The following is a 56,759-nucleotide window of genomic DNA, read 5'->3' on the forward strand; positions in this document are numbered from 1 at the left end:
AACCAAAATGTTCTGCAATTTCTGTCAGTGCGGGTTCCCCAAGGGCAACCACTTCCCTGGCAACATCATCGGCATCTACCCAGCCAATGCCAAGCTCTTCAAACGTGCGAGCAACGGTGGACTTACCTGAGCCGATACCGCCTGTTAGCCCAATGATCATGGATACTCCCTAAAAGGTCGAATCACTACTGGCGTTTCGACTAATAAAGTAATGATGTATAGAGTGCCATTAACTCGTTGCCAACAAGTAAGCAAATCCAACCTGCCAGCGCAAGAAATGGGCCGAAGGGGAGAGGCTGCCCACGCAGGCGAGGAGACAGGGCTTGAGCCGCTACCCCGACAATGGCGCCAATCCCAGCAGATAAGAGAAGTAGCAGGGGTAAAAGGCTCCAGCCTACCCAAGCGCCAAGCGCTGCGAGTAATTTAAAATCCCCAAACCCCATGCCTTCTTTGCCGGTTATTAGCTTAAACATCCAGTAAAAGCTCCATAGCACAAGATAGCCCGCCATCGCGCCGATAACAGAGCTAGAAAGTAACAGTGGCTGGAAGAGCAGTTGATAAACGAAGCCAGCCCAAAGTAGTGGCAGTGTCAGTACATCCGGTAGCAAATAGGTGCGGAGATCGATGACTGCCAGGGCAAGCAAGGTTAAACAGGCGACATAAATAAACAGAGCACTTAATGTAGCGCCATGCAATACGACGACGACGACAGCAAGCAGCCCACCCATTAGCTCAACGATTGGGTACTGAGCGCTGATAGGCGTTTTGCAATGGGCGCATTTCCCCTTTCTTTTCAGCCAGCCCACCAGGGGCAAGTTGTCGTGCCAGGCAATGGAGTGTTCGCAGCGTGGGCACATGGATCCTGGTGTGGTTAGATTAAAGCGAGGTGACGGCTCTTCGGTTAATTCAAGAGAGGCGCGTGCTTCATTGCGCCAGCCGCGCATTAGCATGACAGGTAGTCGGGTGATAACCACGTTGAGAAAGCTACCTAAGCAGAGCCCTATTAATAGTGCGAAGAGATAAACAGAAATCAGCGGCAAACCCATGGTGCTCCTAGCGTTTATGTAAGTGTTTGAGAACGATCTATTTAAAGTGCAGTGCCAATCTCAAAGATAGGCAGATACATTGAGACCACAACGCCACCCACCAATGCGCCGAGTACAACAATAATAATGGGTTCCATCAGTGACGTCAGGGCGTCTACTTTATTATCAACTTCCTCTTCATAGTAGTCGGCAACTCGGTTCAGCATGGCATCCAGTGAGCCCGCTTCTTCGCCAATATTAATCATTTGCACGGCAAGTGCGGGAAACTGGTTGGTCATACGCATTGCGAAATGTAGCCGCTGTCCTGTTGTCACATCCTGGCGCACGTCGTTGATGGCTTGGCTATAAACACGGTTGTCTGCTGCTCCGGCTGCGGTTTCAAGGCCCTCAATCAATGGCACGCCAGAGGAGAAAGTGGTCGCTAAGGTGCGTGTAAACCGTGAAACCGCTGATTTATGCATAATGTCGCCTAGAATAGGTAGGTGAAGCATTAGGCTATCAAGTCGGTAAGCTACGCGCGAAGAGCGTCGTGCCGCGGATTTTAGAAGTATGAAACTGACGATTAGCGTGCTGAATGTTTGTAGCCAATATTTCTGGGCTATACCTGATAAGTTGACCGTGAGCTGGGTGAGAGCGGGCAGTTCAGCACCAAAGCCTTCGAACATGCTTTCAAACTCTGGCACAACTTTCACAAGCAGCAGCATGGTGACCGCAATGCCGATGGTCAACACGGAGGTGGGATACCATAGCGCTTTTTTAACGCGACTTTTCAGTGATTCAACTTTTTCTTTATAACTTGCGACGCGATCCAGCATTTGATCGAGCGCGCCAGCTTGTTCACCCGCGTTCACCAAATTAACAAATAGACGATCAAACTGCTTGGGATGCTTTGCTATCGCATGGGAAAGGCTGGCTCCAGAGGAAACGTCTTCCATGATTTGCCTGGTCAGCGCTACCATTGCAGGTTTCTTTATGCTATCCGAAATAGCCTGCAGTGCCTGAAGGATAGGGATGCCAGCTCGTACCATTGTCGCCATTTGCCGAGCAAACACCATTATGTCGACGTGGGTAACTTTACCTCCGCCATTAAGGCTGCTGCGTTTTTGAACTTTTGTTGCGATGATACGTTGCTTGGCTAGTTGTTCAACGATCTCGGGTTTGTTGCGTCCAATGAGCTCCCCCCGCATGGCTCGGCTCTGTAATCCCTTACCTTCCCATTTCCAGCGGTATAACGGGGCGGGTTTGTTACGGCGTGGTTTAGCGTTAGCCATCTCGCGAGCTACTCCTTGCTGACGCGGTTAACTTCTTCCAGACTAGTGCTTCCATCCAGTACGCGACTCAAACAACGCCGATAAAGGCTTACGTGCCCCTCCTTGCGTGCCTGCTGCTCAATAGTAAGAGTATCAGCGTCGCGCATGATTAACTGGCGCATAGCATCGGTAATGGGCACCACCTCATAGATTCCAATTCGCCCTTTATAGCCCTGGGTGCACTGTTGGCAGCCAACCGCGGTATAAATAGTGGCACTAGCAATTTCTTGCGGGCTAAAACCAGCTTTGCGCAATGCTTCGGCTGGGATATTGGCGGGTTTTTTGCATGAGGCGCATAGTTTACGTGCCAGCCGCTGAGCGATGATTAAGCTGACGGAGCTTGCGATGTTATAGGAGGCAACGCCCATGTTTGCCAGACGAGTAAGCGTTTCTGCAGCTGAGTTGGTGTGTACAGTCGATAGCACTAAATGGCCAGTTTGAGCTGCTTTTACGGCAATTTCGGCGGTTTCTAAATCACGAATTTCACCCACCATAACGACATCTGGATCCTGGCGCAAAAAAGCGCGAAGGGCACTGGCGAAATTTAGGCCGATTTTAGGCAATACATTAACTTGGTTAATGCCCGATACTTTTATTTCAACGGGATCTTCTGCAGTGCAAATGTTGCGTTCGATTTGATTGAGAAGATGAATGCCTGTGTAGAGAGTGACCGTTTTACCGCTACCGGTAGGCCCCGTGACCAGAATCATACCTTGGGGTTTTTTAAGTGCCTGTTCATAGATAGTTTGCTGTTCAGGGCTGAAGCCGAGTAGTGAGATATCTAACTGAGCCGAGGCAGGATCTAAGAGGCGTAGTACGACCTTTTCGCCGAACACGGTGGGTAATGAGTTCACACGGAAATCAATAGACCGGGTAGGGGAAAGAGGCAGCTTAATCGCACCATCCTGAGGTAAGCGCCGTTCAGAAATATCCAGCTGAGACATGATTTTTAAGCGGGCCGCAATGCGGTGGCGGAGTGTAAAAGGTGGGCGAGCAATCTCAAGCAATATACCATCAATACGAAAGCGCACTCGGTATTGGGTTTCGTAAGGCTCAAAGTGAATATCTGATGCGCCACGGCTAATGGCGTCGAGCAGGATTTTATTAACGAATTTCACAACAGGGGCATCTTCACTATCAGTAACTGCCTTATCAAATGTCGTGTCTTCTTCATCAAGCTGGGCAATACTCAATGCGCTGACGGCATCATCAATGTTTTCTAGCTCATCCAGCATGCTGCGTTCGTTTTTCGCTAAGTAAAGCGTTAACACCCTCTTTAACTGATCCGCTGGTGCCAGCACTCCATCGATGCTAAAGCCGGTGACAACTTTCAGCTCGTTGAGCTGAATCAGGCTGGTCGGGTAAGGGACTGCCACGGTAAGTTGATGCCCGTGGCGCGCTAAGGGAAGAGCATTTAGTCGCTCTAAGAGTTTAGCCGGGTAGTCGTTGGCTGGGGGAAGGGCATCGATACAAATGGCTCCCAGGTCAATCACCGGCAAGCCGAGTTCCCAGGCAGCGACAAGCGCTGCTGCGCCTGGCTCTACTAACCCGCTATCAACGACGTGCTGAAACAGAGGTATATCAAGCGCTGAGGCGTCGTTTTCTGCATCGGTTGCTTGTGCGTCAGTAAGTAAGCCGTGTTTTACCATCCGTTTCGCCATACCACGCTGGCTACGATAAGGGGCTGAAGGGTTCAGCGTAGACGCAGGGGTAGGGTCGTGCATAACAACACCTTGATATAATGATTAAGCCTTATTTAGCATAACTAAAATGTTAACTAGTTATTAACACTCAACGCTAATATGACGGTTTAGTTTATGCTGGATTTTTATAGTGTCATTAATGGAGATGAAAAAGAGAATTGAAGTGATGGCTTTTTGATGCTATGTAATGAGCTGGTTGCCTTTAAAAAATAATATGGATTGTAATAAACAAAGGACGTTGAGCATGAATATTAAAAAAATAAATTATCTTCGCCAGCCTCGGCAGTGTGGTTTCACACTCATTGAGCTGCTTATCGTTGTGGCGATTATTGGCGTGCTGGCCGCGGTAGGTGTGCCGCAGTACGGTAACTATCTGGATCGTTCTGCCACGGGGGCTTGCCAAGCGGAGCTTTCCTCTTTTCGTAATGTTGTGATGGCAGAGTCAGCGATGAGTAACGACGATGCTGAGTCTGTGGTGGAGAGTGTATCCTTCGGTTTCCAAGCCTGTGACATCGCTGAGCAAATTGCCATTGCGGAGGCTTTTATCAGTAATGGAGACATTGCCAGCATACCAACTAAACGTAGCAGTGCTACCACTATCAGGATTTCCTCTGGGCAGATTGAAGTAAATGATGAAAGTGATTAAATTTATGCGTCGCTTAGCATAGTTTTATGCCGCTCAATTGAGCGACTTTTGTATCGACGTTTACTAGCAGACACTAAGGCGCCTGACTTGGTGGGGATCGCTGGCGTTTAGTGTCGTGCTGCAGGGCTTAACTTACCTGCCTGAGTAGAATGATTCAGCATCTCTTGAATGTTCACACTGTCTGCGCAATTCCCCTCTACACTCAAGGCTCCTATTGAAAAGGAGTCAATGATGAAAGCGACCTTACTTAGCACATGTGTACTCGTCTGCACTCTATTTTGGCATGCAACTGCTGTCGCTCAACCTGCTCACGCACCGGCTCATGGAGCAAGAGACAACGGTGCTCATGGTGAGCGTCAGCGCGGTGGGAATGAGATAGGTCGGCACGAGCGTCGCCAGCGTGATGAACGTAGCGTTGATCTGCCGCGAATTAATGAGCGTGAGGTACTGCGCCTGTTGCGCGAACATGATGCAGTTCGTGCCGAACCCTTACCACCAGGTATTCAGCGTAATCTTGAGCGTGGTAAGCCGTTGCCGCCCGGTATTGCAAAACGCTTTGAGGGCCCGCTGGCTTCTCAGCTACCGTCTTACCCAGGCTACGAGTGGGAACGTGTCGGTGCTGATGTAGTGCTGATCGAAGCGGCCACCCGTATCGTGGTGGATGTGCTAGTGGATGCACTTCGCTAAGGGAGGGGCGCCTGTTGTCATGGTAATGCCATGTGCCACCCCTTATGCTGAGTTTATATTAAACGAACTAGCAAGGAGCATTAATGGCAGCCTACACCCTTGAAGCGCGGTTGGCGCTGGCAGTACGGATTGCAGAGGAAGCGGGTGATATGATTCGTCGTGCCCGTGAGCAGCAAGACTTCAGCCAGCACTTGAAAGCAGGCGTTGAGTTGGTTACTGATGTTGATGTGGCGGTGGATACGTTGATTAGCCAGCGCTTGGAAGAGCATTTTCCTGATGAAGAAAAGTTAAGCGAAGAGTTAAGCCCTGAACGTGTGCTACATAGTCCCGTCGAGCAGCTATGGGTAGTAGACCCAATCGATGGCACGGTCAATTTTGCTCAGGGGTTGCGTCATGTCGCAGTGTCAATTGGTTGGATGGAAGAGGGTGTCGGTAAAGTAGGCGTTGTGCATGCACCGTTTTTAGGTGATACGTTCAGCGCAGCGCAAGGGTTGGGCGCTTTTTGTAATCAAAAGGCAATTAAGCCAAGTGATGCTCAGACGCTTGAAGATACGCTGGTGGCCACGGGCTTTCCGTATGATAAAAGCGCTCGCAAACAGCTAATGCCTCGTTTAGAAGCGGTGTTAGCCCATTGTCAGGATGTTCGTCGTAATGGAGCCGCGGCACTTGATCTGTGCGACGTCGCCTGCGGTCGTTTAGATGCGTATTATGAAACCGTTTCTCCCTGGGATTTCGTCGCGGGTTGGGTCATTGCTCGGGAAGCGGGTGCGAGAGTGGGGCACTTAACAGCGGTGCCTGAGGGTGTGCCAGCTGACCTCTACCCAGAACAACTGCTTGTAACCACGCCGAAGGTATACGATGCAATGGCGTCTTTGCTTAAACGCATCGATTAAGTGCAAGCAGCAAGCAATTGAAAAGAAAGCGCAAAAAGAGCTTTTCATTTGGTTAATAAAACGCTAGTATACGCACCGTCTTGAGGCAAACGGCGTTAGTAAATAGCTGCTGTACAACAAGGCATCGGAGTGTGGCGCAGCTTGGTAGCGCGTTGCAATGGGGTTGCAAAGGTCGCAGGTTCGAATCCTGTCACTCCGACCAAACAGATGAAACGGTCACTTAGCTTATATAGCGGTGGCCGTTTTTTTGTGCTAGGTCATAACCTTGATAATATATTACATACTGTTTAGCTGCAGCGCAGCAAGCTGGTGTAAGCTGTTAGCAAACTTATCAAGGGAGCTTATGGATGGAAACCCCTCAATCACCAGCCAAATCATCGCGCGACTGGCACAGTGCCTCGGCGGATAAAGCGTTGGAGTGGCAATCCTCTTCTGCCGATGGGTTGTCGAGTGATGAGGCGCAAACGCGCCTACATCATTACGGACCCAATCGGCTGCAACAGGCTCAGGGGCGTCCTTGGTATCGGCGTCTACTGGATCAGCTCAACAATATTTTAATTCTTATACTGTTAGTCGCTGCGGTAGCCAGTTTTCTTTTGGGTCATGCGATTGATGCAGCGGCCATTGTAGGTGTGGTGGCGGTGATCGCGCTGATTGGCTTTATTCAGGAAGGAAAGGCTGAGCAGGCACTTGATAGTATTCGTAATATGCTATCTCCCCAGGCGAACGTTTTACGTGATGGCAAGCGCACTACGATTCCCGCTGACGAGTTAGTGCCAGGGGATGTTGTGCTGGTTGAAAGTGGAGACCGTGTGCCTGCGGACGTTCGGTTAATTGAGGCGCGTCGTTTCCGTACTGAAGAGGCGGCCTTAACCGGAGAGTCTGTGCCGGTAGAGAAGCATATCGATCCTGTCGCTGTTGACTCGGATCTTGCCGACCGCACTAGTATGGCGTTTGCCAGCACGATTGTTGTGCAGGGAAATGCGCGTGGCTTGGTAGTGGAGACGGGACGTTTCACTGAAATTGGCAAGATTTCAGAGCTGCTGCGCGGCGTGGAGAAAATCAAAACGCCGCTGCTCCAGCAGCTTGACCGAGCGGGCAGAGTACTGGCTATTTTTATATTAGGCGCGGCAGCCATTACCGCCTTGCTAGGAACGTTGATTCACGACCAGCCCGCTGCGGATATGTTCATGGCAGCAGTCGGATTGGCGGTGGCGGCTATTCCGGAAGGGTTGCCTGCTATCGTAACGATTGGTCTTGCGCTGGGCGTGCAAAACATGGCTAGGCGCAATGCTATTATCCGCCGACTTCCTGCAGTGGAAACGCTCGGGTCTATTTCTACTATTTTTTCTGATAAAACGGGCACATTAACGCGCAATGAGATGACCGCTCAGGCCATTTGGTTGGGCGACGATCAGTTTCAAATTGACGGTATCGGCTTTGAACCAAAAGGGCATTTTTATCGTGTCCAGCCTAATGGAGAGAAAGAGACTGCGCAGGTCGACCTTGCGGATTCACCTGCATTAAGTGATTTTCTGCGTGCGGGAATATTGTGCAACGACACAGAGCTCCATCAAGAATCGGGGCATTTTCAGATTTACGGCGACCCGACTGAGGGCGCGTTGGTAGTGGCTGGAGAGAAAGCCGGGTTGGCGACGTCTGACGTGCGCCGTCAGTTTTCACGTTTAGACGCGATTCCTTTTGAGTCTGATTACAAATACATGGCCACACTGCACTCAGTAGATGGCAGTCAGCGTGTGATAGTAAAAGGTGCCCCTGATCGATTAATCGAGATGTGCGATAGCGTCGCTACCACTGATGGCACGATTGAGATTGATCAAACTGAATGGGAAAACCGTATTCACGAGCTTTCTTCGCGTGGTTTGCGTGTGCTGGCCATTGCGGACAAGCCTGCGGAGGCGATTGATGGGCTTGATCATCATCATGTCGAAACAGGGCTGCGTTTGTTGGGGATTATTGGCTTGCTTGATCCACCAAGAGAAGAAGCGATTGAAGCCGTCAAGCTATGTCAGCAGGCGGGTATCCGCCCGGTCATGATTACGGGTGACCATGCTTCAACAGCACTGGCTATCGCTAAACAGTTAGGCTTTTCGCAAACGGAAAAGGCACTCACTGGGCGAGAAATTGAAGCAATGAGTGACCAGGCGCTAGAAGAGATTATCTTAGAAGTGGATGTGTTTGCTAGGGCATCGCCAGAGCACAAATTGCGCTTGGTTAAGGCTATGCAAGCAAAGGGGGGCGTCTGCTCTATGACCGGCGATGGTGTTAACGATGGTCCCGCTTTAAAGCGGGCTGACGTTGGTGTTGCAATGGGAGTGCAGGGGACTGAAGCGGCAAAAGATGCCTCGGAAATGGTACTGGCAGATGATAACTTCGCAACGATTGTTCGCGCGATAGAAGAAGGGCGCAAAGTTTACGATAACATCCGCAAAACCATTACCTTTATTCTGCCCACCAACGGCGCTCAGGGTTTGGCCATTATGTTGGCTGTACTGGCAGGCTCAGTGCTGCCAGTAACGCCGCTGCAGGCATTATGGGTGAACATGGTGGTGGCAATTACGCTGGGGCTGGCATTGGCGTTTGAAACAGGCGAAAAAGACTTAATGGCGCGCCAGCCCAGAGACCCTAAAGCACCGCTGCTTGACTTGTTTTTATTATGGCGGGTGGTGTTTGTTTCAGTGCTGCTGCTGATTGGCGTGTTTGGTATGTTTTCTTGGATACTCAGTCAAGGAGGAAGCGAAGCGCTGGCGCGTGCAGGTGCCGTCAATATGCTCGTCACCGGCAGTGCTGCCTATTTAATCAATAGCCGCTTTTTAATTAACAGTACGTTATCGTTTGCCGGTATTTTTGGGAGCAGGCCGGTATGGATCGCTATCATGATGGTGATGCTGCTGCAGATGGCGTTTACCTACCTACCTTTTATGCAGCTGATTTTCGGTAGTGAGGGGTTAAGCCTCGAGCATTGGCTCGCTATCGTCATGGGTAGCTTAGTGATTTACCTGCTAATTGAAGCGGAAAAAATGGTGTGGCGTTTGCTGAAATCTAAGCAAGCGTAGACTAGGCATACGTAGAGCCGACTAAGCTCAAAAAGTAAGCGCCACCTACGGTGACTAGTTAGGCCGTAGGTGGCGCTTTTCATTTATGGGTTCTTGGCGCTAGTGACTTAGCCCTGGGCTTTGTGATCCGCAAGTGCGGTTGCAACGGCTTCTTCCCATTGACCCGCGGTAATTTTCCATTGAGCCATTTCGTCTTGATCTGGAGCGCCTTCTGAGGCGGCGTTGAGCTCTTCTGGGGAGTAGCGTTCAAAGCAGTGCTTGGCAAATGCTTTGGTTTTTCCGTCTTGAAGCTGATTAATCATTTCCATCGTGTTTATCCTTTCCTTGGTGAGTGGCCTCCGCCTTGCCGATCACACTTTGGCAAGGGCTTACTGCTGCTCTATCAGTGTAGCGGTTTGTCGCCATGCCTGCCCAACGGTGAAGCGTTAGTGCATTAACGTACAGCATCCACAATGATTTTTACGGCAATACCCGCCAGCAGCAGCATGATGAGGTTATCGAACCAGCGATGTGGCAAGCGTTGACCAAGCTGGGCGCCGATGGGCATGGCCGCAAGAATAATCAGCAGGGCTATCACGCTATATAACGTCCGTTCTAGCGTTAGTATTTCTGCACTTAGCAGCGCGGGTATTTGAACGCAGGTAATCGCGACAAAAAACACAGAGATAGAGCCGATAAATACTCGGCGCTCTAGCTGCATTGCGTTGAGAAAAGTGACGGATGCGGGCGCTGACATGCCAGCAGCACCTTGTAGCACGCCTGCTAGTAACCCCACAGGTAGTACGATACGTTCAGCGGTAGAGAAGGGCAGGGCCACCTTGCGTTTAGCCAGCTTAACTGCCAAATAGAGCACAATCGCCGCGGCCACGCCAAGCGATAGTAGTGTTGGCGAGAGCACCACTAGCCCCCATGTGCCTAGTATGATTCCCAGCCCGCCAGAAATAGAGAAGGCAGCTAGAAAACGTAGCGGCAATAGGTGGTGCCGGTATTGCCAAACTTGTAGAGCGTTGCTTAGTAAGTTGGGTGCAATCAACACCGCAATTGCCAGCTTAACGTCATAGAGCATGGTGAGTACGGGCACCACAATAACCGGCACGCCAGAGCCAATGGCACCTTTGACGATGCCGGCTGCGAGTAGTGTTAACAGAGCAATAATCACGTTTGTGTTCCTGGCGTGCTGGATGTAGCCCAAAGGCTACATCCAACAAGTGTGATGCTTATTAGCGTATTTTAATATTACCTCAAAACATAACAGGGGGTGTAAGCTTGCCCATCTAGTTTCATGCGCCCTTGGGCGACAAATGAGGTTAACAGCTCATCTAAGCGCTGCATGAGTTCAGGTTCGGCGGTTAACTCAAAAGGCCCATGGGCTTCAATGGCGCGAATGCCAGGTTCTTTGACGTTACCTGCCACAATGCCGGAAAAAGCTCGACGTAAGTTGGCTGCCAGTTCATGGGTGGGCTGCTGGCGATGTAGCGCAAGATTGCGCATAGCCTCATGAGTGGGTTCGAAGGGCGCCTGGAAGTCGCGGGCAATGGTTAAACGCCAGTTGTAATAGAAGGCGTCCTGATGGGCGCGGCGAAAGTCAGCGATCTCGTCAATTTCTTCACGCATTTTGCGTGCGACAGCCGTTGGGTCACCGGTAATGATGGTGTAGTAGCGGCGGATATCCTCGCCAAGTGTATAGACCAGGAATTCGTCAATTTTCTGGAAGTACTCTGCAGAGTTGGCGGGGCCTGTAAATACCAGCGGGAAGGGAATGTCGTGATTGCTTGGGTGAAGCAGAATACCCAGTAGGTAAAGAATTTCTTCCGCAGTTCCTACGCCACCAGGAAAAACGATAATGCCATGTCCAAGACGAACGAACGCCTCTAACCGCTTTTCTATATCTGGCATGACAACCAGCTCGTTAACGATAGGGTTAGGCGCTTCGGCTGCGATAATGCCGGGCTCAGAGATACCTAAGTAGCGGCCATCTCTGCGGCGTTGTTTGGCGTGAGCCACGTTAGCGCCTTTCATGGGGCCTTTCATGGCGCCAGGGCCGCAGCCCGTGCAGATGTCTAAATCCCGAAGACCAAGGTGGTAGCCGACGTCTTTGGTGTACTCGTACTCCTCTCTGGAGATTGAGTGCCCTCCCCAGCAGACTACCAAGCTGGGGTCGCGTCCAGGCTTTAAGGTGCCCGCTTTGCGCAGGATATGAAACACCGCGTTAGTGGTGCCTTCACCCGTGGTCAGATCAAACCGTTTATGGTGCTGAATTTCATTATAAACATAAACAATATCACGAAGGACTGACGATAAATGTTCGCGGATACCCCGAATCATACGTCCATCTACAAAGGCTTCAGCGGGCGCATTGGTGAGTTTGAGGCGGATGCCGCGATCTTGTTGGAGGACTTCAATATCGAAGTCCTTGTAGGCTTCCATAATGGCCACGCTGTCATCGGTAGGACTGCCGCAGTTAAGTACTGCAAGAGCACAGCGGCGTAGCAGATCGTGCAACCCACTCTTAGACGTGCTTTTTAAGCGGTTAACCTCATGCTGTGAAAGTACTTCGAGGCTCCCTTCGGGAGAGATAATGCTGGAGATGGTAGCTCGTGGCGTTGAGGGTTGCATCATTAGTGTGGCTATCCCTAATCATAGTATTAACGAGCTTGCATACTATCATGGCCGTTAGTCTCGTCCAGCACCGTTGTGGTGCGTCCGCTGCAGAGTTGAATTGTGCTAACCTGTCCCTTTGTTAAGTGCACACGGTGGCTGCTAAAGATGGCGCTTTATTATGTTTAATGCCCAGTATTTTCGGACGTTTATAACGCTGGTGGAGACGGGGAGCTTCACGCGCACCGCGCGTCGTCTAGAGATGACACAGCCTGGTGTAAGTCAACATATTCGCAAGTTGGAAAGTTATTTAGATAAGGCGCTGATTGAGAGAAAAGGCAGAAGCTTTACGCTAACGGAGTCAGGTCGACGTGCTTACGACTACGCATTAAAACTATTTGCCGAACATGAGCAATTTCGTCACGGATTGGACGATGACTCACTGGATAGCGGTGAATGCCGGATTGCATCCCCGGGAAGCGTTGGGCTGATGTTTTATCCCTATATTCTCGGCCAGCAGCAGATGCACCCTAACCTCACTGTTAACTATAGCTTCGCCTTTAACCACGAAATTGTTAATGACCTGCTCGAAGGGCGCTACGACATTGGCATTGTGACCGAGCAGGTCAATCACGCTGACCTTACCTGCACGGTGTGGCATAAAGAACCTCTATGTTTGGTGGTGCCTGCGGATTTTGCGGGTAGTACGTTAACAGACCTAATGGCCATTGGTTTTCTGAATTATTACGATGGCATCAACCATGCCAATGCACTGTTGCGGGCTAATTACCCAGGCGAGTTTCGTTCAATGACGCATTTTCGCCACCAGGGGTTTACGAATGAAGTGAGCATGGTACTGGACGCTGTCGCCCGAGGTCTTGGCTTTACGGTGGTGTCCCGCCTGGTGCTTGAAACCTCTCCTTGGCAGCGGCAAGTGAAAGCATTGGCATTGCCCCAGGCGATTAACGAAGAGCTATATTTGCTCCGCCGGCGGGACTCTGTTTTGCCGAAGCGCTATGAAAAAATTCTCAATGGTTTTCATCAGCAACGTTTGCAAGAAAAAACACCCTTGGTGCCCGAGTAACGAGCGCCAAGGGCGTTTAAGGGTGTGCTAAGAACCTAGCCTTGAGCGTTAGTGACGGTACTCGTCAATGCTTGGGCAAGAGCAGATTAACTGACGATCACCGAAGACGTTGTCAACCCGGTTAACGGCGGGCCAGTACTTTGATGCCGCAACGGCGTCTGTGGGGAAGGCGCCAATCTTACGATCGTAGGGGCGTTGCCATTCGCTATCCATAAGGTCAGCCTGGGTGTGAGGGGCATTCACTAATGGATTATTTTCCAGTGGCCATTCGCCGTTTTCGACGCGAGTAATCTCTTCACGAATCGCGATCATGGCATCACAGAAGCGGTCAATTTCGTAGAGCGATTCAGACTCTGTTGGCTCGATCATCAGTGTGCCTGGCACAGGGAACGACATGGTCGGCGCATGGAAGCCGTAATCCATCAGGCGTTTGGCGATATCTTCCTCACTAATACCGGAGGCGCTCTTGAGCGGGCGAATGTCGATAATGCACTCGTGCGCCACATTGCCATTCTGGCCACGATAAAGAATGGGATAGGCGCTCTCTAATCGCTTGGCAATGTAGTTGGCGTTCAGAATAGCCAGCTCAGTCGCTTCACGCAGGCCGCGTGCGCCCATCATCTTAATGTAGGCCCATGAGATGGGTAGAATCGACGCGCTGCCAAATGCCGCCGCGGATACTGCTCCGCTTTCAGGGTTCACGCCATTGATAGGTGTGACCACATGGTTGGAAACATAGGGAGCTAGGTGTGCTTTGACACCAATCGGCCCCATGCCTGGGCCACCACCACCGTGGGGAATACAGAATGTTTTGTGCAGGTTAAGGTGGGAAACATCGCCGCCGAAATCCCCGGGACGCGTTAAGCCTACCTGGGCGTTCATATTGGCGCCGTCGACGTACACCTGACCGCCATGTTGATGCACTACCTCACAGACCTTACGGACATGAGACTCGAAAACACCATGGGTCGACGGATAAGTGATCATGACTGCAGAGAGCCGTTCGCTGTGTTGTTCGGCCTTGCGGGTAAGATCATCCAGGTCGATATTGCCATTGGCATCGCACTCAACCACGACCACTTCCATGCTGAGCATCGCAGCAGAGGCAGGATTAGTGCCGTGGGCTGAGCTTGGGATCAAACACACATTGCGATGGGCTTCCCCTTGGGCCGCCTGATAGCGACGAATGGCTAACAAGCCCGCATATTCGCCTTGAGCCCCCGAGTTGGGCTGCATGGAGATATGATCGTACCCCGTCACTTCCACTAAGAAGGCAGCCAGTTCATCAATCATTTGATGATAACCAGCGACTTGATCGCGGGGAGCGAACGGGTGGAGGTGCGCAAACGCAGGCCAGGAGACAGGAATCATTTCGCTGGTAGCGTTCAGCTTCATGGTGCACGAGCCCAGTGGGATCATCGCATGAGCCAATGAAAGGTCTTTGTTTTCAAGACGTTTCAAGTAACGAAGCATCTCAGTTTCACTGCGGTAGCGCTTAAAAGTGGGGTGTTCCAAGAAGCTACTTTCGCGCTGGTAAAAGGCGGGAATGCCCGTCACTTTTTCGGAAGTCACTCTTTCATCTAGCACTGCCACCGATAAACCGTGCTCATCGCTTAACAGGACATCGAACAGTGCCGCAACGTCGTGAGCGGTGGTGGTTTCATCCAGGCTAATGCCGACATCGCCATTGGCGAAGTAGTGCAGATTGATGTCGTGGGTCATGGCGCGACCATGAATCTTGCCGGCATCAACTTGTGTAAGGCGCAGCGTGTCAAACCAGCTGTCGTTGGCTAATGTGACGCCCGCTTGCTTAAGGCCTTCCGCTAACAGAGTGGTGAGGCGGTGTACGCGGCCAGCAATTTTACGCAGACCTTCTGCGCCGTGGTAGGTGGCGTAGAAGCCCGCAATATTTGCCAGCAAAGCCTGGGCGGTACAGATGTTAGAGGTCGCTTTCTCGCGGCGAATATGCTGCTCGCGGGTTTGCATCGCCATGCGTAGCGCGGTGTTTCCGCGGCTATCTTTAGAAACGCCGATAATACGACCGGGAATCGAGCGCTTAAGTTTGTCAGATGTGGCGAAGAAAGCAGCATGTGGGCCACCAAAGCCCATGGGGACACCAAAACGCTGGGAGCTACCGACGACGATGTCAGCGCCCATTGCCCCTGGCTCTTTCAGCAGCACCAAACTCAACAGGTCCGTGGCGACACAAGTCATGATGCCGCGCTCTTTGGCCGCGCTGATGAGGGGCGAAATATCGGTGATGCTGCCACTGGCGGAAGGGTATTGCACCAGGGCACCAAATACATTGTGCTCTGCCACTGTTTCAGCGGGACCACTGATGAGTTCAAACCCGAAGAACTCAGCACGGGTTTTGATGACGTCTAGCGTCTGCGGGAATATATCATCAGCAACAAAGAAGGCGTTTGATTTACTCTTCTTGTTACTGCGTTTGCACAGTGCCATCGCCTCGGCAGCAGCGGTTGCTTCGTCCAGCAACGAAGCATTGGCAAGCTCCATGCCGGTTAAATCCATAATGACTTGCTGAAAGTTAAGCAGGCCCTCTAAGCGGCCTTGGGATATTTCTGGTTGGTATGGGGTATAGGCGGTGTACCAGCCAGGGTTTTCCAGCACATTGCGCTGTATCACCGCAGGCATGTGGGTGCCGTAGTAGCCTTGCCCGATGTAGCTTTTAGCCACGCGATTTTGACGCGCCAGCTGGCTCAAATAGTCTAACGCTTCTGCTTCACTGCGTGGTTCATCCAGGGCTAACTCACGGCCAAGGCGAATGTCGCTTGGCACGGTTTGCTCAATAAGGTCTTCCATGTGTTGCATATTGAGCGCTTTTAACATGGTGTCGACATCGGTGGGGCTAGGCCCATTATGGCGTTTGATAAAAGCATCGTGGTCGGCCAGTTCGGCCAAACGGCGTGTTTCAAATGACATGGGAAGGTTCCGAGCGTGATGAGAAAACCGTGCAGCGGCAAAACTAGAAAGCCTGCAGGGCGCAGGCTTTCCGGCTAATTAATCGTCTGAACTGAGGGTGGCCTGGTAGGCGTCTGCGTCTAGCAATCCTTCAAGGGCGGTGTCCGTCAGGCGGACCTTCATGATCCAACCGCCTTCATAGGGGGCTTCGTTAACGGTTTCGGGTGAATCTTCGAGCGCTTCATTCACTTCAATGACTTCACCATTAACCGGCGAGTAAAGGTCAGAGGCAGCTTTAACGGATTCGATGACGCCGAATTCTTGCCCCTTGTTGAGTGCTTGGCCCACCTCAGGCAGTTCAACGAAAACAACGTCGCCCAACGCTTCTTGGGCATGGTCAGTAATACCGATCGTGACGGTGCCGTCTTGGTGATCAAGTACCCATTCGTGACTTTCGGCATAACGAAGATTGGCAGGAAGATTGCTCATGATGATTCCCTATATGAAACAGATGTCTGGACAGGAGCATACTAACGCCTGTCGTTCGTCTTGGCGACAGTTGGCCAGCTCAGCGTCAGGCAATAACATGCCTATGGTACCGTGTTTCTGATCGGAAACAAATTTCCTGAACGCATCAAAGCGATGAAATAAAGCCGACAGGTTTCGTGGCGCTTTACAGTGAGTGGGCCCATTTGATAAATCCTATGGATAAAACAGTGGGGGAATTTCAAAAAAAGTCGGTTTATCTGTCAAAGGTCGATATTACAATGGAAGCGTACTGGGAAAATGGTGTAAAACATGCAAATCATGCGTTTATTCGTAGCGTAAGACGCGTTATTGTCTGAAGCGCTTGGTGATAGGCGGAGTCGTTGCGTCACCAAGGCAGCCTGACTGCCCAGCACCCATAATAAATGAGCTAATTAACAGGGTAAGGAGAATCGAGTGGAAACTTTAACAAGCCTTCTAGGGGCAATTAACGGTGTCGTCTGGGGACCGTTGATGCTGATCTTATTGTTAGGTGTGGGGCTTTATTTGCAGATTGGTTTGAAGTTGATGCCGATTAGAAAGCTCGGTGTGGGTTTCAAACTATTGTGGCAAGGGCGTGACCCCAAGCCTAGCAAGACTGACGTTGATAAAGCGCCTGCTAAAGCTAGCGCAGATGGAGAGATATCTCCTTTTAATGCGCTAATGACAGCACTTTCAGCCACAATTGGTACAGGCAATATTGCCGGTGTCGCCACGGCTATCGCGCTTGGCGGGCCTGGTGCGGTGTTTTGGATGTGGATTACCGCCTTGGTTGGCATGGCGACTAAGTTTGCTGAAGCGGTATTGGCTGTACGTTACCGTGAAACAGATAGCACCGGTCACCACATCGGTGGTCCGATGTTTTATATCAAAAATGGTCTGGGTAAAAAATGGCTGTGGCTCGGCGGTATGTTCTCGTTTTTCGGGGCCGTAGCAGCATTTGGTATTGGTAATACCGTACAGTCAAACTCGGTAGCCGACGCCATGGATGCGACCTTTGGGGTGCCTCACTGGTTAACCGGCATTATTATTATGGTGCTCGCTGGCGCGGTTATTTTGGGCGGCATCAAACGGATCGCTAAAGTCGCCGGTAAGCTGGTGCCAGTCATGGGGATCGCGTATGTGATTGCTGGGGTGGCAGTACTGGTCGTTAATGCCAATCAAATTGGTGACGCATTCGGGCTGATTTTCTACTATGCCTTTAACCCGATTGCGGCGGCGGGTGGTTTTGCGGGTGCTGCTGTTATGGCAGCTATCCGCTTTGGTGTTGCGCGGGGTATCTTCTCAAACGAAGCTGGGTTGGGCAGCGCGCCGATTGCACACGCAGCTGCAAAGACTAAAAACCCAGTACGCCAAGGCCTGATCGCCATGCTGGGTACGTTTATCGACACCATTATCGTTTGTACGATTACGGCGTTGGTAATTCTTACCTCAACGGTGTGGATTGATGGGGAGGCGGGGGCGTCACTCACAGCTCTCTCTTTTGACGCCGCACTGCCTGGATATGGTAACCAGATTGTTGCGATTGCTCTGGCGGTGTTCGCATTTACCACTATTCTGGGCTGGTCTTTCTATGGCGAGAAGTGCTGCCAGTTCCTGTTTGGTACGCGTTCGATTATGCTTTATCGCATTCTGTTCGTATTAGCTATTCCACTTGGTGCAATTGCTCAACTCGGTTTTATTTGGCTGATGGCTGATACCTTTAATGCCATGATGGCGATACCGAACCTGATTGCACTGGCACTGCTGTCGCCAGTGGTGTTTAAGCTCACGCGAGATTACTTCGCAGGCAAGGAAGTTCTGCCAGGTGAAGCACTTGATCATGATAAGTAAGCCCTGTTCAGAGTAATATGGGCCTACAAGACGTTATAGAGCCGGGAAGCCAGTCATGGCTTCCCGTTTCTCTTTCTCGACTGAGGAAATCCCATGACAAATCTTAAACAGACGCCGCTTCATGCACTGCACCTTTCACTGGGCGCAAAAATGGTGCCTTTTGCGGGTTATGACATGCCCGTTCAGTACCCATTGGGTGTCAAAAAAGAGCATGAGCATACGCGTCAGCAATGTGGTTTGTTTGATGTGTCTCATATGGGCCAGATCGTGGTTTCTGGTGACAATGTCTCTGAGGCGCTTGAGTCACTAATCCCAGCAGATTTAGTAGGCTTAGGCAAAGGTGAGCAACGCTATGGCCTGTTGACCAGTACCGACGGCTGTATTATTGACGACTTGATGGTGGTGAACGCAGGTGACCACTTCTACCTGGTCATTAATGCGGCCTGTAAACAGCAAGATATTGCTCATTTACGTACCAACCTGGGCGCTACTCATCAAATCGACGTACTAGACCGTGGGCTACTGGCCTTGCAGGGGCCACAAGCACGCGATGTTATGCAACGCCTGTGTCCACAAGCGTGTGAGCTCACGTTTATGCAGCATGGCCGTTTCACGATAGGTGAACAGGAAGTGTGGATCAGTCGTAGCGGCTACACCGGTGAGGATGGCTTTGAAATATCGGTTGCTGCTGATGCCTGTCAGGCACTCGCGGAGCAATTGCTGGCAGAACCTGAAGTTGAAGCCATTGGCCTAGGGGCTCGTGACTCACTTCGCCTAGAGGCTGGGCTATGTCTTTATGGGCATGACATGGATCTTACCACTACGCCTGTTGAAGCAGGGCTTATCTGGGCAATTGCTAAACCGCGTCGTCGTGGCGGTGAGCGCCCTGCAGGATTCCCCGGGGCGGATATTATTCTGCATCAGGTGCAGGCGAAAGATCATACCCGCAAACGGGTAGGCTTGGTGGCCGATGGGCGTGCGCCGGTGAGAGAGGGAGCAGCTTTAGTCGACTCAGAGGGTAATCAAATTGGCGAGGTAACATCGGGCGGCTTTGGACCTAGTGTGGGTAAGCCGATTGCCATGGGCTATGTTGGCCGTGAATGGGAAGCCCTAGGGACAACCGTTTATGCGTTAGTGCGTGGTAAGCAATTGCCAATGGTGGTGACAGCCACACCGTTTGTTAAGCCTGGTTACTATCGCGGTTAGTAACCATCGTGTAATTGTGGAAAAAAGCCCCTGATATCAGGGGCTTTTTTGCTATCGCAATACCTGCCGCGGGTCGATGGGTTTGCCGCCTTGGCGCAAGTCAAAAAGAAGATCATAACGCTGAGTGGCGCTGCTTTGGCCGACATCACAGAGGGCATCGCCGCTACTGACCTGTTGGCCAACGCTAACCAGGATGCGCTCACAAAATGCATAAACTGTCTGTAAGTTGTCTGCGTGATGAACGATCACCACCTGGCCAAGCTGGCGCATGCCATCTGCAAAACGCACTTCGCCTGGGGCGACTGCCTTAGCTTTGGCACCTGCCTGGGTAGCTAACAGCATAGGCTGTAATGTGCCACGGCTATCGGCACCAAAACGGCGCACGATACGATAATCTTCCAGTGGCCAAGGCCAACGGCGTGCCGATGCCGGTAAGCTGGCGCTGGGAGTGGAGGAGGGAGCGGATGCGCTGGAGCTACTGCTGCCAGAGGGGCGGCTAGGTGCGCCACTGCCACTTAGAGGAACGCTGACGATTTGACCTACCCTTAGGGCGGTAGGAGATGTGCCTGGGTTGGCGCTTTGGATCCGCCCAGTGGTGGTGCCAAAGTGGCGGGCAATACTCGAATAGGTATCGCCTGGCCGAATCTGGTAACGATAAGGGCCTCCAGAGGGAGCCCGTTCTTGTTGCGTGGGTATAAGTAAACGCTGCCCGGCATTCAAGCGCTGGGCATTAACACTGGGATTGAATCGTTCAAGACGTTCCAGGGGCACATTGGCGCGGTTAGCGAGCTGGCCTAATGTATCGCCGCGCTGCACTTCTATCCATTCGCCGTTTATCTGCTCAACACTACTGCTGTCAGAAGGTTCTTGCTGGCTGCTAGAAGAGGGTGAACCAGCACAACCAGCTAACAGGCTGGAAAACAAGCAAATCACCAGCCAGTGGACTAGTCGTGATCGGTTCGCTTGGCCAGCAAGGCGTCTTTTTCGTGCCAGAGTGAATTGATCCATGCGTGGAAACGTTCCTTGTGCTGCTGTTCTTCGTGATAGTTGGCTTCGTTCATCCACTGTGGAATGGCGAGCTGCCTTGCTTCAAGAGTAATGGGGGCCTCTTTCCCACACAGGAAGCCCCAAAAAGTCGGTGATGGATTTTGGTAACTGATCGTCACGTCTAGAATACCATCTAATTTATCGCCTAGCAGGCTCAATACCTGTGACACGCCGCCGGCTTTGGGCTTAAGCAGATGCTGAAAAGGACTATGTTGCATTTCCCTTTTGGCGACGGTAAATCGGGTCCCTTCGACAAAGTTAAAAATAGCGATGGGGGCATTACGAGCTTGGCGACAAATCCGCTCCGTTGCTGCGCGGTCAACGCTAGCAAGCTTTGGATTTTGGGCAATCTGTTCGCGGCTGAAACGACGCATAAAAGGGAATTCTAATGCCCAGAATGCCAATCCGACGATAGGAATCCAAATTAATTGTTGTTTCAGAAAAAAACGCGGCATAGGTATGCGGCGATGCAAAGCCATAAATAGAATGAAAATATCTGTCCAACTACGGTGGTTTGAAATAACTAACCACCACTGTTGTGGGCTGAGCGACGCGGGTGTAGTGATAGAGACTTCTGGTTTTAGCCAGCGTCGCATCCACCATAAGTTGGCCCCAACCCAGTTGAGCGCAACACTACATAGGCCCTTTAATATCCACTGCTTTGGACGGTGCCCTGGGGTGATAACTTTTAATAATGTTAACAAGATAAGCGGCACGCCCCAGAAAAGCGTTGTAAGCGTCAGCAACAGGAGACTGACAATTCCTTTGGCAGTAGACATACCCGACTTCCTTATACAAATCGTCAGGCAACATTGTATCGTTTCAGTGCCGCAACGCTAGCGAAATGCATCAAATTCGCGCTGTTACTGCCTTGTATATCACGCTTTTTCAGCTATTTGTAGGTCAGCTCACGCGTTTAAAAAAGGCGTTTTGATCTGCTCAATTAGTACTGAGCGCAGCGCCTGAGCGGCGACGGACAGCTCTTGCTGCGTCAGAATTCCAACCCGACATGTAATGCTAGGTGCGGTTAAAGGAATGCAGCGAGCGCCGAGCTGGTGCATTTGCTGAATGCACATGGAGGGAACTGCGCTGACACCTAACCCGTCCGCTACCATTCGACCAACCGTCGACAGCTGGTGGCTCTCAAATGCTACGGGCAACTCAATATGTTGCTTAGCAAGCTCCTGCTCCAGCAGTCTTCGCACCATGGATGGACGTTGCAAGGTAATGAAGTCATGTTGTAGTAACGTTTCCCATGTAAGCGTGTTGGCCTGGGTCAGCGACGACTGAGGCGGAACAACGGCAATAAACTGATCTTCAAAAAGGGGGGTGAATATTAAGCTACCTGCTCCCTCTGGTGAAAACGCAATGCCGATTTCTACTTGTCGCGAACGCACCATGTCGATGACATCTTCGTTGATGACATCGTGAACAGTGATATTGATTTTCGGGTGCTGGCGGCGGAATGTAACTAAGACTCCAGGCAGTAAATTACATGCAAAAGAGGGCATGGCTGCTACGCTTAAACGGCCAAGCTGCAACGTAAATCGCTGGCGCAGGCGCTCTTCGGTATTGTCCCACTGAGCAAGCAAGTGTTTTGCCAGTGGTAAAAGTGATTCACCCTCAGGCGTGAGCTGAACGCTCCGAGTGCTGCGTATCAACAGTTTTCCGCCTAACGAGTCCTCAAGCCCCTTGATAGCCAAACTGAGCGCTGGTTGTGAAAGGTGCAAGCGCTCACAGGCCTGGGTAAAACTAAGGGTTTGAGCGACGGCAAGAAAAGCACGGAGTTGTTTCACAGTCATGGCGACTCTTTAATAATTTTTTTATATAAATTGATAAGAAAAACAAACTTAACAAATATATCATCTAGTACAACACTGGCAATACCCGATCTGATCGCACGCATGACAACGCGTTCAACGTACCACCGATAATAATGCGAGGCATAACAATGGCAGGATTCGACAAGCGTGTAGCTTCCTACGAGGAAGCAATGGAAGGTATCGAAAGCGGTATGACCGTTATTGCTGGCGGCTTTGGCCTCTGTGGTATTCCGGAAAATTTGATTGCTGAAATTAAACGCCGAGCAGTGACAGATTTAACGGTCGTTTCCAATAACTGTGGCGTTGATGGTTTTGGTCTGGGGGTACTGCTCGAAGATCGTCAGATTCGTAAAATTCTTGCTTCTTATGTGGGTGAGAATGCAATGTTTGAACAGCAAATGTTGAATGACGAAATTGAAGTTGTTCTCACGCCGCAAGGTACGCTAGCAGAGAAAATGCGCGCAGGTGGCGCGGGTATCCCTGCATTTTATACCGCTACAGGTTACGGCACGCCCATCGGTGAGGGGAAAGAAGTTCGTGAATTTAACGGCCGCCACTATATTTTAGAAGAAGCCATTACGGGTGACTTTGCGATTGTGAAAGGCTGGAAGGCTGACCGTTATGGCAACGTTATGTATCGCCATACAGCGCAAAACTTTAATCCTATGGCAGCAACCGCCGGTAAAATTACCGTGGTGGAAGTTGAGGAGATTGTTGAACCAGGCGAACTAGAGCCTAGCCAGATCCATACGCCAGGCATTTACGTGGATCGTATTATTCAGGGCTCATTCGAGAAGCGAATCGAGAAACGCACGGTACGCAGCTGATCGCTTTTTTTGGTTTAGATATTATTTTCTCAATATAAGAGGTATTCACCATGGCTTTAACTCGTGAGCAAATGGCACAGCGCGTTGCGCGTGAACTTGAAGATGGCTTCTACGTCAACTTAGGTATTGGGATCCCCACCTTGGTGGCTAATTACGTTCCCGATGGCATTGACGTTATGCTGCAGTCTGAAAATGGGCTGTTGGGAATGGGGCGCTTTCCCACAGAAGAAGAAGTTGATGCCGATATGATTAATGCGGGTAAACAGACGGTGACCGCTCGACCGGGCGCAGCCATTTTTTCATCGGCGGAGTCGTTTGCCATGATTCGCGGCGGTCATGTGGATTTGACCGTGTTGGGTGCGTTTGAAGTGGATCAAGAGGGCAATATCGCTTCGTGGATGGTTCCAGGCAAACTTATTAAGGGCATGGGCGGCGCCATGGACCTGGTCGCTGGCGCAGAAAATATTATCTGCACCATGACCCATGCATCGAAACACGGTGAATCCAAGCTGTTGGAAAAATGCACGTTACCTCTGACAGGTGCTGGCTGCATTAACCGTGTATTGACCGATCTTGCTTATTTAGAGATCAAAGATGGTGCGTTTATCCTGAAAGAGCGTGCGCCGGGCGTCAGTGTTGAAGAAATTGTTGAAAAAACGTCCGGTAGGTTGATCGTACCTGATCACGTTCCTGAAATGACCTTCGAAGCCGAGTAGTCATGTTTGGCGTGAGCAGACATGCTCACGCCATCTCGCAGCGGGTGTGTGAAGGGAGTAGTACCTCAGCAATTCGTTCGTGATCATCCGCTATATGTTTTTGCACAAGTGCTAAGCCGCCTAGACAAAGTCGATGTTCGTCGCCTTCACCAAAGACAATTTTTTGCGGCATGGCAGGGTAAAACCGATGTTCAAGCAGCGATGATACCGTAAATACGCCATTTTGCTGTCCTTCGAAGCTAGGCAGTCCACATGCTTCAAGTTGGCTATGTAGTGTATCCAGAGTTTCACCGATGGCTAAGCAGTTAAAGCCTGCATGATGCAGCCTTGGACCCATTACTGATAGCCAGGCAGCTAAGGGATGTTCCTGCTGTAGCTGTGTGTAAAGTGTCCATGATGGCATCGGCCAAGGGCGCCCTCGGCAAAGCAAATTGTGTCCTTTGCAATCTTCAGGGTGGCTTTGTAAGACTAGATGAGTCAGTGCTTCACGAGGCAGTTTGGGTAGCGTTCCAAGCTGTAACTCCGCTAACACTAACCAACTGCTGCCATCGCTAGGCGCTAACAGGTGGATTAAAATACCTTTGTCGGCCATCGCGTATTGGCCTGTTAATCGGTAGCCCATGTGGGCAAGATTGACACTTAAGGTGCTAGCCGAAAAAGGCCCATAATTTAAGGTGACTAAGGTCAGATACTCGGCGGATGTATCCATTGGCCATAATCTAAGCCCACCTATGTCTGGGTGAGTATGTATGTAGTCCAGCCAGAGTTGTTGAACAAACTCCTCTCGTTGCATAGGAATGCCCTCGCCGCCTAATCTAACGTTGTTTGAAATGCGTGTTATTAGTATAGGCAAGCGAAGAGCTGGTCGTTCAACGGGGATAAACGGCGATTTTAACGCCTGAACTAAGAGGCTAATAGCTGCCTTTCGCGTACGAAATGGTCAAACTCTGTATAGCCGCCTATGTGTTGTTGATCAACAAATACTTGCGGAACAGTATGGATCGGCTTGCCCGCTGTCTTCGCGATATCCTCTTTGGTGACCCCCTCAGAGGGCATGTCAACATAGCGATAACCTTCAATTTTTCCGCTACTTTCTAAGTGATCAGCGAGATGTTTCGCACGAACACAGAAAGGGCATGACATGCGCCCAAAAATAACCACAAACATCGTAAATACTCCTTTAGCCAAGTCATGATTGTCAGGGGTGAGTCGACCATTGTGGCGTAACATGCTGACGTTCGCCAATAGTGCCACGCTACATGGCCTATTTACCCTTATTATGGAGCAGACTGGATAAGTAAGGAGAACTCATGCAAACACTCACCGCTCAAGAGTATGCAAATTTAACTGAGCTGGCGAAGCAGTATCGCGACGTGCATATGCGTTCGATGAAGGGTATTAGCTATTTCAATCCTCGTCTTGGCTTCGACGCGCTCTGTTTTGAGCATGTTGAGCAGGGTGGAGCTGCTTCACTCATGGTGGGCGCGCTAATAACGCCCTGTGCTATGTGGTTGGTCGCTTTGCCTAGCGACGTCTCCCTAAACGAGCCTCTGGCCAATACCCTGGCGCTTGACCTGCCTTCAGGGCGCTACTTACTTAATTACGAACTACTCATTGGCGGTAGTGAGCTTTACAAACGTCTCATCCTCGAAGACCTAAGTGATTTGGAAAGTATGCAGGAAGCTGCCCGTCTGGCCCAGCGTATGATGGTGCAGATAATGGCGTCTAATGAGACTCAAGGGATCGAGTAAGCAGAAAAAATATCGCTTACCTATACTCATTACCGCTTGCTCGATAAATAGATGTAACTCAAACGAAAGGAATTTTGCATGGCTATTGAAACAGCGTCTACTTCTCGTGTTGTCGTCGTCACTGGTACCAGCAGCGGTATTGGTGCCGCTGTGGTGCAGCACTTTTGTGAAATGGGGCATCAAGTGCTTGCGGTAGATTTCAATCCGGCCGGTAAAGAGGTCGCTGAGGCAGCAGGTGCGGCATTTTACCAGGGAGATCTAACCAATCCCGACGCATGCCGTGGGGCAATTGCCGATGCAGTCAAACGGTTTGGTGGTGTCGATATTCTAGTGAATAATGCAGGAATTCAACATGTCGCCTCTATTGAGACATTCCCCGAAGACAAGTGGCGGCAAATTATTGATTTGATGTTGACGGCGCCTTTTTTGCTAACTCAGGCGGCATGGCCTTATATGCGCCAAAAAGGCTGGGGGCGTGTAATTAATATCGCTTCTGTTCATGCGCAAGTGGCTTCGCCAGGCAAGTCGGCCTACATCAGCGCTAAGCACGGCATGATTGGTTTAACGAAAACCGCTGCGTTAGAAGGGGGAGAGCAGGGGATTACGGCCAATACTATTTGTCCGGCGTATGTGAAAACACCGCTGGTAGATAATCAGATCGCTGACCAGGCAAAGCTGCATGGCATGGAAGAGCAAGAGGTAATTGAAAAAATCATGCTGAAAAATGCAGCCGTTAAACGCTTGATCGAACCTTCCGAAGTTGCTCAGTTGGTTGCTTATTTGGCGTCAGATGCTGCAGGTGCTGTGACGGGCTCGAGCTGGAATATTGATTTGGGGTGGACGGCTCAGTAAGGCAGGTTGCTTAAGTGAATCTCGTCCTTTGCGCTGTCTTAGCGCAAAGGGCGTGAAGACTAGCGACGTACTGGGCGCTTTTGCAATTTACGCTGTAAAGTTCGCCGATGCATACCTAATGCTCTTGCTGTCGCTGAAATATTTCCATCATGCTCTTGTAGCACTTTCTGGATATGTTCCCAGGTAATTCGGTTAATCGAGGGTGGGTTGTCGGCCAGTTCAATATTGGGGTCACCATTTTGATGTTCAAATGCGGCGATAACATCGTCAGCATCCGCCGGTTTGCATAAATAGTTAATGGCTCCCAGCTTAATGGCTTCTACCGCGGTGGCGATGCTTGAGTATCCCGTCAACACCACGATACGGCAATTTGGTACGCTTGTTAGCAATTCTGGTAGCAGTTTTAGCCCAGAGCTGTGTTCAAGTTTTAGATCAAGTGTCGCCATGGTGGGCATGAACTGAGCGGCCAATGCAAGCGCTTGATCAGCATCATTAGCCACTTTCACTTCAAAACCACGCCGAGTAAGTGCTCTGCTTAATACGTGGCAAAACATTTCATCATCGTCAACGATTAACAGGCGTTGGTCTTGCATGTGCATGATGTCCTCGATTTTCTGGCAAGTGCCGCGCTCTTATTAACTGCTCTCTATTACTTATCAGGGGCGGAGCAGAGCGGTAGCGTCACTTCTGTTAGCGTGCCACCTTCTGGGTGATTGTACAGGCTTACCCCGCCACCGAAACGATTAATAGTGGCATGTGTTAAAAACAGCCCGATTCCCATGCCTTTGCTTTTAGTAGAAATAAACGTGTCACCTAACTGGTCCGCAATCGACATGGCAATGCCGGGGCCGTGGTCGCGTATATCGATCACAACGCTTTCATCTTGCCAATCTAAGCGAATAGCAATCTGCTCTGGATTGGCATCGGCAGCATTGTTAAGCAAGTTGGTAAGCGCCTGATCCAGTGTGGCATCTACTGCCAGCCAGGGGCGCCCCCGTCTCTCTGCAACATCAAAACAGTGGCTAACATCAGGTCGGATGACTAGCCAGCGTTGGACGACACCTGCCAGCCACACTTGCGCATCGAGTACCTCGGGCTCTGCCATTCTACGACGGTCAGCACTTGTTACCAGGTGCTGGAGACGTGATTTACAGACATCCACTTGCTGGCGAAGTATTGCGATATCTTGCTGTAAGGAAGAGCCGTTGGGGGCGTCTTCCTGCATTTCATTTAACAGCACTGCCATGGTTGAAAGCGGCGTGCCAAGCTCGTGGGCAGTACCCGCTGCCTGGGTGGCGACTGCCAGCACTTGTTCATTGCGTAACGCTGCTTCACGGGTGCGTGATAGTGCTTTGTCCCGATTACGTAGGGCATGGGCCATTTTATAGATAAAAAACGTGACTAAGCCTGCGGATAGGCCGAAGTTCAGCCACATACCTAATACGTGCAGGCTTAGCGGGCCATCACTATTAATATGACCTAGTTGTGGTATCGGGTGATAAAAGAACATTAGGAAGGTGTAGCCTGCCATTGCGCAGCCGGCAATGATCCAGGCATGTCGCCATGGTAACGTCGCGGCAGCAATGGTGACCGGCACCAAATAATACGTAATAAATGGATTTGTTGAGCCACCCGAAAAGTAAAACAGCAGTGTCAAACCAGCAATATCCGCCAGTAAGTGAGCAAGGTACTCAACGTGATTAACGGCTCTTGGCCTACCTAGCCGCCACCACGTAGCAATATTGAGCATGCCCATGGCGATCACAACACTGACCACCGCCGTCACTGGCAAATCAAAGGCGAGCAGTTCAATGCCGACAATAATCGCCAGTAAGAAGCCCGTCCATGTGATGCCACGAACAATGGTTAGCCTAACGAGATTGCGGTTTGGTGTTGAAAGTGGAAGAGGCAGGGCAGTAGGCATAAGGTGCTTATTTACTCGATGTTTTAACGCTGTGAAAAATAAACTTAATAAACAGCGTCATGACAAAGGTCATCCATCCAGCAGAGGCCAGTAGATTGAATAACAGTATTTTGGGCGGCAGCCAGGCGGCACCTAGCAAGGCCTCTAGCATGATATGAAAAAACATAGCGAGCAGGAGGGGGAGGGCAAGCGTATGAATCCACATGTCGGTGCGCCGTTTGCGGATATGGTAACGCTTTAATAAGTAGCGCATTGGGCGATGAGCCCAACTAATTAGGACTAGCGCGCCAACGATGAATAGCGCTGCCAGCGTAGGTTCAGTACTGCCTATAAACATCGAAATCGAAATCGACCAGGCCAGCCCTAGCCATATTAATCCTTCGATACTGGCGATAATGTCCGCATATCGACGCACATTCTGCATAAAAAATTAAATCCTTGATCTTACAAAGTGTCGTCATGATACGACACTTGAGGAAGGCTGTGGGGTGGATCGGGAGATTTATCCCTTACTCGTATTGGGTATACTGTATGGACCCTTCTTACTTGACTCATTTCTGCACAGGACTTGCCGTGGAATCTATTACGCTGACTCGCCCCGATGATTGGCATCTTCATTTACGTGATGATGAAGCGCTTAGCGCCGTGGTGGGCCATACTGCTGCCCAAATGGGGCGCGCCATCATTATGCCAAATCTTAAGCCGCCGGTAACCACCACTGCTCAAGCACTGGAATATCGGCAGCGAATCTTAGCAGCGTTGCCCGAAGGCAGCACCTTTGAACCGCTTATGACGCTTTATTTAACGGATACTACACCACCAGAAGAAATAGAACGTGCTGCAGAAAGTGGTGTGGTCAAAGCCGTTAAGCTCTATCCCGCTGGGGCAACGACTAACTCTGCCTCCGGCGTAACCGATATTGCTCATTGCGATGACACGATCGCAATGTTGGCGAAAGTGGGCATGCCGCTGTTGGTACATGGCGAAGTGACCGACCATGAGATTGATATTTTTGATCGTGAAGCGGTGTTCATCGAGCGAGTGATGAAACCGCTATTAGCTCGACACCCTAACCTGAAAGTCGTGTTTGAACATATTACTACCCAGCAGGCAGCAGAGTTTGTCGCGACAGCGCCTGATAATATTGCTGCCACGATTACGGCTCACCACCTGCTGTTTAACCGCAATAAAATGCTGGCTGGCGGCATTCGCCCGCACTATTACTGCTTGCCTATTTTAAAGCGTGAGCAGCACCGTCAGGCGTTGTTAAAAGCGGCGACCAGTGGCAGCCCTAAATTCTTTTTGGGCACCGACAGTGCACCCCATGCCCAAGGTGATAAAGAGTCTAGCTGCGGCTGTGCAGGGGCGTATACAGCACCTGCTGCCATTGAACTATATGCAGCAGCATTCGAGGAAATGGACGCCTTGGACAAGTTAGAAGCGTTTGCCAGCCTAAACGGGCCGCGTTTTTATGGGTTGCCGACTAATGCGGAGAGCGTCACTTTGGAGCGTCGTTCATGGAGTCTGCCAGCGCATTACCCCTATTCGGCTGGCCAGCATATCATTCCATTAATGGCGGGTGAGAGCTTGGACTGGAAGCTGAAAGTGTAGCCCGGCTTATTGGTTAGCAGATAAAAAACGGAGCTCAATTGGCTCCGTTTTTTTTATAAAGCGGTAAGCGCGATTGCTTAAGTTTATTGCTTAGGACCTGCTTTTTAAGATCTATTTCTTTCCAAGCTCGATCAGCATCTGATCCACCATCCGTGATGAGTGGTCAGCCGCGACGTCTAGAAATTGCTCGAATGAAAGATGGTTATCACCACTGCCTGGTATATCAGAAAGCGCGCGAATGACCACAAATGGGCAATCGTAGAGATGACATGTTTGCGCAATAGCAGCGCCCTCCATCTCTACAGCTAACATGGTTGGGAACTGTTCACGGGTAGTCGTGACACGTACGGGGTCGGCCATAAAGGCATCGCCCGTGGCGATGAGTCCTTCACGTACGTTAACTTCGCCTAGTGCCGCAATGGCATTGCGGGCGATATCACGTAGTTGCTTGTCTGCTTGGTAGGCGGCGGGCATTCCAGGCACTTGACCAAGCTCATAGCCAAACACCACTGCATCAACATCGTGGTGGCGTACTTCATCGGAGATGATAACGTCGCCAATGTTAAGATCTGTCGCAAAGCCACCGGCAGAACCTGTGTTGATGATTGCATCAGGCTGATGGCGCTCAAGCAAGATCGTGGTGCCCACCGCCGCGTTAACTTTACCAATCCCAGACTGCAGAACAATAACCTCTAAGCCGTGACGTGTGCCTGTATAAAACACGAATCCAGCATGCTCGTAGCGTTCAGCGCCTTCTAATTGGCCCGCCAGTATGTTCACTTCCTGCGCCATCGCGCCGATGATTCCAATACGTCGCACTGGTATTTACTCCTTAAGAAAACGTTATCTGCTGGCGTGCGCTACTGATCTTGGCCTTTATCGTGGCGTTCAGCGGCTTCTAGGGTGTTTTCAAGCAGCGTAGCGACGGTCATTGGCCCAACACCGCCTGGCACCGGCGTAATGAAACTGGCGCGCTCTGCAGCGGCTTTAAAATCAACGTCGCCAGTGAGCGTGCCATTTTCTTGGCGATTGATACCAACGTCAATCACGATAGCGCCAGGTTTAATCCACTCCCCTTTAACAATGCCAGGTTTGCCGACAGCCACAACAACTAAGTCAGCACGGCGCACATGGGACTCAAGCTGTTGGGTAAAACGGTGGCATACCGTCGTGGTACAGCCCGCTAGCATTAGCTCGAGGGCCATCGGGCGGCCAACAATGTTGGAAGCACCCACAACAGTGGCATCCAAACCTCTTACGGCGATACCGCTTTGGGCTAGCATGGTCATAATACCTTTAGGCGTGCAGGGCCTAAGTGAGGGCATGCGCTGTGCCAGCCGACCAATGTTGTAAGGGTGGAAGCCGTCGACGTCTTTATCTGGACGAATTCGCTCAAGAATAGGGCGAGAATCTAAGTGCTCTGGCAACGGCAGTTGAACAAGAATGCCGTCAACCGTTGCATCGTCGTTCAACTGATCGACCAGCGCTTCTAACTCTTGCTGCTGCGTATTGGCCGGTAGTGCATGTTGAAAGGAGTGTATGCCTGCTTGTTCACAGGCGCGATGCTTGTTACTGACATATACATGAGAGGCTGGGTCTTCCCCGACCACAACAACGGCTAGTCCTGGTGCCCGCACGCCGACTTTCTGGCGTGCGCTTATTTTCTCGGCAACTTGCTGTCGGACATTAGCGGCGATGGCTTTGCCATCGATAAGTTGGGCGGTCATGTAATAGAATCCCTGTGAAGGTTAGAAGCGAAGCTGAGTGACTATGTCTGGGTCGTAGTTGAGATATGAGATGTTGGCACTTGGGTATCGTACTGAGTTCCTGCACACCAGTACCTACACCTCTATCTTGATAACTCAGCACCATAAGTAGCGTGCCTGAGCCCAGGAGGTCACGGGCTTTCGAGAAAGGCTGATTTTCGCACGCTAGGGCGACAAGGCAAAGCTTCTAACGAATCAATCACTTTAGGTGTTGACTTTAAACTCAGAAATAGTAATATATGCCTCGCTTGAGACGGGACATGCAGCAGCGTCTAAGGTAAGAAATCGGGATGTAGCGCAGTCTGGTAGCGCGCCTGCTTTGGGAGCAGGATGTCGGGGGTTCGAATCCCTCCATCCCGACCACATACCTAGCGCGGAAGGTAGTAACTTGCTTTTCCAAACATTGGTTGTGGTCAAGTGCTCATCAGTATTCAGTCTCTTAGAATGCTTTATGTGCGCCCATAGCTCAACCGGATAGAGCAACGGCCTTCTAAGCCGTAGGTTGCGGGTTCGAGTCCTGCTGGGCGTGCCATTAAAGCTTTTAATGGACGCATTCGGTAAGGCAAGCAAGTCAGTACCTCATCAATGGTGGATGTAGCTCAGTGGTAGAGCCCCGGATTGTGGCTCCGGTGGTCGTGGGTTCGATCCCCATCATCCACCCCATTTGATGGTTCGTACTACCAGTTTTAGGTTGTGGTGGATGTAGCTCAGTGGTAGAGCCCCGGATTGTGGCTCCGGTGGTCGTGGGTTCGATCCCCATCATCCACCCCATTAACCTTGTTAATTTCAAATATTTTGTTCTATTCTTCCTCTTTTATTAATCCTTTATTATATCTTAAATCAAGCTGACTTATGTTCGGCCTTTTTGTGTTTTAGCAGTTCGTGTTTTAAACGTCTTCCTCACTGATTTGCTATGCAAGCCTTTCCTAGGTGTTGCTTTTGATTTATTGCCCGCCAGATGAATTCCCCCCACACTTGATAACTACTGCGGATTTTTTCCTAGGCTTCCTATCGCGATGCCGCCTCAACAGCCGTGCAAGCTTGCGCTTGATGCGCCGCTCAAAAAGGTTTTAGTAAGAGCGCTAGCGCATTTTGGTGATCTTAATGACGCAGATAGTGAAGTCATCCGTATTGGTCGTGATTGCGATATTTATTGCTGATATTTGGTCTTAAAACAGTTTTTTGAACTATGTTAAAGCTGTTTATTTGGTGATATTTTTCAGTAAGTTATTTGTTGAAAACAATCATCTGAACTGTGATCAGTATTTTCTTCCAGGGAGTGCAACACAATGGCGCGTCAAACGGTGGTTTTAGGGGCAGGTATGGTCGGTGTCAGCATTGCTTGGCACCTGCAGCAGCGTGGTCATCAAGTAACGCTGGTTGATCGCCGCCAACCGGGCCGTGAAACCTCTTTCGGCAATGCCGGTATTATTCAGCGGGAAGCTGTGCGTCCTTATCCTTTTCCGCGAGATATGAAGACAATTTTGAGCGTGCTGCCAAATAACCGTGTCGATATTCGCTATCGGCCTGCGGGAATGATTAATGCTGCATCGCCATTATTGAGTTATTGGCACAACTCCTCTAGCCGACTGTATAAAAAAATTGTGCCTGAGTATGCGTCACTGATACAGCTCTGTTTGAAAACGCATGCGCCAATGATTGAAGCCGCTAATGCCGATCACTTAGTTCGCCGAGAAGGCTGGCTAGAGATTTATCGCACACCCGAAGAACTAGCTAAGCGTGTAAAAGAAGCGCAAGACGCCCGCGATAATTTTGGTGTTCAGTTTGATGTCTTGGACCGTGAGGCATTAGCCGCCAAAGAACCTGATTTAAGCAGCGATATTATTGGTGCTATTCACTGGCTTGACCCTTGGACCGTAGCGGATCCAGGTGGTTTAGTTGCCGCTTATGCTGACGCGTTTAGTCAGTCAGGTGGACGTATTTTGCAAACGGATATTCAGAGTGTTCGTCAGCAGGGTGAGCGTTGGCATATTGAGACTGCTGCAGAAAGTTTAGAAGTCGATGAGGTGGTTGTTGCGTTAGGCCCTTGGGCGGGTGATTGGCTTAAGGGGCTGGGCTACCATTTCCCGACCTTTGTTAAGCGTGGCTATCATATGCACTACGCCACACAGCCTTCTACAAAGCTTAATTATTGGTTAATGGATGCAGAGGTGGGTTATTTGCTTGCTCCCATGAATGCCGGAGTGCGCTTGACCACAGGGGCTGAGCTAGATCGCCTGGAGTCACCGGCAGATGAAAAGCAGTTAGTTGCCGCGGAGAAGATTGCGCGTAAGATTTTCCCCCTTGGTGAGCGTCGTGATGAGGCTGCATGGAAAGGCGCGCGGCCATGCTTGCCTGATATGAAGCCTGTGATTGGGCCGGCGCCTAAGCACCGTGGTTTGTGGTTAGCCTTTGGACACGGGCATCAAGGGTTTACCCTTGGTCCGGCCACTGGGCAGTTGCTGGCAGATATGATGGAAGGTAAGCCGACAGAAATCGATATGGCACCTTTCAGGGCTGACCGTTTTTAATGCGCTTGCTAAGTATTTAATGGGAGGTGTTTGGTGGTATAGCATGGTCTTTGCTATGTTGGGGGCACATACCGCAACTGTGAGGTGAAAAATGGATGTTGCCGTAAGCAACGCGGTGAGCACCGCCCTTTATATGAACCAGGCGCAAACTGCTGAGCAGGCACAAATGCAGCTTTTCAAGCAGTCTCTTGATATGCAAGCACAGCAAGTATCAGAAGTGCTTGCTTCTGCTGATATAGGTGCTGAGCCTGACCTTACACAAGAGGGGAGTGTGGGAACGCAAATTAACACCTTCGCTTAGTCAAGCAGAAACCAGCACTGCTACTGCTAATCAACGCGACAAAGAAGCGCCGACCAGCTCGGCGCTTTTTCATATGTTTAGCTAAGCTTTCTTCGCGATTTTCCTAGTGACTTGGCTGGCCTTTCTTTTTAATTAGACAAGTGGCCATCTTCTTGATCACCCCTTTGGTATCCATGGTATGCCGCACTAGCCTAGTTGCGTTAACATATGCCTATGTGAACGCCGTATAAGGCGCTACTCCAGCCATCACGTTGTACTATTTTCAGAGAGCTCCATGTCTGACGCTAAATTAGCGCGCGAAGCAGAACTGCGCCGTACCTTTGCGATTATTTCGCACCCCGACGCTGGTAAAACCACCATCACCGAAAAAATGCTGTTGTTCGGAAATGCGATCCAGTTAGCAGGCTCTGTTAAGAGCAAGCGTAATGATCGTCATGCGACATCAGATTGGATGAAGATGGAGCAAGAGCGTGGGATCTCGGTCACAACGTCGGTGATGCAGTTCCCCTATGGCGGACGTATCGTAAACCTGCTGGATACCCCGGGCCACGAGGACTTTTCCGAAGATACTTACCGTACCTTAACCGCGGTCGATTCCGCGTTAATGGTGATTGATGGGGCGAAAGGTGTTGAGGATCGTACCATCAAGCTGATGGAAGTGTGCCGTTTGCGCACGACGCCTATACTTACGTTCATCAACAAGATGGATCGCGATATTCGCGATCCCATCGAAGTAATGGACGAGGTGGAAAACGTGCTAAACATCCAGTGCGCGCCAATGACATGGCCGATTGGCATGGGACGGCACTTTAGAGGTGTTTACCATCTCTATAACGATGTCATTCATCTTTATACCCAAGGGCAAGGCAGTCGTATTCCTGACGACAAGCGTATTGAAGGGTTGGATAGCCCTGAGGTAGATGCTGTGCTTGGCGAAGAGCAGGCTGAAGAGCTGCGTATGGAAGTTGAGTTGGTGCGTGGTGCCTCCCATGAGTTTGACCTTGATGCCTATCGTCGTGGTGAGCTGTCGCCCGTGTATTTTGGTACCGCAATGGGTAATTTTGGCGTGCGGGAAATGATGGATGGGTTTGTAGAGTATGCGCCCCCCCCCCAGCCACGTGAGACAAATACCCGCGAAGTAACCGCTCAAGATGACCGCTTTACCGGCTTCGTATTTAAAATCCAGGCGAATATGGACCCCAATCATCGTGACCGCATTGCCTTTTTGCGCGTGTGTTCCGGTAAGTACGAAAAGAATATGAAGATGCGCCATGTACGGATAGGTAAAGATGTGAAAATTGCCGATGCCCTAACGTTTATGGCGTCAGACCGCTCTCAGGTCGAAGAAGCATGGCCAGGCGATATTATCGGCTTGCACAACCACGGCACGATTCAGATCGGCGATACCTTCACGGTCGGTGAGGATATGCGCTTTACCGGCATTCCCCACTTTGCGCCAGAGTTGTTCAAGCGCGTCCGTTTAAAAGATCCGCTAAAAATGAAAGCGCTCCAAAAAGGGCTTCAACAGCTCTCTGAAGAGGGCGCTACTCAGGTCTTTATGCCGATGGACAACAATGACCTGATCTTAGGAGCTGTTGGTACGCTTCAGTTTGATGTGGTGGCCCACCGGTTGAAGGAAGAGTACAAAGTTGACTGCTTATATGAAGGGGTCAATGTACAAACGGCACGCTGGGTCTATTGCGAAGACGCGAAGATGTTAGAAGAGTTTAAGCGCAAAGCCAGCTCCAACCTTGCCATCGATGGTGGCGGTTATCTCACCTATATTGCACCAACGCGGGTCAATTTGCAGATGACCCAAGAGCGCTGGCCGGATATTCGTTTCCAGCCCACTCGCGAGCACTGATCTAGCTTTCCTTGCTATGTTGGCTTCCTGACTATGTTGATTGATGCCCACTGCCACCTGGACTTTACGGCGTTTGATGATGATCGCGATGCGGTTATCGAAAATGCCAAGGCGGTGGGTGTTGAACACTTTGTCGTGCCAGCAACGACACGTTCTCAATGGCCGAATGTGTTGGCGCTGGGCGCACGTACGGATGTAAGCCTGTGTGTCGGTTTACACCCTTATTTTATTGATCAGCACTCTGATCAAGATTTAGTCGCCCTGGAACAGCTATTAGCAGAGCAGGAACCCTCGACGGGGAAGCGTTTTGTGGCAGTGGGTGAGTGTGGGATCGATGGTCGTTTTACGGAAACGTTAGATAAACAGTGGGTCTACTTCGATGCACAGCTCCGTTTAGCTGAACAGTTTGGTCTGCCTATTGTAGTGCACTGCGTAAAAGCCAATGACCAGGTAAGTAAACGGCTCCGCCAGCTGGCGCTTCCCCGCGGCGGGCTCATCCACGCGTTCTCAGGTTCGTATGAGCAGGCCGCTAAGTTTCTTGATCTAGGCTATACCCTTGGCCTAGGTGGTGCGGTTACCTATGAGCGTGCAAAGCGCCTTCGTGATGTGGTGTCACGCTTACCCGGCAATGGCTTTGTGCTGGAGACTGATAGCCCCGATATGCCGCTTAGCGGCTATCAGGGCCAGCGTAATGAGCCAGGCAGGGTGGAGAAGGTGGGGCGCATGGTGGCAGAGCTGCGTTGTCAGCCATTTGAACAAATAGCAGCACAGAGCAGTGCAAATGCTATTCGGTTATTTCAACTCACACATTTCAATTCCCACTAGGCGGTTAGGCTGCTGGCCAGTTGTTCAGGGTCCAGACGCTCAATGGCATAGGGAAGGTCACAGAGTGTTATCGGGTGCCCCTGCCAATAGAGTGGGATTAGCGCTTCAATGGCTTTAGTACTTGCGACGGCAAGCAGTTCAATTTGCTGATCGCCGCTAAATGCGCTGCTAACAACTTCACCGACCGCTTTATCCTGCCCATCCACTAACGTGTCACCGACCTGGGGTAAGCTGTCAGCAGTGGCCGTGACGCGCACTAAACGTTTCTTTACTTGGCCACGGAAATGCGCCCGTGCAACAACTTCTTGTCCTGTGTAGCAGCCTTTCTTAAAGCTAATCCCACCTAGAGCTTCCCAATTCAACATTTGTGGTAGGAAGTGATCTTGTTGTGGGGCTGTTAACCACGCCAAGCCACTGCGAATATCTTCTAATAGCCACGTATTAAGTGCGTCTTCATCGTCGTTTAGCTCAGCGGCATAATGCTCAGCGGGGCTCTCTACACTGATTAGCCAACGCCCTTGGCCGGGTAGGCGCAGAGCTGTCGCTTGGGAATTGGTGTGATGGGTGTAAGGTTGCTCGGGGAGTGACAAGCCAAACGCTTGAGCAGCCTCGTTGGCACTTTCGCTGGCGCCTAGGATGATCATTGATGATTGAGCCTGCAATTCGACGCGATAAAAAGCGGCAAATTTAGCTAAATGAGTAGCAAGCATATCGATCAGTGACGTACTTAGCAGTAGCCTGTAATGCCCATTACTGATTTTCAGCAGTTGCGCATTGGCCAGCATTCTTCCCTTTGGTGTACAAAAGCAGGTAAGCGGTGCGAAAAAGCCATTGGCTAAACTAACCTGAGCGCTTGTTTGCCCTTGTAGGAATTTTTCAGCATCTGCACCTTTGATATCCAATGCGGCGAGTTGAGGCAAACGGACGCAGCCGTTCATCTTGAGTAGCAAAGAAGCAGTCGCCATATAAACTCCATAAGAGAAAGATAGGGTAAACGTAACGTAATCGTATTTGTCTCAAAGGTGCGGGCACTGTCTGCAGATTGCAAGGGCGCTAGCGCATGCTAGACTTCTGCGTCTGTATCAGTTTTGCATAGCTTTCAGTAGCGTACTGACTTAAACCCAGCGTAGGAAAGGGCAAAAAATGGCATATCAATCACTAACGTTTCAAGGTGTCACAACGACCGATCAGGTGAATAAGATAACCACGGCGCTGATGATGCTGGATGGCGTCGATAGCGCTGAAGTAGGGCGCTACGGTGCCGAGGTAGAGGGGCGAACTAAGCGTGAAACGCTGATAAAAGCTGTCGAGAAGTTAAACCTCGGTATAAAGGTATCCTGATGCATAAACCGATTACCATTATCAGTGAGCGCAACCATACATTTCGACAGCGTATCGAAGTGAACGGTCTGGAAGATTTGTATGGTGACGTCCCGCCTGTAGTAGGCGGTGACGGCAGTGCACCTGACCCGCATGACTACTTTGATATCGCATTGGGCACCTGCAAAGCGATCACCGTGCAAATGTATGCCAAGCGTAAAGAGTGGCCTCTCGAAGGTATCACCGTTAAAGTGCAGCGCGATGATAGTGAGGAAAGAAAAGGTATTTATAAGCTCGCCGTTATACTTACGCTACATGGCATCGATAACCCTGAGCAGCGCGCAAGACTCGAAGATATTAGCCATCGCTGCCCGATACAGCGGTTGATGACCCAGGCAACGGTAGAAATTTCCACGTTTACTGAGTAGCACATTTTCCTTTTATGTACTTTCCTTTAAAGGGGGCACGATGAGTAAGGAATTCCGGCTACAGTCCAAGTTTAAGCCTGCTGGCGATCAACCCGCCGCTATTCGCAGCCTGATAGGCGGGCTTGAGTCGGGGCTTGCCCATCAGACGCTCTTAGGGGTGACCGGCTCCGGCAAAACATTCACCATGGCTAACATAGTGGAGCAGCTTCAACGGCCCACTATCGTGATGGCGCCCAATAAAACGCTAGCCGCGCAGCTCTACGGTGAGTTTAAGTCGTTTTTTCCGGATAACGCGGTGGAGTATTTCGTTTCTTATTACGACTACTACCAGCCGGAAGCCTATGTTCCTTCTTCGGATACCTTTATTGAGAAAGATGCCTCAATAAATGACCATATCGAGCAAATGCGCTTATCCGCTACCAAAGCACTGTTGGAACGGCGTGATGCGCTTATCGTTGTTTCGGTATCTGCGATCTATGGTCTTGGTGATCCCGATCAGTATCTTAAAATGCGGCTGCACTTCACCCGGGGTGAGTTGATAGATCAACGAGCCTTTTTGCGCCGTTTAGCCGAACTGCAATATACCCGCAACGATATGGATTTCCGCCGGGGCACCTATCGGGTGCGTGGTGATGTCATCGATATTTTTCCCGCAGACTCTGACGAAGAAGCGGTGCGGGTAGAGTTGTTTGACAATGAAGTTGATTCTATTCGTCTGTTTGATCCACTAACAGGCGAAGTGCGTAGTCACGTGCCGCGTATGACCATCTATCCTAAGTCGCACTATGTCACACCGCGAGAAACCATTTTAGGCGCTATTGACGCAATCAAAGCAGAGCTTAAGGAGCGTCTTGAGTGGATGCGCAAACATGAACGCCTAGTTGAGGCTCAGCGATTAGAGCAGCGAACGCTTTACGATATTGAGATGATGCTGGAGCTTGGTTACTGCAACGGCATTGAGAACTACTCTCGCTATCTGTCTGGGCGCGCCCCTGGTGAGCCACCGCCAACCTTCTTCGACTATCTGCCAGATGATGCGCTGCTGTTTATTGATGAGTCACATGTGAGTGTGCCCCAGGTGGGGGGGATGTATAAGGGCGACCGCTCTCGGAAAGAGACACTTGTTGAGTATGGTTTCCGACTTCCCTCTGCACTCGACAATCGCCCCATGAAGTTTGAAGAGTGGGAGTCCATTTGCCCCCAGACTATTTTTGTTTCCGCCACGCCAAGCAAGTATGAAGCCGAGCATGCGAGTCAAATTGTCGAGCAGGTGGTGCGTCCAACTGGACTCCTGGACCCAGAAATAGAAGTTCGTCCTGCCAGCACCCAAGTTGATGATCTGCTCTCTGAGATCGGTTTACGTACCGCCGTAGGCGAGCGCGTGTTAGTCACTACCCTGACAAAGCGTATGGCGGAGGATCTCACCGATTACTTCGATGAACACGGCATTCGCGTGCGTTACTTACATTCGGATATTGATACCGTTGAGCGGGTTGAAATTATTCGCGACCTGCGCCTTGGCAAGTTCGATGTTTTGGTGGGTATCAACCTGCTTCGAGAGGGCTTAGACATTCCCGAAGTATCGCTTGTTGCCATCTTGGATGCGGATAAAGAAGGCTTCTTACGCGCTGAGCGTTCGCTGATTCAAACTATTGGTCGTGCGGCCCGCAACGCCCACGGTAAAGCTATTTTATATGGCGATAGAATCACCGACTCTATGCGTAAAGCGATAGATGAAACTGAGCGTCGCCGTACAAAGCAAGTGGCTCACAACGAGAAGCATGGCATCACACCCACCACGGTCACGCGTTCCGTGGCCGATATACTGGAAGCCGCGCAAACTCCAGGGAAAAAGAGCAATCGCCGGCGCGGTTCAGAACGTAAGGTGGCTGAAGCACCTGGCAATTACGATTTGGCGAACATGAGCCAGCATGACTTTTTATCAGCCATTAGTAAGTTAGAAGATGCCATGTTCGAAGCGGCGCAAAATCTCGAGTTTGAAGAAGCCGCGCGGTTACGTGACCAGCTTCATCAAATGAAAGAAAAGCAGCTGGCGCTAGGGTAGATCATGCCTGAAGGCCCTGAAATTCGCCGTGCAGCGGACAGGATAGAGAAGCAGATAGGTGGCAAACATCTTGATGACGTCTGGTTTGCCTTTCCTGAGCTTGCGGAGCAAGCGGAGTCGCTGGTTGGTCAGCGCGTTAATACAGTAGACACATGGGGCAAAGCCATGCTGATTCGTTTTGCAGATCAGCGTGTGTTGTATTCCCATAATCAGCTCTATGGCGTTTGGAAGCTGCATAGCGAAAATAAGCCGCCAAGCACCAAAAGGTCATTACGTGTTCGGTTGGTCGCAGAGGGTAGGGCTGCCAGTCTTTACAGCGCTTCAGATATTTCATTGTGGCAGGAGCGCGAGCTAAACCAGCATCCGTTTCTGTCTCGTCTCGGCCCCGATTTATTAAGTCAAAATGTATCTTCTGATGACGTGAAACGACGCCTGATTGATCCAGCGTTTATGCGTAGAAGCCTTGGTGCGCTGTTGCTTGATCAAGGGCTAGTCGCTGGTTTGGGTAACTATTTGCGCTCTGAAATTCTTTTCTTATCCCAAGTACACCCCCAAAAACGTCCTTCTGACTTAACAGCACATCAATTGGACGTACTTGCCACTGTGATCGTGGAAACGACGCGTCAGGCATATTTACAAGCGGGCGTGACTAATCGCGATGCGTGGATTAAGCAGGCGGTTGCCTCCGGTGAGCTACGCCGGCAATGGCGTTTTAGTGTGTTCGAACGCGCTGGGCTTTCTTGTCATCGCTGTGGTTCGGTTATAGAGCGGATGATGGTTGGCTCGCGCCGTCTATATTTGTGTCCGACGTGCCAGCGCTTAGATTAATATTTTATACCGTTATCTCATGCAGTGTTTTCTTGCCTCAGACTAATGCCGTAGTGATCAGGGACAGGTTAGTGGTGGTTGTGGCTGCCGCATAAAGGCCAATACGGTATACTTACCGTACATCTAGACGGCCATTACAAAGGTCGCAGCCAAGACGATAACCGAGGAGCTGTTAGTCCATGACCGTGATTCGCCAGGACGACGTCATTCAGAGCGTTGCCGATGCTCTGCAGTACATCTCTTACTACCATCCGAAAGATTTCATTGATGCAATGGCGGATGCCTACGAGCGGGAAGAGAATCCTGCTGCAAAGGATGCGATTGCACAAATCTTAATTAATTCAAGAATGTGTGCTACTGGTCATCGCCCAATTTGCCAAGATACGGGCATCGTGACGGTATTTGTCCATGTCGGCATGAACGTTACATGGGACGCTGAGCTTAGCCTCGATGACATGATTAATGAAGGCGTGCGCCGAGCCTATAAGTTGCCGGATAACGTACTGCGTGCTTCCGTTCTTGCTGATCCAGACGGCAAACGAGCCAACACCAAAGACAACACGCCAGCAATTATTCACCACTCGATTGTGCCTGGCGATAAGGTCGATATTCACGTTGCCGCGAAAGGCGGTGGTAGTGAAGCAAAATCTAAGTTTGCAATGCTTAACCCGTCCGATAGTGTCGTCGACTGGGTGATGGAACAGTTGCCTAAAATGGGCGCAGGCTGGTGTCCGCCCGGCATGCTGGGGATTGGTATCGGTGGCACCGCCGAAAAGGCGATGATGATTGCCAAAGAAGCGCTACTCGATCCTATCGATATCCAAGATTTGCAGGCGCGTGGTCCCAGTAACCGCGCTGAAGAGCTGCGTTTGGAACTGTTCGATAAAGTGAATAAAAGCGGTATCGGCGCTCAAGGTTTAGGCGGTTTAACCACGGTATTGGATATTAAAGTTAAAGATTACCCAACCCATGCAGCCAATAAGCCAGTGGCAATTATTCCCAACTGTGCAGCTACACGCCATGCGCATTTTACGCTTGATGGCAGCGGCCCAGTGGCTCTTCCTGCCCCTAAACTTGAAGACTGGCCAGAAATTACCCGCGAAGCAGGCGATAACGTAAAACGCGTTAATCTGGATAGCGTCACTCCCGAAGAAGTCAAAACGTGGCAGCCGGGTGATACGCTGCTATTGAACGGTAAGCTACTAACCGGCCGTGACGCAGCACATAAGCGGATGGTGGACATGCTTGCGAAAGGCGAGCCGCTCCCCGTTGATATGAAAGGCCGCTTTATTTACTACGTGGGGCCTGTTGATCCTGTTGGTGACGAAGTTGTTGGCCCAGCTGGTCCGACCACTGCGACTCGGATGGATAAATTCACCCGCACCATGCTCGAAGAGACCGGCCTGCTAGGCATGGTTGGTAAAGCGGAGCGTGGTCAGGCTGCTATTGATGCTATCCGAGATAACGAAGCCGTTTACCTGATGGCCGTAGGTGGTTCTGCTTACCTTGTTGCCCAAGCAATCAAGAAATCTCGTGTTGTTGGTTTTGAAGACCTCGGCATGGAAGCTATCTATGAGTTTGAGGTTGAAGATATGCCGGTAACGGTGGCCGTTGACAGTCAAGGCACATCAGTTCACCAAACAGGTCCCGCAAAATGGAAAGAAATCATCGCTCAAAAAGCCTAACAATTTGATAGTATTGTAAAAGCAATACTCGATACAGAGGCCCCGTCTTTCACGGGGCTTCTGTGCATTAGCGGTGCTGAATTAATTGACAATATTCACAGTATGACGAGGAACAGGCAATGACCTCATGGTTGCTAGGGACAAGCATTATGTTGATACACCTGCTAGGGATCGTATCAGCTATCATGGCGCTTATGTCTAGCCGTACATCACAGGGAGCTGTGGCTTGGATTATTTCCTTACTAACGTTTCCCTATGTCGCATTGCCAGCGTATTGGTTTTTTGGCCGCCCGCGCTTTTATGGATATGTCACTGCCAGAGGAGCGCGCGATAATGTATTAAGGCGTGTGTTGATGCGTTATCGCCAAAATATCCAGCCGCATCTGTCCCTCCCTCCTACCACTGATATTCAGGCAGTAGAGCAGTTAGCAATGATGCCCTTAACAAAGGGCAATAGTGCAGACTTATTAATTGACGGTGAGGCAACGTTCGAGAGTCTCTTTGGCGGCATTGATCAAGCGCAAGATTATCTTTTGCTACAGTTTTTTATCGTAAGGAATGATTCCCTGGGTCGGCGTTTACAGCACCATTTGATAAAAGCGGCACAGCGGGGGGTACGTGTTTATTTCTTATATGATGAGGTCGGGAGCCGAAAACTTAATGAAGGCTTTTTTAAAGAGCTGACAAAAGAGGGGATAGAAGTAAAAGCTTTTCGATCGTCTCGAGGCTTTAAACATCGCTTCCAGCTTAATTTCCGTAATCATCGTAAAATCGCTGTTGTTGATGGTAAGAGAGGATGGGTAGGTGGCTTTAACGTGGGCGTTGAGTATCTAGGCGAGGATCCACGTCATGGTCCCTGGCGTGATACCCATTTAGTGCTCAGTGGCCCCTGTGTTCTCGGTCTGCAAGAAGCCTTTTGGGAAGATTGGCACTGGGCGACGGGGGAGGTTATTACACTAAATTGGAACGCAGAAAGCCACCCCCATGATGACCATCATGTCGTTATCGTGCCTTCTGGGCCAGCCGATAAGCAAGATACGGCCAGCCTTTTAATTCAGCAGCTAATTCATAGCGCGAATGAGAGGCTTTGGGTGACCAGTCCTTATTTTGTACCCGATCAAGGGGTGCAGGATGCATTACGGCTAGCGGCGATGCGCGGTGTGGATGTACGGGTAATGATCCCCGAGCGCCCAGACCATTTGCTGGTCTTTCTTTCCGCGTTTTCATTTCTGCCGGATATGTTGAGAGCTGGGGTCAAAATATACCGTTATCTCCCTGGGTTTTTACATCAAAAAGTCATATTGATTGATGACAGCGCCGCAACAGTTGGCACTATCAATCTAGATAATCGATCATTTAGGCTTAATTTTGAAATTACGGCGTTCATACCTAGTCCCGCATTTGCGAGCGATGTCCGTATAATGCTCGAAAAAGACTTTAACCACTGTCGCCGAATTACTATTGATGAAATTAACCAGCGGCCGATGTGGAAAAAAGTGGTTTCTCGTGCAGCTTACCTAACCGCACCTATTCAGTAGTTACCGTAATAGTTCGTACGCAGCTAACGATATTGGGCACAAGGAGTTTTGGGTGAATTTAGAAACAAAATGGCTCGAAGATTTTGTTGCGTTAGCCAATACACGAAGCTTTTCAGCATCTGCTAGGCAACGGCATGTGACACAACCTGCTTTCAGTCGCCGTATTCGTGCACTAGAGCAAGCCGTTGGCGTTACCTTGGTAGATCGCTCCACAACGCCTGTCGGATTATCTTCTGAAGGACAGTTGTTTTTAATTACGGCACGTAATTTGGTTGAACAATTAAACGAGTCATTAAGTCACTTGCGAGGACTATCAATTGCCAATGAGGCACTTGATATTGTGGCAGCGCATTCGCTGGCACTGAGCTTTTTCCCTCCCTGGATTTCTCGTTTGCAAAAAGGCTTAGGGGAACTACCTACGCGGTTAGTTGCTATGAATGTAGGGGAAGCAATTCATGTTCTCCGTGAGGGCAATTGCGATTTAATGCTCGCCTACTATGATCCTTTTGCGACCATGCAGCTAGACGCAGAAGTTTTCCCTTCGTTTTCTATCGGTAAGGTAAAAATGCTGCCTGTTTCATTGCCTGATGAGCAGGGTAATCCGCTTTTTTCGATTCAGACCGATAGCTCCATTCCCTATTTAGCCTATACCCAAGGCGCATTTCTTGGCCGCAGCGTGCGTATGCTGCTGAAAAACGATCCACTGCGAATGAAGCTTCGTACTGTTTATGAAACAGCGATGGCTGAAGGCTTAAAAGGTATGGTGCTTCAGGGCGTTGGGGTTGCGTGGATTCCTGACTTTTGTATTCGTGACGAGCTCAAAACAGGAAAACTAGTACGGGCAGGAGATGAAAGCTGGGATATCCCCCTAGAAATTCGTCTTTATCGCTGTTCGCTGGTTCATAAGCCTGGCGTTGAGCGGCTTTGGCGACAAATGATGAAATTGCCGCGTGACTTCCTGCAAGCATAGCTGTCCCGCATGCCTTGCCAACATAACATGCATTTTTACGTTAGCAGGGCCCAAAATCGGCAGGCAACCCCAGGAAATTTTGAATAATAAAGAAGTGATCCTCGAATAAGCTTTCTGGCTCAAGATCAGCAAGTGCCACCCAGCGCGCATGGTCACCCCCTTTTACCGGTTTTAAACGAGGCAATTGCTGCTCTGGTCGAAGGGCAAAATAAAACGCTTCGGCTAGGGTGCGGCCGCGCCAGCTTCGGTGTGGTTCATCAAACAGCCGCTGACCGCGTAAAGAGCCTTTTAAAACGGGTTCAGGCACTTTAAGTCTCAATCGCTCGCGAAGCTCTCTCAAACAAGCATCTAACAGGCGTTCATGAGGGTTTATAAATCCCCCAGGTAGCGCAAAAAGTCCTTTCCCAGGCGCTGCGGTGCGTCGAACGAGTAGCACATGGCCTGACTGAACGACAACCGCATTCACAGTAACAAAGATGGGGGGATAGGGAGCTTGTGACCATGCTTGTTTGTACTGATCCAGCAGTTGTTGCTCTTCCAAAAGCTGGTGGTATGCCTCACCTTTACAAAAGTTACCTACACTTTGTACCACGCCAGGCGGTAAATCGTGGTAAGCCCCAGTGCTCAGATAATCATCTGTAGAGCCTGGGGAGCGAAACAGGCGCTCACGTATTTGACTTGCTGAAATGCCCTCAACAAGAGGAACGCTAACAGACTCCCACTGGGGAAAGAGCGATAAATAGTAGCTGGATTGCCCTCGACTTGCGCCAATCAGCCCAATACGTGGCAGGCGTGCGTTGGCGGGAGCCGCCAGATCGCGCACTTTGCGCTGTACATCACGCACCCATACATCATCATTATACAGCGCATCCAACAGCGGTGTGATTTCCAGGCGTTGATTATCTTTGTCGTCAAACCCTGAACGAATCATGGTTTGGCGCTCATTAAAATGCCATGGATTTCGTAAAGAACGAGCCTGCCAAGCGGAGCCTACAAGAACAATAACCTGGCGTGCCTGCTTCAATGCCTCTCGAATAATCGCCAAGTGGCCAAGATGAGGGGGCTGGAAACGACCAATGAACACCAAGCAGTCAAAATCGTAAGCCGTAGCAGATTGAACAGCATCCGAGTTCATAACGCTTCCTTGGTCGTTGGGAAAATGGTGACCAATCATTATGTAACGAGTGGTTATGGGGTGCAATGCAGTGCCGCCTGCGCTCAACGCGATAGTTCGGTATGATGCTAGACAGGCACCAATAATATCGCTAAATCAAGGACACGTTATAAAAGGGAGTGTGCATGCTGAAAAATACAATTGTTTTTTGGTGGAATGTGATGCAGGACGCAACCGCGCTTTGGCTAGAACGCAACGCGTTTAGTTATGCGGGGTCATTGGCGTTTTATACGCTTTTTTCGTTAGCGCCTACCGTTATTATTGCAGTGACAGTGATTGGGGTGGTGCTGGGGGAGGATGCTGCCCAAGGACAGATTGTGGCACAGCTTCAAGACACTCTGGGTTCAGACGCTGCGCATGCCATTGAGCAAGCAGTGTCACAGTCGCGCATTGAGGAGTCAGGCCTACTACCAACCCTATTGGGCTTTGCTGCATTAATGGTGGGTGCTACGACAGTTTTTGCACAAATGCAGTTTTCTCTCAATACTATCTGGGGAGTGACGGCAAAGCCTACTTCCAATAGTGCTCTTATATTTATCAAGAACCGCTTACTTTCCTTAACGGTTGTTTTGTCGATTGGTTTTATTCTGTTGGTATCGTTGGTGTTGGGGGTTGTCCTACGCGGCATGCTCCATGGGGCGGCCAACATACTGCCCTACACCAGCCTTTTGGCCACATCCCTTGAGTCGCTTATCTCATTGGCAATGGTGGTGTTGCTATTTGCGACTATCTTCAAAGTGTTGCCGGATGTCGTGCTGCGTTGGCAGGATGTACTTATTGGTGCTGTTGTGACCGCGGTCTTATTCACAATTGGGCGCAGTGTCATTGCTATTTATCTCGCGCACACTGCAACAGCGTCCACATACGGAGCTGCGGGCTCTGTGGTTATGATCCTGCTTTGGGTATATTACAGTTCATTAATTTTGCTGTTTGGCGCAGCCTTTACTCGTTCTCTTTTACTGCGCAGAGGACGTCCGTTAGTACCGCGCAATAGTGCTGTACTGGTAAGGCGAGAGTTGGTTTAACCCCCGTTCTGGAAACAGTGGAGGAGCAATTATGTCTACTTGCTGTGTACGTGCCAATGTAACTGGGAAAGTGCAAGGCGTGTGGTTTCGTCGCTCAACCCAGGCTCAGGCTCTTCAGCGAGGCCTCACTGGCTACGCAAAAAATCTTCCTGATGGACGTGTTGAAGTCGTTTTATGCGGTGAATCAGCGGCGGTGTCTACGCTGACGGAATGGTTATGGCAAGGACCAGAAGGAGCGCGGGTTACCCATGTCACCATTGACGTATTAGAGGATTACCGCGCTCCAGATCATTTCGCCACCTATTAATCGGCGCTTAATTAGTTCGCCTCATATTGCCATTGCTTAATATTATCAGCGGTGAGCGCCACAATATTCTGGCGAGCCTCTGGAGTTATCCAGGCATTATGAGGCGTTACTATTAAATTCAGTGGCTCCCCATTGGCTAACGCTGTTAGCAAAGGATGACCATTGATGGGTGGTTCTGTGGGAAGCACATCCACTGCTAGGCCGCCTATATTGCCCTCGCGCAGCGCCTCAAGTGCGGCTTCTTCATCGATGATGCCGCCGCGAGCACAGTTAACGAGTAATAGAGAAGACTTTGCCTTTTCTAATCGTTTGCGGTTGATTAGGTGCTGGGTGGCTTCGTTAAGTGGGCAGTGCAGGCTGATGACGTCGGCGGTAGGTAATAACTCATCAAGTGATGGCCGCTTATCTTCTGCCTCATTGCCCGGCCGAGCGGCAAAGGTCACTTCCATGCCAAACGCTTGCGCCAGACGCGCCACTTCTGAACCTAGCTCTCCTTGACCTACCATGACCAGGCGCTTACCTGAAAGCTGCAGCGTTGAGTGACCTTGTAAACAAAAGAAATCGCTGCGCTGCCACTCGCCGCGAGCGATATCGGCTTGGTAACGTGGCAATCGGTTTGCCAGTGTCAGCATTAACATTAAGGTGTGCTGAGAAACGCTAGCTGTTCCGTAGGCGGTGACGTTCTTTACACTAATGTTTTGGGCTTTAGCAGTGTTGAGGTCAATGTTGTTAAGTCCTGTCGCCAGCACACATATAAGCTTGAGCTTAGGCAGTGCTGCCAAGGTTTCAGCATTTAGTACGACTTTGTTGACGATCGCTATGTCCGCATCTGCCAAACGTGCACAAGCCTGCTCGGAAGTGCTTTGCTGGTATACATCTAAATGGCTAACAATGTTTCGAATTGCTGTCAGATCGATATCCGCGCCTAAGCTCTCGGCATCCAGCATTACCGCATTGGGCATTTTTCTTTTCTCCATTATCTGCTGAGAAGCGCTTGGCCTTGCTCAGCAGGGGGCACAAAAGGGTATAATGTGTCGCTCTATCAACCGCAGTCTTGGAATTTATCCCAGCAGGCCACATATTCTTTGCCTGGCAACCGTTAGATTTGCCACTAGTCTATACAAACTTAGCCTGTCGGAGTTGAGCTTTTCAGGAGTTATCAACATGCCCATCTATGAGTACGAGTGCAAGGCCTGCGGTCATCGCATGGAAAAATTGCAGAAAATCAGCGCGGATCCGCTGAAGGATTGCCCCGCGTGTCAGCGAGCCAGTCTTGAACGTTTGGTCTCAGCGGCTGGTTTCCGTCTTGCTGGCGGCGGTTGGTATGAAACCGATTTTAAAACAGGAAGTAAGAAAAACTTGGCTGCAGAAGGCCAAGCTACTTCCAGCACTGGTGCCACAAGCGATACCAGTAGCGCATCAACGAAAAAGGGCGCCGCGGCTTAGCTGCGGTTGTCAGGGCCACAACGGCCCACGACAATCTTATTGCCACGAAACAGAACAGGATTAGACATGCGCAGCCATTATTGCGGCCAGCTTAACGAAACTTTGGTGGAACAAACGGTCACTGTCTGCGGTTGGGTGCATCGCCGCCGTGACCATGGTGGGGTCATCTTTCTGGATATGCGCGATCGCGATGGTATCGCTCAATTCGTAGTCGACCCTGATACCGCCGAGGCATTTGCTAATGCTGACCGTGCTCGCAGTGAGTACGTGCTTCGTATTACTGGCCGTGTCCGGCTGCGCCCTGAAGGAACGCAGAACCCCAACATGCCAACCGGTATGATTGAGGTATTAGCGAAAGAGGTGGAGGTACTCAACACGGCTGCCACACCACCTTTTCAGCTCGATGAGCACAATAAAGTAGGTGAAGAAGTTCGCTTAAAGCACCGCTATATCGATCTTCGTCGTCCGGATATGATTGAGAAGTTACGCTTGCGTTCGCGTATTTCTCATAACGTTCGCGCCTACTTGGAAAATCAAGGTTTCCTGGATATTGAAACGCCGGTATTGACTCGCGCAACGCCGGAAGGTGCCCGCGACTACCTCGTTCCTAGCCGGACACATGCAGGTAGCTTCTTTGCACTACCTCAGTCGCCTCAGCTGTTTAAGCAGCTGTTAATGGTGGCCGGTTTTGATCGCTACTACCAGATCGCTAAATGCTTCCGTGATGAAGATCTGCGGGCTGATCGCCAGCCTGAGTTTACGCAAATCGATATTGAGGCGTCTTTTGTTGAAGAAGACGACATCATGGGCATTACCGAAGCCATGATTCGTCAACTCTTCCAGGAAGTGCTGAGCGTTGAACTGCCTGAGTTCCCGCGGATGACCTGGCAAGAAGCAATGGATCGCTTTGGTTCTGATAAGCCGGATCTACGTATTCCGCTAGAATTGACCGATGTTGATGATCTGATGCAACAGGTTGATTTTAAAGTCTTCTCAGGTCCTGCAAGTGCGGAAGACGGCCGCGTAGCGGCATTGAAAGTGCCGGGTGGCGCCCAATTGTCTCGTAAAGAAATCGACGAATATACGAAATTCGTTGGTATTTATGGTGCGAAAGGGCTGGCGTGGATTAAAGTCAATGAGCGTGCCAAAGGGCTTGAGGGACTTCAATCACCCATTGTTAAGTTCATGGAAAATATTGTTGAAGAGCTGCTTGATCGCGTAGGCGCTGCAGATGGCGACATCATTTTCTTTGGTGCGGATAAAGCGCGCATCGTCAATGAGGCAATTGGGGCATTACGCGTCAAGTTAGGTGCCGACCTTGAGCTTTATACTCAAGCATGGGCTCCGTTATGGGTGGTCGACTTCCCGATGTTTGAAGCAGATGACAACGGTCGCCTCAGCCCGCTACATCACCCGTTCACGGCGCCTTCTTGCTCGCCAGAAGCACTTAAAGCTGACCCAGCAAACGCATTGTCGCGTGCTTACGATATGGTGCTAAACGGAACTGAGCTAGGCGGTGGTTCCATTCGTATTCACGATCAAACCATGCAAAGCACTGTCTTTGAGATTTTGGGCATTGGCCAAGAGGAAGCGCAAGAAAAGTTCGGCTTCTTGCTTGATGCTCTCCAATACGGTGCACCTCCCCATGGTGGCCTAGCGTTCGGCTTAGATCGCTTAGTCATGCTGATGGCTGGAGCCAAGACAATTCGTGAGGTTATTGCCTTCCCGAAAACCCAGAGTGCTGGTTGTTTAATGACTGACGCACCAGGTGAAGTTAGCGCAGATCAGTTGAAAGACCTGAACATCCGTCTGCGCCAAAAAGCGAAAGCAGAGACCGCCAGCGAGTAATTGCTAACGCTGCTTTTTAGCTCAGCACCGACGTTTAGGCGTCGGTGTTTTTGTTTGAACAGTTCGCTATCAATAGGGAAGGTGACATGGATGAAAAACAGCCCGCTCCTGCGATTAGGATTTTGGGTATCGATCCAGGTTCGCGTATCACGGGCTATGGTGTCATCGATTTAGTGGGTGTTAAGCCTCATTATGTTGCCAGTGGCTGTATTAGAACGACCGATGGCCCTTTAGAGCAGCGGTTGGCACAAATTTATGCAGGCCTAAGTGAAGTAGTCGGCCTACATCGACCCGATGCAGTCGCCATTGAGCGAGTCTTTATGGCTAAAAATCCCGATTCAGCACTAAAGCTTGGTCAAGCGCGGGGCACGGCTCTCGTCTGCATAGCGAATCACGGCCTGAATATAGCAGAATATGCAGCAAGGCAAATTAAACAAGCCGTCACTGGCCAAGGGGGCGCAGATAAAAGTCAAGTACAGCATATGGTCACCGCCATCCTGCAACTCTCTTCGGCGCCACAGGCGGACGCTGCGGATGCGTTAGCCATCGCGCTTACCCATGGATACGCTGGACACGGCCTGCTTGCTGCGACCTCTAAAGGAGGTCGGCGGCGTAGCACAGGTCGCTGGCGGCTTTAGCTGCCTACTGGTCATTTGTACAGAGTGTCTTTATAGTAAATGCCAGCTTTTTATTATTGCGAGCATATTTATGATCGGTCGTATCAATGGTTTTTTGCTAGAAAAGCATCCCCCTTGGATTGTGGTTGATGTGCATGGCGTTGGTTACGAGCTAGAAGCCTCCATGAATACCTTAGTGGCACTTCCCGCCGTAGGAGAAAGCGTATCCATGTATACGCACCTTACGATTCGTGATGATGCCCATTTGCTTTACGGTTTCGGGCGTGAGCAAGAGCGCGCACTGTTCCGTGCCTTGATTAAAGTTAACGGCGTAGGGCCGAAGCTAGCGTTAGCCATTTTATCTGGAATGGACGAAGCAGCCTTTATGCGCTGCGTACGTGACGACGATAGTAAAGCACTAACCAAGCTCCCCGGTGTTGGTAAAAAAACCGCTGAGCGGTTAATTATCGAAATGCGCGACCGGTTCCCAGAATGGGAGAACGCGGCCGATGCTCCCCTCGCGTTAGAGGCGGGCAATGGTGAGCCTGCACCTCGTGATACGTTGGCAGATGCAGAAGCTGCCCTGGTGAGCTTAGGCTATAAGCCTACCGAAGCCTCAAAAATGCTGGCTGATATCAATCCCAAACAGTCGACAGAGGCAATTATTAAAGCCGCGCTGACAAAACGCATGACTGGGTAACGACGTAGGTTATTTCATGGAACGACTGATAGTGCGCACTTTATGTTAGAACATGACCGATTAATTGCGGCTGAGCAAGAGCATGGGGAAGGGCGGATTGATCATGCTATTCGCCCCAAACATCTAAAGGATTATATTGGGCAACCGCGGGTACGCGAGCAGCTTGAAATTTTCATGGGGGCGGCAAAACTACGCCAGGAAAGCCTAGATCATACCTTGGTATTTGGTCCACCAGGGCTGGGTAAAACAACGCTTGCTAATATTATCGCTACTGAAATGGGTGTAGGGCTGAAGTCAACCTCTGGCCCAGTGCTCGAACGTGCGGGTGACTTAGCGGCCATGCTAACGAATCTAGAGCCAGGTGATGTGCTGTTTATTGATGAAATTCACCGGCTGTCTCCCGTGGTAGAAGAGGTTCTCTACCCAGCAATGGAAGATTTTCAGCTAGATATAATGATTGGTGAAGGGCCCGCTGCCCGCTCGATTAAACTAGATTTGCCTCGCTTTACGTTGGTAGGCGCGACGACGAGGGCAGGATTGCTCACCTCGCCATTACGCGACCGATTTGGCATTGTACAACGCCTAGAGTTTTACAACCTGGAGGAGCTTACTGAAATTGTGACTCGCTCAGCACGCTTGCTAGGTGTTGAAACGAGTCATGAAGGTGCAGTGGAGGTTGCTAAGCGTTCCAGAGGAACACCACGTATCGCTAATAGATTGCTACGCCGAGTGCGAGACTATGCCGAAATAAAAGGTAACGGTATCGTTAATGTGACGCTCGCTGATGCAGCACTTAACATGTTGAATGTCGATCATCATGGGTTAGATCATATGGATCGCCGACTTTTACTGGCCATGATCGATAAATTTGATGGTGGCCCCGTCGGCGTTGACTCGATCTCAGCGGCTATTGGCGAAGAGCGTGGAACCATTGAAGATGTCATCGAGCCGTACTTGATTCAGCAAGGGCTAATGATGCGGACACCAAGAGGCCGAGTGGTTACGCGGCAGGCATGGCTTCATTTCAATAAAACGCCGCACGAGCAAGCGACTGACTCCGAGGGAGAGCACCGCCCATGAGTGATGCGTTTAGTATGTCAGTGCGTGTTTATATGGAAGATACTGATGCCGGTGGGATTGTCTATTACGTCAATTACCTTAAGTTTATGGAGCGCGCCCGAAGCGAATGGTTACGCAACCTAGGACTTAATCAGCAAGCGCTGCTAGACGAAGGTACGCAGCTAGTGGTATATCGCTTAGCCTGCCATTACAGTAAGCCCGCACAGCTTGACGATGAGCTTGTTGTCACTACCACGGTTGAGAATGTTGGTCGATGCCGTATGACATTCGCACAGCAGATACAGCGAAATAAGGAACTCTTATGCGCAGCGACGGTCGAGATAGCCTGCTTGGAGGCTCAGCGATTACGGCCAAAAGCTTGGCCTGCAACTTTTAAGTCGCTTGGTCTTGTTTAATCGTTAAATCAAAGAACTTGAAGCACACAGAGATTCATCATGTATGCTTCGTTACAGATAGATACCACCACTGTTCGGATATTCCGACGTAATTAGATTGATGAGGGCAACTGTGAACGATAACACCATGTCCATTCCCCACTTGATAATGAGTGCCAGCACCGTTGTACAGCTAGTGATGTTACTGCTGGTAGTGGGGTCAATCCTCTCGTGGGTGGTCATTTTCCAACGCACTATTGCGCTACGTCGCGCAAAGCAGGAGTACAATCAGTTTGAGGAATCATTCTGGTCTGGCGTTGATCTAAATGAGCTTTATCGAGAAATTCCCGCCGACGATCCGCACCACGGTGCTGAGCATATTTTCCAGTCCGGCTTTCGTGAATTTAATCGCCTAATGCCTAAAACGCGTAGCGCAGATACGGTTTTAGAAGGTGTTCAACGTAGTATGCGCGTTGCTTGGTCTCGCGAAGAAGATCGTTTAACTCAGCATTTGGTATTTTTGGCAACCGTCGCATCGGCAAGCCCTTATATAGGGCTGTTCGGAACAGTGTGGGGGATTATGGGCTCCTTCCAAGCACTCTCTCTGACCGAGCAGGCCACCTTGGCGACCGTTGCGCCATGGATCGCAGAAGCATTGATTGCTACGGCTATGGGGTTGTTTGCGGCGATACCAGCGGTCATTTTTTATAATCGCTTATCAAATGACGTCGCCCGCCTGCTGGGTAAGTACGAAGACTTTGCTGAGGAGTTTCACGCTATTTTGCACCGCAATTTGCAAGGTCGTGATGGTAAGTCCAGCGCTAGCTAAGGGAGCACGCTATGCAAGGTCCGTTTAATCGTAGCGGCAATAAAAAGCCGATGGCGGAAATCAACGTCGTTCCCTTTATCGATGTCATGCTGGTTCTATTGGTGATTTTTATGATCACTGCACCAATGTTGACGCAGGGAGTGCAAGTCGATCTGCCCCAAGTTTCTTCCGAGCCTATTGAGAACCAAGATGAAAGTGACCCTATCATCATCTCTGTTGATCGAGAGGGTGTGTATTTCATTACGCTTGGGGAAGATACAACCTCAGTCTCTCTTGACCAAATGTCAGAGCGAGTAATGGCGATACTGCAACGTCGACCGGGTACACCGGTTATGGTACGCGGTGACCGTAACGTGCCTTATGGACAGATAGTCGTACTGATGAGCACTCTACAGCGTTCAGGAGTTGCTAATGTAGGGCTGTTATCTGAGCCGCCACAAGATGGTTAAAGGTAACGAACACATGGCAGTTAATCCACCACGTGACCCTCAAGACGTTGGCTATACATGGCCTACAGTCTTGGCTGTTGGGGTGCATGCACTGGTTGTGTTGTTTAGCCTGATAAGTTTGCCTAGCTCAACGGCAGAGCCAGATTCGTCGTCTATCGTGCAAGCAACGCTAGTTAGTACAGAGACATTTACTGACCAAGCCCAGCAGGCCACTGAACAACAGGCAGCCTTAAACAATGTTGCAGAAAGCAGTGCGATAGAACCAAGTGACGAGCCAGCTCCAGAACCTGAGCCAATTGAGCAAGACACATCGCAGCAGCAAGCCGATGAAGCCGCTGCGCAGGCTGAAGCCCTAGTTCGGGCAGAAGAGCAAGCCAGGGAGCTGGAAGAGGCGCAAGCGCAGGCCGAAGCTGAAGCTCAGCGCCGTGAAGAGGAAGCTCAACGCCAGCGTGAAGCAGAGGCAGAAGCTCAACGTCAGCGTGAGGCAGAGGCAGAAGCTCAACGCCAGCGTGAAGCCGAGGCAGAAGCTCAACGTCAGCGTGAAGCCGAGGCAGAAGCTCAACGTCAGCGTGAAGCCGAGGCAGAAGCTCAACGTCAGCGTGAAGCCGAGGCAGAAGCCCAACGCCAGCGTGAGGCAGAGGCAGAAGCTCAACGCCAGCGTGAAGCAGAGGCAGAAGCCCAACGCCAGCGTGAAGCAGAGGCAGAAGC

At 50.5% G+C, this 56,759-nt stretch carries 56 protein-coding genes and 5 tRNA genes (2 of these 61 cut by a window edge); 39 read left to right on the forward strand and 22 right to left on the reverse strand.

The genetic code is table 11. The annotated features are described in order from the left end of the window. The 4 genes in view from coaE to pilB are tightly spaced (at most 41 nt apart) and all read right to left on the reverse strand, a layout consistent with a single transcriptional unit that may run on beyond the window. Positions 1-160: the 5' portion of a dephospho-CoA kinase gene (gene coaE / locus HZS79_RS02535; RefSeq protein ID WP_162217412.1), read on the reverse strand. It extends 437 nt beyond the left edge of the window; the window shows 160 of its 597 coding nt (coding positions 1-160); its start codon is at positions 158-160; its stop codon lies off the left edge, out of view. Positions 161-200: 40 nt separating this feature from the next. Continuing rightward, complete coding sequence (locus tag HZS79_RS02540; protein WP_179926962.1) at positions 201-1,046, reverse strand: prepilin peptidase; 846 nt, start codon at positions 1,044-1,046, stop codon at positions 201-203. A gap of 41 nt (positions 1,047-1,087) precedes the next feature. After that, positions 1,088-2,317 carry a type II secretion system F family protein gene (locus HZS79_RS02545; RefSeq protein WP_162217410.1) on the reverse strand — a complete coding sequence of 410 codons (1,230 nt, stop codon included), beginning with the start codon at positions 2,315-2,317 and terminating at the stop codon, positions 1,088-1,090. A gap of 8 nt (positions 2,318-2,325) precedes the next feature. After that, positions 2,326-4,080, reverse strand: a complete 1,755-nt coding sequence (gene pilB, locus HZS79_RS02550; protein ID WP_179926963.1) for a type IV-A pilus assembly ATPase PilB — start codon at positions 4,078-4,080, stop codon at positions 2,326-2,328. Positions 4,081-4,303: 223 nt separating this feature from the next. On the opposite strand from pilB, the gene HZS79_RS16870 reads away from it, so the two are divergent. The 5 genes from HZS79_RS16870 (at position 4,304) to HZS79_RS02575 (ending at position 9,362) form a co-directional block, all read left to right on the forward strand. After that, entirely contained in the window at positions 4,304-4,705 is a 402-nt protein-coding gene (locus HZS79_RS16870; protein ID WP_179926964.1) for a pilin, read from the forward strand. A 231-nt stretch (positions 4,706-4,936) separates the two neighbouring features. Beyond that, on the forward strand, positions 4,937-5,392 hold the full coding sequence (locus HZS79_RS02560) for an anti-virulence regulator CigR family protein (protein ID WP_162217407.1): 456 nt from the start codon (positions 4,937-4,939) through the stop codon (positions 5,390-5,392). 83 nt (positions 5,393-5,475) lie between these two features. Further along, the gene (locus HZS79_RS02565) at positions 5,476-6,285 is read left to right on the forward strand and encodes an inositol monophosphatase family protein (protein WP_179926965.1); all 810 of its coding nucleotides are present in this window, start codon (positions 5,476-5,478) and stop codon (positions 6,283-6,285) included. Between the two features lie 125 nt (positions 6,286-6,410). Further along, positions 6,411-6,487 (forward strand) — tRNA-Pro (locus tag HZS79_RS02570). A gap of 145 nt (positions 6,488-6,632) precedes the next feature. Beyond that, positions 6,633-9,362, forward strand: a complete 2,730-nt coding sequence (locus HZS79_RS02575; RefSeq protein WP_162217404.1) for an HAD-IC family P-type ATPase — start codon at positions 6,633-6,635, stop codon at positions 9,360-9,362. Positions 9,363-9,469: 107 nt separating this feature from the next. Here HZS79_RS02575 and HZS79_RS02580 read toward each other — a convergent pair whose 3' ends face one another. The 3 genes from HZS79_RS02580 to ppnN all read right to left on the reverse strand — a co-directional run bounded on the left by HZS79_RS02580 (position 9,470) and on the right by ppnN (position 11,981). After that, entirely contained in the window at positions 9,470-9,670 is a 201-nt protein-coding gene (locus HZS79_RS02580) for a hypothetical protein (RefSeq protein ID WP_162217403.1), read from the reverse strand. Positions 9,671-9,795: 125 nt separating this feature from the next. Beyond that, positions 9,796-10,521 (reverse strand): TSUP family transporter, encoded by a 726-nt coding sequence (locus HZS79_RS02585; RefSeq protein ID WP_162217402.1) that lies wholly within the window; start codon positions 10,519-10,521, stop codon positions 9,796-9,798. Positions 10,522-10,598: 77 nt separating this feature from the next. Continuing rightward, complete coding sequence (ppnN, locus tag HZS79_RS02590; RefSeq protein ID WP_162217401.1) at positions 10,599-11,981, reverse strand: nucleotide 5'-monophosphate nucleosidase PpnN; 1,383 nt, start codon at positions 11,979-11,981, stop codon at positions 10,599-10,601. 160 nt (positions 11,982-12,141) lie between these two features. On the opposite strand from ppnN, the gene HZS79_RS02595 reads away from it, so the two are divergent. Beyond that, positions 12,142-13,044, forward strand: a complete 903-nt coding sequence (locus tag HZS79_RS02595) for a LysR family transcriptional regulator (RefSeq protein WP_162217400.1) — start codon at positions 12,142-12,144, stop codon at positions 13,042-13,044. Positions 13,045-13,092: 48 nt separating this feature from the next. On the opposite strand, the gene gcvP is transcribed toward HZS79_RS02595, so the two are convergent. After that, a complete protein-coding gene (gene gcvP, locus HZS79_RS02600; protein WP_179926966.1) occupies positions 13,093-15,987 on the reverse strand; it encodes an aminomethyl-transferring glycine dehydrogenase in 2,895 nt (964 codons plus the stop codon). A 78-nt stretch (positions 15,988-16,065) separates the two neighbouring features. Further along, positions 16,066-16,455, reverse strand: a complete 390-nt coding sequence (gcvH, locus tag HZS79_RS02605) for a glycine cleavage system protein GcvH (protein WP_009724484.1) — start codon at positions 16,453-16,455, stop codon at positions 16,066-16,068. Between the two features lie 453 nt (positions 16,456-16,908). On the opposite strand from gcvH, the gene HZS79_RS02610 reads away from it, so the two are divergent. Both HZS79_RS02610 and gcvT read left to right on the forward strand, forming a co-directional pair. After that, positions 16,909-18,324 (forward strand): amino acid carrier protein, encoded by a 1,416-nt coding sequence (locus tag HZS79_RS02610; RefSeq protein WP_162217398.1) that lies wholly within the window; start codon positions 16,909-16,911, stop codon positions 18,322-18,324. Positions 18,325-18,417: 93 nt separating this feature from the next. Beyond that, positions 18,418-19,530 carry a glycine cleavage system aminomethyltransferase GcvT gene (gene gcvT, locus HZS79_RS02615; protein WP_179926967.1) on the forward strand — a complete coding sequence of 371 codons (1,113 nt, stop codon included), beginning with the start codon at positions 18,418-18,420 and terminating at the stop codon, positions 19,528-19,530. 51 nt (positions 19,531-19,581) lie between these two features. Here the strand turns inward: gcvT and HZS79_RS02620 are convergent, their stop codons facing one another. From HZS79_RS02620 to HZS79_RS02630, 3 genes are all read right to left on the reverse strand, one after another. Further along, a complete protein-coding gene (locus HZS79_RS02620; protein WP_162217453.1) occupies positions 19,582-20,352 on the reverse strand; it encodes a LysM peptidoglycan-binding domain-containing protein in 771 nt (256 codons plus the stop codon). 122 nt (positions 20,353-20,474) lie between these two features. Further along, on the reverse strand, positions 20,475-21,356 hold the full coding sequence (yihG, locus tag HZS79_RS02625) for a 1-acylglycerol-3-phosphate O-acyltransferase, YihG family (RefSeq protein WP_179926968.1): 882 nt from the start codon (positions 21,354-21,356) through the stop codon (positions 20,475-20,477). A gap of 129 nt (positions 21,357-21,485) precedes the next feature. Beyond that, positions 21,486-22,379 carry a LysR family transcriptional regulator gene (locus HZS79_RS02630; RefSeq protein ID WP_179926969.1) on the reverse strand — a complete coding sequence of 298 codons (894 nt, stop codon included), beginning with the start codon at positions 22,377-22,379 and terminating at the stop codon, positions 21,486-21,488. Between the two features lie 149 nt (positions 22,380-22,528). On the opposite strand from HZS79_RS02630, the gene HZS79_RS02635 reads away from it, so the two are divergent. Both HZS79_RS02635 and HZS79_RS02640 read left to right on the forward strand, forming a co-directional pair. Further along, a complete protein-coding gene (locus tag HZS79_RS02635; protein WP_162217394.1) occupies positions 22,529-23,227 on the forward strand; it encodes a CoA transferase subunit A in 699 nt (232 codons plus the stop codon). 50 nt (positions 23,228-23,277) lie between these two features. Then, positions 23,278-23,943 (forward strand): CoA transferase subunit B, encoded by a 666-nt coding sequence (locus HZS79_RS02640; RefSeq protein WP_162217393.1) that lies wholly within the window; start codon positions 23,278-23,280, stop codon positions 23,941-23,943. A 25-nt stretch (positions 23,944-23,968) separates the two neighbouring features. On the opposite strand, the gene HZS79_RS02645 is transcribed toward HZS79_RS02640, so the two are convergent. After that, positions 23,969-24,736 (reverse strand): VOC family protein, encoded by a 768-nt coding sequence (locus tag HZS79_RS02645; protein WP_162217392.1) that lies wholly within the window; start codon positions 24,734-24,736, stop codon positions 23,969-23,971. A 110-nt stretch (positions 24,737-24,846) separates the two neighbouring features. Beyond that, complete coding sequence (locus HZS79_RS02650; RefSeq protein WP_179926970.1) at positions 24,847-25,110, reverse strand: GrxA family glutaredoxin; 264 nt, start codon at positions 25,108-25,110, stop codon at positions 24,847-24,849. Positions 25,111-25,253: 143 nt separating this feature from the next. Between HZS79_RS02650 and hybE the strand changes: the two genes are divergently transcribed. Further along, positions 25,254-25,694: a [NiFe]-hydrogenase assembly chaperone HybE gene (hybE, locus tag HZS79_RS02655; RefSeq protein ID WP_162217390.1), complete on the forward strand. Its 441-nt coding sequence runs from the start codon at positions 25,254-25,256 to the stop codon at positions 25,692-25,694. A 78-nt stretch (positions 25,695-25,772) separates the two neighbouring features. After that, on the forward strand, positions 25,773-26,546 hold the full coding sequence (locus tag HZS79_RS02660) for a 3-hydroxybutyrate dehydrogenase (RefSeq protein ID WP_162217389.1): 774 nt from the start codon (positions 25,773-25,775) through the stop codon (positions 26,544-26,546). A gap of 59 nt (positions 26,547-26,605) precedes the next feature. Here HZS79_RS02660 and HZS79_RS02665 read toward each other — a convergent pair whose 3' ends face one another. Genes HZS79_RS02665 through HZS79_RS02675 form a run of 3 tightly spaced genes read right to left on the reverse strand, consistent with a single transcriptional unit; the run spans position 26,606 to position 28,894 of the window. Then, on the reverse strand, positions 26,606-27,145 hold the full coding sequence (locus HZS79_RS02665) for a response regulator transcription factor (protein ID WP_162217388.1): 540 nt from the start codon (positions 27,143-27,145) through the stop codon (positions 26,606-26,608). 50 nt (positions 27,146-27,195) lie between these two features. Continuing rightward, a complete protein-coding gene (locus tag HZS79_RS02670; protein ID WP_162217387.1) occupies positions 27,196-28,470 on the reverse strand; it encodes an ATP-binding protein in 1,275 nt (424 codons plus the stop codon). A gap of 7 nt (positions 28,471-28,477) precedes the next feature. Beyond that, positions 28,478-28,894, reverse strand: coding sequence for a hypothetical protein (locus tag HZS79_RS02675; RefSeq protein ID WP_162217386.1), 417 nt, complete (start codon positions 28,892-28,894; stop codon positions 28,478-28,480). Between the two features lie 149 nt (positions 28,895-29,043). Here HZS79_RS02675 and pyrC point away from each other — a divergent pair, with 149 nt between their 5' ends. After that, positions 29,044-30,081 carry a dihydroorotase gene (gene pyrC, locus HZS79_RS02680; RefSeq protein ID WP_162217385.1) on the forward strand — a complete coding sequence of 346 codons (1,038 nt, stop codon included), beginning with the start codon at positions 29,044-29,046 and terminating at the stop codon, positions 30,079-30,081. Positions 30,082-30,192: 111 nt separating this feature from the next. On the opposite strand, the gene mtnN is transcribed toward pyrC, so the two are convergent. Both mtnN and folD read right to left on the reverse strand, forming a co-directional pair. Further along, positions 30,193-30,900 (reverse strand): 5'-methylthioadenosine/S-adenosylhomocysteine nucleosidase, encoded by a 708-nt coding sequence (gene mtnN, locus HZS79_RS02685; RefSeq protein ID WP_162217384.1) that lies wholly within the window; start codon positions 30,898-30,900, stop codon positions 30,193-30,195. Positions 30,901-30,941: 41 nt separating this feature from the next. Continuing rightward, a complete protein-coding gene (folD, locus tag HZS79_RS02690) occupies positions 30,942-31,808 on the reverse strand; it encodes a bifunctional methylenetetrahydrofolate dehydrogenase/methenyltetrahydrofolate cyclohydrolase FolD (protein ID WP_179926971.1) in 867 nt (288 codons plus the stop codon). A 325-nt stretch (positions 31,809-32,133) separates the two neighbouring features. Here folD and HZS79_RS02695 point away from each other — a divergent pair. The 8 genes from HZS79_RS02695 (at position 32,134) to HZS79_RS02730 (ending at position 37,368) form a co-directional block, all read left to right on the forward strand. Beyond that, positions 32,134-32,210: transfer RNA gene (locus HZS79_RS02695), tRNA-Pro, on the forward strand. 92 nt (positions 32,211-32,302) lie between these two features. After that, a tRNA-Arg gene (locus HZS79_RS02700) sits at positions 32,303-32,379 on the forward strand. Between the two features lie 56 nt (positions 32,380-32,435). Then, positions 32,436-32,510, forward strand: a tRNA-His gene (locus HZS79_RS02705). A 33-nt stretch (positions 32,511-32,543) separates the two neighbouring features. Beyond that, a tRNA-His gene (locus HZS79_RS02710) sits at positions 32,544-32,618 on the forward strand. 518 nt (positions 32,619-33,136) lie between these two features. After that, a complete protein-coding gene (locus HZS79_RS02715) occupies positions 33,137-34,378 on the forward strand; it encodes an NAD(P)/FAD-dependent oxidoreductase (protein ID WP_179926972.1) in 1,242 nt (413 codons plus the stop codon). Positions 34,379-34,469: 91 nt separating this feature from the next. Next, positions 34,470-34,679, forward strand: a complete 210-nt coding sequence (locus HZS79_RS02720) for a putative motility protein (protein ID WP_162217381.1) — start codon at positions 34,470-34,472, stop codon at positions 34,677-34,679. Between the two features lie 274 nt (positions 34,680-34,953). Then, positions 34,954-36,543, forward strand: coding sequence for a peptide chain release factor 3 (locus HZS79_RS02725; RefSeq protein ID WP_162217380.1), 1,590 nt, complete (start codon positions 34,954-34,956; stop codon positions 36,541-36,543). A 33-nt stretch (positions 36,544-36,576) separates the two neighbouring features. Further along, positions 36,577-37,368 (forward strand): TatD family hydrolase, encoded by a 792-nt coding sequence (locus HZS79_RS02730; RefSeq protein ID WP_162217379.1) that lies wholly within the window; start codon positions 36,577-36,579, stop codon positions 37,366-37,368. Here HZS79_RS02730 and ygfZ read toward each other — a convergent pair. Next, entirely contained in the window at positions 37,365-38,333 is a 969-nt protein-coding gene (ygfZ, locus tag HZS79_RS02735) for a CAF17-like 4Fe-4S cluster assembly/insertion protein YgfZ (protein WP_179926973.1), read from the reverse strand. The genes HZS79_RS02730 and ygfZ overlap by 4 nt on opposite strands. A gap of 178 nt (positions 38,334-38,511) precedes the next feature. On the opposite strand from ygfZ, the gene HZS79_RS02740 reads away from it, so the two are divergent. The 7 genes from HZS79_RS02740 to HZS79_RS02770 all read left to right on the forward strand — a co-directional run bounded on the left by HZS79_RS02740 (position 38,512) and on the right by HZS79_RS02770 (position 46,202). Further along, positions 38,512-38,709, forward strand: coding sequence for a hypothetical protein (locus HZS79_RS02740; protein WP_179926974.1), 198 nt, complete (start codon positions 38,512-38,514; stop codon positions 38,707-38,709). Beyond that, positions 38,709-39,116, forward strand: a complete 408-nt coding sequence (locus tag HZS79_RS02745) for an OsmC family protein (protein WP_179926975.1) — start codon at positions 38,709-38,711, stop codon at positions 39,114-39,116. Before HZS79_RS02740 ends, HZS79_RS02745 begins: the two co-directional genes overlap by 1 nt. 40 nt (positions 39,117-39,156) lie before the next feature. Then, positions 39,157-41,181 carry an excinuclease ABC subunit UvrB gene (gene uvrB, locus HZS79_RS02750; protein WP_179926976.1) on the forward strand — a complete coding sequence of 675 codons (2,025 nt, stop codon included), beginning with the start codon at positions 39,157-39,159 and terminating at the stop codon, positions 41,179-41,181. Between the two features lie 3 nt (positions 41,182-41,184). Further along, on the forward strand, positions 41,185-42,009 hold the full coding sequence (gene nei, locus HZS79_RS02755; protein WP_179926977.1) for an endonuclease VIII: 825 nt from the start codon (positions 41,185-41,187) through the stop codon (positions 42,007-42,009). Between the two features lie 179 nt (positions 42,010-42,188). Next, positions 42,189-43,694, forward strand: a complete 1,506-nt coding sequence (locus HZS79_RS02760) for a fumarate hydratase (protein ID WP_162217374.1) — start codon at positions 42,189-42,191, stop codon at positions 43,692-43,694. A gap of 119 nt (positions 43,695-43,813) precedes the next feature. Then, positions 43,814-45,232, forward strand: coding sequence for a cardiolipin synthase (cls, locus tag HZS79_RS02765; RefSeq protein WP_179926978.1), 1,419 nt, complete (start codon positions 43,814-43,816; stop codon positions 45,230-45,232). A gap of 52 nt (positions 45,233-45,284) precedes the next feature. Beyond that, positions 45,285-46,202, forward strand: coding sequence for a LysR substrate-binding domain-containing protein (locus tag HZS79_RS02770; protein WP_179926979.1), 918 nt, complete (start codon positions 45,285-45,287; stop codon positions 46,200-46,202). Between the two features lie 40 nt (positions 46,203-46,242). On the opposite strand, the gene HZS79_RS02775 is transcribed toward HZS79_RS02770, so the two are convergent. Beyond that, complete coding sequence (locus tag HZS79_RS02775; protein ID WP_162217371.1) at positions 46,243-47,337, reverse strand: bifunctional nicotinamide-nucleotide adenylyltransferase/Nudix hydroxylase; 1,095 nt, start codon at positions 47,335-47,337, stop codon at positions 46,243-46,245. 164 nt (positions 47,338-47,501) lie between these two features. On the opposite strand from HZS79_RS02775, the gene HZS79_RS02780 reads away from it, so the two are divergent. Further along, positions 47,502-48,401 carry a YihY/virulence factor BrkB family protein gene (locus HZS79_RS02780; protein WP_162217370.1) on the forward strand — a complete coding sequence of 300 codons (900 nt, stop codon included), beginning with the start codon at positions 47,502-47,504 and terminating at the stop codon, positions 48,399-48,401. Positions 48,402-48,432: 31 nt separating this feature from the next. Beyond that, positions 48,433-48,708: an acylphosphatase gene (yccX, locus tag HZS79_RS02785; RefSeq protein ID WP_162217369.1), complete on the forward strand. Its 276-nt coding sequence runs from the start codon at positions 48,433-48,435 to the stop codon at positions 48,706-48,708. Between the two features lie 11 nt (positions 48,709-48,719). Here yccX and HZS79_RS02790 read toward each other — a convergent pair whose 3' ends face one another. Further along, positions 48,720-49,670: a D-2-hydroxyacid dehydrogenase gene (locus HZS79_RS02790; RefSeq protein WP_162217368.1), complete on the reverse strand. Its 951-nt coding sequence runs from the start codon at positions 49,668-49,670 to the stop codon at positions 48,720-48,722. Positions 49,671-49,872: 202 nt separating this feature from the next. On the opposite strand from HZS79_RS02790, the gene HZS79_RS02795 reads away from it, so the two are divergent. From HZS79_RS02795 to tolA, 9 genes are all read left to right on the forward strand, one after another. Next, positions 49,873-50,154, forward strand: a complete 282-nt coding sequence (locus tag HZS79_RS02795; RefSeq protein ID WP_162217367.1) for an FmdB family zinc ribbon protein — start codon at positions 49,873-49,875, stop codon at positions 50,152-50,154. 66 nt (positions 50,155-50,220) lie between these two features. Then, entirely contained in the window at positions 50,221-52,002 is a 1,782-nt protein-coding gene (gene aspS / locus HZS79_RS02800) for an aspartate--tRNA ligase (RefSeq protein WP_162217366.1), read from the forward strand. Positions 52,003-52,088: 86 nt separating this feature from the next. Further along, positions 52,089-52,640 (forward strand): crossover junction endodeoxyribonuclease RuvC, encoded by a 552-nt coding sequence (gene ruvC / locus HZS79_RS02805; RefSeq protein ID WP_179926980.1) that lies wholly within the window; start codon positions 52,089-52,091, stop codon positions 52,638-52,640. Between the two features lie 70 nt (positions 52,641-52,710). Then, the gene (gene ruvA / locus HZS79_RS02810) at positions 52,711-53,319 is read left to right on the forward strand and encodes a Holliday junction branch migration protein RuvA (protein WP_162217364.1); all 609 of its coding nucleotides are present in this window, start codon (positions 52,711-52,713) and stop codon (positions 53,317-53,319) included. Positions 53,320-53,361: 42 nt separating this feature from the next. Continuing rightward, entirely contained in the window at positions 53,362-54,399 is a 1,038-nt protein-coding gene (gene ruvB / locus HZS79_RS02815) for a Holliday junction branch migration DNA helicase RuvB (protein WP_162217363.1), read from the forward strand. After that, positions 54,396-54,794 carry a tol-pal system-associated acyl-CoA thioesterase gene (gene ybgC / locus HZS79_RS02820; protein WP_179926981.1) on the forward strand — a complete coding sequence of 133 codons (399 nt, stop codon included), beginning with the start codon at positions 54,396-54,398 and terminating at the stop codon, positions 54,792-54,794. Before ruvB ends, ybgC begins: the two co-directional genes overlap by 4 nt. 112 nt (positions 54,795-54,906) lie before the next feature. Then, complete coding sequence (gene tolQ, locus HZS79_RS02825; RefSeq protein ID WP_179926982.1) at positions 54,907-55,602, forward strand: protein TolQ; 696 nt, start codon at positions 54,907-54,909, stop codon at positions 55,600-55,602. An 11-nt stretch (positions 55,603-55,613) separates the two neighbouring features. Further along, positions 55,614-56,051: a protein TolR gene (gene tolR / locus HZS79_RS02830; protein ID WP_162217360.1), complete on the forward strand. Its 438-nt coding sequence runs from the start codon at positions 55,614-55,616 to the stop codon at positions 56,049-56,051. Positions 56,052-56,064: 13 nt separating this feature from the next. Then, positions 56,065-56,759, forward strand: partial view of a cell envelope integrity protein TolA gene (gene tolA, locus HZS79_RS02835; protein WP_179926983.1) — the 5' portion only. Its footprint extends 604 nt past the window's final position; 695 of the gene's 1,299 nt are visible here — the first part of the coding sequence; the start codon lies at positions 56,065-56,067; its stop codon lies beyond the right edge, outside the window.

It is taken from the genome of Vreelandella zhaodongensis, from assembly GCF_013415115.1.
Lineage (GTDB): Bacteria > Pseudomonadota > Gammaproteobacteria > Pseudomonadales > Halomonadaceae > Vreelandella > Vreelandella zhaodongensis.

What these genes read in the sequence shown, in the direction of transcription:
- HZS79_RS02580 (WP_162217403.1), bottom strand. Translation starts at nt 9,670, where the DNA reads ATGGAAATGATTAATCAGCTTCAAGACGGAAAAACCAAAGCATTTGCC.
- HZS79_RS02670 (WP_162217387.1), bottom strand. Translation starts at nt 28,470, where the DNA reads ATGCCTACTGCCCTGCCTCTTCCACTTTCAACACCAAACCGCAATCTC.
- HZS79_RS02545 (WP_162217410.1), bottom strand. Translation starts at nt 2,317, where the DNA reads ATGGCTAACGCTAAACCACGCCGTAACAAACCCGCCCCGTTATACCGC.
- HZS79_RS02730 (WP_162217379.1), top strand. Translation starts at nt 36,577, where the DNA reads ATGTTGATTGATGCCCACTGCCACCTGGACTTTACGGCGTTTGATGAT.
- pilB (WP_179926963.1), bottom strand. Translation starts at nt 4,080, where the DNA reads ATGCACGACCCTACCCCTGCGTCTACGCTGAACCCTTCAGCCCCTTAT.
- yccX (WP_162217369.1), top strand. Translation starts at nt 48,433, where the DNA reads ATGTCTACTTGCTGTGTACGTGCCAATGTAACTGGGAAAGTGCAAGGC.
- HZS79_RS02660 (WP_162217389.1), top strand. Translation starts at nt 25,773, where the DNA reads ATGGCTATTGAAACAGCGTCTACTTCTCGTGTTGTCGTCGTCACTGGT.
- cls (WP_179926978.1), top strand. Translation starts at nt 43,814, where the DNA reads ATGACCTCATGGTTGCTAGGGACAAGCATTATGTTGATACACCTGCTA.
- HZS79_RS02740 (WP_179926974.1), top strand. Translation starts at nt 38,512, where the DNA reads ATGGCATATCAATCACTAACGTTTCAAGGTGTCACAACGACCGATCAG.
- uvrB (WP_179926976.1), top strand. Translation starts at nt 39,157, where the DNA reads ATGAGTAAGGAATTCCGGCTACAGTCCAAGTTTAAGCCTGCTGGCGAT.
- ruvC (WP_179926980.1), top strand. Translation starts at nt 52,089, where the DNA reads ATGGATGAAAAACAGCCCGCTCCTGCGATTAGGATTTTGGGTATCGAT.
- tolR (WP_162217360.1), top strand. Translation starts at nt 55,614, where the DNA reads ATGCAAGGTCCGTTTAATCGTAGCGGCAATAAAAAGCCGATGGCGGAA.
- gcvT (WP_179926967.1), top strand. Translation starts at nt 18,418, where the DNA reads ATGACAAATCTTAAACAGACGCCGCTTCATGCACTGCACCTTTCACTG.
- HZS79_RS02675 (WP_162217386.1), bottom strand. Translation starts at nt 28,894, where the DNA reads ATGCAGAATGTGCGTCGATATGCGGACATTATCGCCAGTATCGAAGGA.
- HZS79_RS02560 (WP_162217407.1), top strand. Translation starts at nt 4,937, where the DNA reads ATGAAAGCGACCTTACTTAGCACATGTGTACTCGTCTGCACTCTATTT.
- nei (WP_179926977.1), top strand. Translation starts at nt 41,185, where the DNA reads ATGCCTGAAGGCCCTGAAATTCGCCGTGCAGCGGACAGGATAGAGAAG.
- HZS79_RS02775 (WP_162217371.1), bottom strand. Translation starts at nt 47,337, where the DNA reads ATGAACTCGGATGCTGTTCAATCTGCTACGGCTTACGATTTTGACTGC.
- HZS79_RS02760 (WP_162217374.1), top strand. Translation starts at nt 42,189, where the DNA reads ATGACCGTGATTCGCCAGGACGACGTCATTCAGAGCGTTGCCGATGCT.
- ygfZ (WP_179926973.1), bottom strand. Translation starts at nt 38,333, where the DNA reads ATGGCGACTGCTTCTTTGCTACTCAAGATGAACGGCTGCGTCCGTTTG.
- ppnN (WP_162217401.1), bottom strand. Translation starts at nt 11,981, where the DNA reads ATGATGCAACCCTCAACGCCACGAGCTACCATCTCCAGCATTATCTCT.
- HZS79_RS02790 (WP_162217368.1), bottom strand. Translation starts at nt 49,670, where the DNA reads ATGCCCAATGCGGTAATGCTGGATGCCGAGAGCTTAGGCGCGGATATC.
- HZS79_RS02780 (WP_162217370.1), top strand. Translation starts at nt 47,502, where the DNA reads ATGCTGAAAAATACAATTGTTTTTTGGTGGAATGTGATGCAGGACGCA.
- HZS79_RS02540 (WP_179926962.1), bottom strand. Translation starts at nt 1,046, where the DNA reads ATGGGTTTGCCGCTGATTTCTGTTTATCTCTTCGCACTATTAATAGGG.
- HZS79_RS02665 (WP_162217388.1), bottom strand. Translation starts at nt 27,145, where the DNA reads ATGCACATGCAAGACCAACGCCTGTTAATCGTTGACGATGATGAAATG.
- hybE (WP_162217390.1), top strand. Translation starts at nt 25,254, where the DNA reads ATGCAAACACTCACCGCTCAAGAGTATGCAAATTTAACTGAGCTGGCG.
- HZS79_RS02715 (WP_179926972.1), top strand. Translation starts at nt 33,137, where the DNA reads ATGGCGCGTCAAACGGTGGTTTTAGGGGCAGGTATGGTCGGTGTCAGC.
- aspS (WP_162217366.1), top strand. Translation starts at nt 50,221, where the DNA reads ATGCGCAGCCATTATTGCGGCCAGCTTAACGAAACTTTGGTGGAACAA.
- ruvA (WP_162217364.1), top strand. Translation starts at nt 52,711, where the DNA reads ATGATCGGTCGTATCAATGGTTTTTTGCTAGAAAAGCATCCCCCTTGG.
- HZS79_RS02630 (WP_179926969.1), bottom strand. Translation starts at nt 22,379, where the DNA reads ATGACTGTGAAACAACTCCGTGCTTTTCTTGCCGTCGCTCAAACCCTT.
- HZS79_RS02640 (WP_162217393.1), top strand. Translation starts at nt 23,278, where the DNA reads ATGGCTTTAACTCGTGAGCAAATGGCACAGCGCGTTGCGCGTGAACTT.
- ybgC (WP_179926981.1), top strand. Translation starts at nt 54,396, where the DNA reads ATGAGTGATGCGTTTAGTATGTCAGTGCGTGTTTATATGGAAGATACT.
- HZS79_RS16870 (WP_179926964.1), top strand. Translation starts at nt 4,304, where the DNA reads ATGAATATTAAAAAAATAAATTATCTTCGCCAGCCTCGGCAGTGTGGT.
- ruvB (WP_162217363.1), top strand. Translation starts at nt 53,362, where the DNA reads ATGTTAGAACATGACCGATTAATTGCGGCTGAGCAAGAGCATGGGGAA.
- HZS79_RS02745 (WP_179926975.1), top strand. Translation starts at nt 38,709, where the DNA reads ATGCATAAACCGATTACCATTATCAGTGAGCGCAACCATACATTTCGA.
- HZS79_RS02725 (WP_162217380.1), top strand. Translation starts at nt 34,954, where the DNA reads ATGTCTGACGCTAAATTAGCGCGCGAAGCAGAACTGCGCCGTACCTTT.
- gcvP (WP_179926966.1), bottom strand. Translation starts at nt 15,987, where the DNA reads ATGTCATTTGAAACACGCCGTTTGGCCGAACTGGCCGACCACGATGCT.
- folD (WP_179926971.1), bottom strand. Translation starts at nt 31,808, where the DNA reads ATGACCGCCCAACTTATCGATGGCAAAGCCATCGCCGCTAATGTCCGA.
- HZS79_RS02595 (WP_162217400.1), top strand. Translation starts at nt 12,142, where the DNA reads ATGTTTAATGCCCAGTATTTTCGGACGTTTATAACGCTGGTGGAGACG.
- yihG (WP_179926968.1), bottom strand. Translation starts at nt 21,356, where the DNA reads ATGTCTACTGCCAAAGGAATTGTCAGTCTCCTGTTGCTGACGCTTACA.
- HZS79_RS02645 (WP_162217392.1), bottom strand. Translation starts at nt 24,736, where the DNA reads ATGCAACGAGAGGAGTTTGTTCAACAACTCTGGCTGGACTACATACAT.
- HZS79_RS02565 (WP_179926965.1), top strand. Translation starts at nt 5,476, where the DNA reads ATGGCAGCCTACACCCTTGAAGCGCGGTTGGCGCTGGCAGTACGGATT.
- HZS79_RS02795 (WP_162217367.1), top strand. Translation starts at nt 49,873, where the DNA reads ATGCCCATCTATGAGTACGAGTGCAAGGCCTGCGGTCATCGCATGGAA.
- HZS79_RS02720 (WP_162217381.1), top strand. Translation starts at nt 34,470, where the DNA reads ATGGATGTTGCCGTAAGCAACGCGGTGAGCACCGCCCTTTATATGAAC.
- gcvH (WP_009724484.1), bottom strand. Translation starts at nt 16,455, where the DNA reads ATGAGCAATCTTCCTGCCAATCTTCGTTATGCCGAAAGTCACGAATGG.
- HZS79_RS02650 (WP_179926970.1), bottom strand. Translation starts at nt 25,110, where the DNA reads ATGTTTGTGGTTATTTTTGGGCGCATGTCATGCCCTTTCTGTGTTCGT.
- HZS79_RS02575 (WP_162217404.1), top strand. Translation starts at nt 6,633, where the DNA reads ATGGAAACCCCTCAATCACCAGCCAAATCATCGCGCGACTGGCACAGT.
- HZS79_RS02635 (WP_162217394.1), top strand. Translation starts at nt 22,529, where the DNA reads ATGGCAGGATTCGACAAGCGTGTAGCTTCCTACGAGGAAGCAATGGAA.